At 67.7% G+C, this 57,671-nt stretch carries 37 protein-coding genes and 6 pseudogenes (1 of these 43 running past the window's edge); 17 read left to right on the forward strand and 26 right to left on the reverse strand.

Annotation, left to right across the window (positions count from 1 at the left end; all coding sequences use genetic code 11):
- A pseudogene (locus tag FB157_RS09480) lies at positions 1-88 on the forward strand (IS5/IS1182 family transposase); the annotation flags it as partial.
- Here FB157_RS09480 and FB157_RS09485 read toward each other — a convergent pair.
- From FB157_RS09485 to FB157_RS09510, 5 genes are read right to left on the reverse strand one after another with little or no spacing between them, the layout of a single operon-like run.
- Positions 77-535 carry a hypothetical protein gene (locus FB157_RS09485; RefSeq protein WP_145877951.1) on the reverse strand — a complete coding sequence of 153 codons (459 nt, stop codon included), beginning with the start codon at positions 533-535 and terminating at the stop codon, positions 77-79. The pseudogene FB157_RS09480 and the gene FB157_RS09485 sit on opposite strands and share 12 nt — an antisense overlap.
- 18 nt (positions 536-553) lie before the next feature.
- The gene (locus FB157_RS48270) at positions 554-1,636 is read right to left on the reverse strand and encodes a hypothetical protein (protein WP_261386228.1); all 1,083 of its coding nucleotides are present in this window, start codon (positions 1,634-1,636) and stop codon (positions 554-556) included.
- Positions 1,633-3,621, reverse strand: a complete 1,989-nt coding sequence (locus FB157_RS09500) for a hypothetical protein (protein ID WP_145877953.1) — start codon at positions 3,619-3,621, stop codon at positions 1,633-1,635. Before FB157_RS09500 ends, FB157_RS48270 begins: the two co-directional genes overlap by 4 nt.
- A complete protein-coding gene (locus tag FB157_RS09505) occupies positions 3,618-4,373 on the reverse strand; it encodes a toll/interleukin-1 receptor domain-containing protein (protein WP_145877955.1) in 756 nt (251 codons plus the stop codon). Before FB157_RS09505 ends, FB157_RS09500 begins: the two co-directional genes overlap by 4 nt.
- Positions 4,374-4,390: 17 nt before the next feature.
- Positions 4,391-5,683: a helix-turn-helix domain-containing protein gene (locus FB157_RS09510; protein ID WP_186581426.1), complete on the reverse strand. Its 1,293-nt coding sequence runs from the start codon at positions 5,681-5,683 to the stop codon at positions 4,391-4,393.
- Between the two features lie 699 nt (positions 5,684-6,382).
- Here FB157_RS09510 and FB157_RS09515 point away from each other — a divergent pair.
- Both FB157_RS09515 and FB157_RS09520 read left to right on the forward strand, forming a co-directional pair.
- Positions 6,383-7,024: a uridine kinase gene (locus tag FB157_RS09515; RefSeq protein WP_145877959.1), complete on the forward strand. Its 642-nt coding sequence runs from the start codon at positions 6,383-6,385 to the stop codon at positions 7,022-7,024.
- Between the two features lie 93 nt (positions 7,025-7,117).
- Positions 7,118-7,297 (forward strand): annotated as a pseudogene (locus tag FB157_RS09520) (IS110 family transposase); the annotation flags it as partial.
- Between the two features lie 47 nt (positions 7,298-7,344).
- Here the strand turns inward: FB157_RS09520 and FB157_RS49605 are convergent.
- Positions 7,345-7,431: pseudogene (locus FB157_RS49605) on the reverse strand (XRE family transcriptional regulator); the annotation flags it as partial.
- 501 nt (positions 7,432-7,932) lie between these two features.
- Here FB157_RS49605 and FB157_RS09530 point away from each other — a divergent pair.
- Positions 7,933-8,520, forward strand: coding sequence for a DUF1524 domain-containing protein (locus tag FB157_RS09530; RefSeq protein WP_145877963.1), 588 nt, complete (start codon positions 7,933-7,935; stop codon positions 8,518-8,520).
- A 207-nt stretch (positions 8,521-8,727) separates the two neighbouring features.
- Here FB157_RS09530 and FB157_RS47920 read toward each other — a convergent pair whose 3' ends face one another.
- The 11 genes from FB157_RS47920 to FB157_RS09585 all read right to left on the reverse strand — a co-directional run bounded on the left by FB157_RS47920 (position 8,728) and on the right by FB157_RS09585 (position 31,725).
- Positions 8,728-9,111, reverse strand: a complete 384-nt coding sequence (locus tag FB157_RS47920) for a pentapeptide repeat-containing protein (RefSeq protein WP_222440927.1) — start codon at positions 9,109-9,111, stop codon at positions 8,728-8,730.
- Positions 9,112-9,660: 549 nt separating this feature from the next.
- Complete coding sequence (locus FB157_RS09540; RefSeq protein WP_145877966.1) at positions 9,661-10,002, reverse strand: hypothetical protein; 342 nt, start codon at positions 10,000-10,002, stop codon at positions 9,661-9,663.
- Between the two features lie 456 nt (positions 10,003-10,458).
- Complete coding sequence (locus tag FB157_RS09545; protein ID WP_222440928.1) at positions 10,459-11,508, reverse strand: radical SAM protein; 1,050 nt, start codon at positions 11,506-11,508, stop codon at positions 10,459-10,461.
- Positions 11,509-12,655: 1,147 nt separating this feature from the next.
- On the reverse strand, positions 12,656-13,048 hold the full coding sequence (locus FB157_RS09550; RefSeq protein WP_145877970.1) for a hypothetical protein: 393 nt from the start codon (positions 13,046-13,048) through the stop codon (positions 12,656-12,658).
- A 19-nt stretch (positions 13,049-13,067) separates the two neighbouring features.
- Positions 13,068-19,781 (reverse strand): polymorphic toxin-type HINT domain-containing protein, encoded by a 6,714-nt coding sequence (locus FB157_RS09555; RefSeq protein WP_261386229.1) that lies wholly within the window; start codon positions 19,779-19,781, stop codon positions 13,068-13,070.
- A gap of 368 nt (positions 19,782-20,149) precedes the next feature.
- Positions 20,150-24,358 (reverse strand): LamG-like jellyroll fold domain-containing protein, encoded by a 4,209-nt coding sequence (locus FB157_RS09560; RefSeq protein ID WP_261386230.1) that lies wholly within the window; start codon positions 24,356-24,358, stop codon positions 20,150-20,152.
- 1,086 nt (positions 24,359-25,444) lie between these two features.
- Complete coding sequence (gene fxsT / locus FB157_RS09565; RefSeq protein ID WP_145877976.1) at positions 25,445-29,296, reverse strand: FxSxx-COOH system tetratricopeptide repeat protein; 3,852 nt, start codon at positions 29,294-29,296, stop codon at positions 25,445-25,447.
- Positions 29,293-29,631: an effector-associated constant component EACC1 gene (locus FB157_RS09570; protein WP_145877978.1), complete on the reverse strand. Its 339-nt coding sequence runs from the start codon at positions 29,629-29,631 to the stop codon at positions 29,293-29,295. The genes fxsT and FB157_RS09570 overlap by 4 nt, the downstream gene beginning before the upstream one ends.
- Before the next feature lie 12 nt (positions 29,632-29,643).
- A complete protein-coding gene (locus FB157_RS09575) occupies positions 29,644-29,844 on the reverse strand; it encodes a hypothetical protein (protein WP_145877979.1) in 201 nt (66 codons plus the stop codon).
- Positions 29,841-30,428 (reverse strand): IS5 family transposase, encoded by a 588-nt coding sequence (locus tag FB157_RS48275; protein ID WP_261386231.1) that lies wholly within the window; start codon positions 30,426-30,428, stop codon positions 29,841-29,843. Before FB157_RS48275 ends, FB157_RS09575 begins: the two co-directional genes overlap by 4 nt.
- 151 nt (positions 30,429-30,579) lie before the next feature.
- Positions 30,580-31,725 (reverse strand): protein kinase domain-containing protein, encoded by a 1,146-nt coding sequence (locus tag FB157_RS09585; protein WP_145877981.1) that lies wholly within the window; start codon positions 31,723-31,725, stop codon positions 30,580-30,582.
- 341 nt (positions 31,726-32,066) lie between these two features.
- Between FB157_RS09585 and FB157_RS09595 the strand changes: the two genes are divergently transcribed.
- Together FB157_RS09595 and FB157_RS09600 are read left to right on the forward strand one after the other, a co-directional pair.
- Positions 32,067-33,002 (forward strand): transposase family protein, encoded by a 936-nt coding sequence (locus FB157_RS09595; RefSeq protein WP_145877983.1) that lies wholly within the window; start codon positions 32,067-32,069, stop codon positions 33,000-33,002.
- A gap of 35 nt (positions 33,003-33,037) precedes the next feature.
- Positions 33,038-33,601 (forward strand): annotated as a pseudogene (locus tag FB157_RS09600) (IS5 family transposase); the annotation flags it as partial.
- A 131-nt stretch (positions 33,602-33,732) separates the two neighbouring features.
- Here the strand turns inward: FB157_RS09600 and FB157_RS09605 are convergent.
- The 5 genes from FB157_RS09605 to FB157_RS09625 form a co-directional block, all read right to left on the reverse strand.
- A complete protein-coding gene (locus FB157_RS09605; RefSeq protein ID WP_145877985.1) occupies positions 33,733-37,926 on the reverse strand; it encodes a CHAT domain-containing protein in 4,194 nt (1,397 codons plus the stop codon).
- Positions 37,927-38,019: 93 nt separating this feature from the next.
- Positions 38,020-38,988, reverse strand: a complete 969-nt coding sequence (locus FB157_RS09610) for a hypothetical protein (RefSeq protein WP_145877987.1) — start codon at positions 38,986-38,988, stop codon at positions 38,020-38,022.
- 1,136 nt (positions 38,989-40,124) lie between these two features.
- A complete protein-coding gene (locus FB157_RS09615) occupies positions 40,125-40,712 on the reverse strand; it encodes a helicase associated domain-containing protein (protein ID WP_261386232.1) in 588 nt (195 codons plus the stop codon).
- Positions 40,713-40,939: 227 nt separating this feature from the next.
- Complete coding sequence (locus FB157_RS09620; protein WP_145877989.1) at positions 40,940-41,656, reverse strand: TetR-like C-terminal domain-containing protein; 717 nt, start codon at positions 41,654-41,656, stop codon at positions 40,940-40,942.
- 241 nt (positions 41,657-41,897) lie between these two features.
- Positions 41,898-42,251: a peptidase inhibitor family I36 protein gene (locus tag FB157_RS09625; RefSeq protein WP_145877991.1), complete on the reverse strand. Its 354-nt coding sequence runs from the start codon at positions 42,249-42,251 to the stop codon at positions 41,898-41,900.
- Positions 42,252-42,403: 152 nt separating this feature from the next.
- Here FB157_RS09625 and FB157_RS09630 point away from each other — a divergent pair, with 152 nt between their 5' ends.
- Complete coding sequence (locus FB157_RS09630) at positions 42,404-42,541, forward strand: hypothetical protein (protein WP_145877992.1); 138 nt, start codon at positions 42,404-42,406, stop codon at positions 42,539-42,541.
- 98 nt (positions 42,542-42,639) lie between these two features.
- On the opposite strand, the pseudogene FB157_RS09635 reads toward FB157_RS09630, so the two are convergent.
- Positions 42,640-43,607: pseudogene (locus tag FB157_RS09635) on the reverse strand (tyrosine-type recombinase/integrase).
- A gap of 381 nt (positions 43,608-43,988) precedes the next feature.
- Complete coding sequence (locus FB157_RS09640) at positions 43,989-44,978, reverse strand: alpha/beta fold hydrolase (protein ID WP_145877994.1); 990 nt, start codon at positions 44,976-44,978, stop codon at positions 43,989-43,991.
- Between the two features lie 143 nt (positions 44,979-45,121).
- Between FB157_RS09640 and FB157_RS48280 the strand changes: the two genes are divergently transcribed.
- The gene (locus tag FB157_RS48280) at positions 45,122-45,679 is read left to right on the forward strand and encodes a helix-turn-helix domain-containing protein (protein ID WP_261386233.1); all 558 of its coding nucleotides are present in this window, start codon (positions 45,122-45,124) and stop codon (positions 45,677-45,679) included.
- A gap of 280 nt (positions 45,680-45,959) precedes the next feature.
- Here the strand turns inward: FB157_RS48280 and FB157_RS09650 are convergent, their stop codons facing one another.
- Both FB157_RS09650 and FB157_RS49390 read right to left on the reverse strand, forming a co-directional pair.
- Complete coding sequence (locus tag FB157_RS09650) at positions 45,960-46,490, reverse strand: hypothetical protein (protein ID WP_145877996.1); 531 nt, start codon at positions 46,488-46,490, stop codon at positions 45,960-45,962.
- Between the two features lie 631 nt (positions 46,491-47,121).
- Positions 47,122-47,403 (reverse strand): hypothetical protein, encoded by a 282-nt coding sequence (locus FB157_RS49390; RefSeq protein ID WP_145877998.1) that lies wholly within the window; start codon positions 47,401-47,403, stop codon positions 47,122-47,124.
- A 43-nt stretch (positions 47,404-47,446) separates the two neighbouring features.
- Between FB157_RS49390 and FB157_RS09660 the strand changes: the two are divergent.
- The 9 genes and pseudogenes from FB157_RS09660 to FB157_RS09695 form a co-directional block, all read left to right on the forward strand.
- Positions 47,447-47,785 (forward strand): annotated as a pseudogene (locus FB157_RS09660) (NAD-dependent epimerase/dehydratase family protein); the annotation flags it as partial.
- A 731-nt stretch (positions 47,786-48,516) separates the two neighbouring features.
- Positions 48,517-48,693, forward strand: coding sequence for a hypothetical protein (locus FB157_RS47200; protein ID WP_186581462.1), 177 nt, complete (start codon positions 48,517-48,519; stop codon positions 48,691-48,693).
- A gap of 354 nt (positions 48,694-49,047) precedes the next feature.
- Positions 49,048-49,839, forward strand: a complete 792-nt coding sequence (locus FB157_RS47205) for an RNA polymerase sigma factor (protein ID WP_261386234.1) — start codon at positions 49,048-49,050, stop codon at positions 49,837-49,839.
- Between the two features lie 106 nt (positions 49,840-49,945).
- Positions 49,946-50,662, forward strand: a complete 717-nt coding sequence (locus tag FB157_RS09670) for a hypothetical protein (RefSeq protein ID WP_145878003.1) — start codon at positions 49,946-49,948, stop codon at positions 50,660-50,662.
- Positions 50,659-51,195 (forward strand): hypothetical protein, encoded by a 537-nt coding sequence (locus FB157_RS09675; protein ID WP_145878005.1) that lies wholly within the window; start codon positions 50,659-50,661, stop codon positions 51,193-51,195. The genes FB157_RS09670 and FB157_RS09675 overlap by 4 nt, the downstream gene beginning before the upstream one ends.
- Positions 51,195-52,772, forward strand: coding sequence for a hypothetical protein (locus tag FB157_RS09680; protein ID WP_145878007.1), 1,578 nt, complete (start codon positions 51,195-51,197; stop codon positions 52,770-52,772). Before FB157_RS09675 ends, FB157_RS09680 begins: the two co-directional genes overlap by 1 nt.
- A gap of 92 nt (positions 52,773-52,864) precedes the next feature.
- Positions 52,865-54,868 carry a dynamin family protein gene (locus tag FB157_RS09685; RefSeq protein WP_145878009.1) on the forward strand — a complete coding sequence of 668 codons (2,004 nt, stop codon included), beginning with the start codon at positions 52,865-52,867 and terminating at the stop codon, positions 54,866-54,868.
- Between the two features lie 4 nt (positions 54,869-54,872).
- Positions 54,873-56,576 (forward strand): dynamin family protein, encoded by a 1,704-nt coding sequence (locus tag FB157_RS09690; protein WP_145878011.1) that lies wholly within the window; start codon positions 54,873-54,875, stop codon positions 56,574-56,576.
- Positions 56,573-57,671: the 5' portion of a hypothetical protein gene (locus tag FB157_RS09695; RefSeq protein ID WP_145878013.1), read on the forward strand. Its footprint extends 29 nt past the window's final position; 1,099 of the gene's 1,128 nt are visible here — the first part of the coding sequence; the start codon lies at positions 56,573-56,575; the stop codon falls past the right edge of the window. The genes FB157_RS09690 and FB157_RS09695 overlap by 4 nt, the downstream gene beginning before the upstream one ends.

Raw genomic sequence — 57,671 nt, forward strand, 5'->3', positions numbered from 1 at the left:
ATGGGAACGGCGAGCCGACATCCACGAAGCCTTCCTCAAACTCGCCTGCTGCCTCATCACCCACCGACAACTGGGCTCATTGTGTTAGCCGTTGTAAGGGAGCAGCAGCGTGGTGGACGTGAAAGGTGAGTCCGGCAATCCGACCCGATTGGATGACAGGACCATGCTGGACTCCGCCACTGATGTCGTTGTGTACGGTGCTCGGTTGTGTATCTGGGTTGTTCGCGATCCGCTGCAAGGAGGTGAGTAAGTCACGCAGATCGTCGCCGGTACCAGAGCCTGCCTGCAGAAGGCGTTGCAGATAGGTGCGCCACTGTTCCGTGATGTCACGGGTGGTTTGCGTGTCCTCTGTCGCCTCGGCGGCGAGCAGCTGGGTACGGGTGGTGTCCAGGTCGGTGATCGCGGTGCTGTCTGCGCCGCTGCGTGAGAAAAATCGTCTGACGAGGTCACGGGCGTGTGTCCAGGAGTCGGTGACCATGAGTGAGACCAAGGTGGTTGCTCCGGATGCGGCGAGGGCGGCCAGCTCACTGTCCATTGTCCTTCTCCCAAAAGGTCAGATTGCGGGCTTCTCATTGGCCGTGCCGTCTGCGGAATCTGGCGGCTCATCGTCGTCCGGTGTGAAACTCGCCGGCGGGTCGTACCTGCGCAGTAGGTCCTCAGCTGTCTCGTGCTGGTCTTGTGTCCTGATGACGTCGGCGATCTGTTTGGCCAGCATCGGCCGTCGAACGTCTCCGTCCGTGAATCCCATGCTGTTGAGGAAGGTCTCAAAGTGGTCCGTGGCCGTCGGCTGCGGTTCGAAGGGAGCGGGTTGCCCCTGCAGGAGATCTGAGGCAGGGCGTTCGCTGTGCGGTCGGGGCATGAAATCACGCAGCCGTTCGGGCACATCGGTGTCATTGGCGGCGGACGTGAGCTGGGCCAGCAGACCGAGGTCCGCCACGGTCTGTTCCACCTGGTCGTCGTTCTTGGCGAGCCACCAGACGACCGCGCTCCCGGTGTCCTTGAGCACGTCCTCAGTCAGGTATGCGCGCTTGCTCTGCTCGTACTTGCGCTGGTGTTCCCAAACCGCTTTGTCTTTGCGCACTTCGGCGAGTCTGTCCAGCCGCTCCTGGTCGTGTTCGCGCAGGACGAGTGTGATGTCCTCCGCCATGACTTGAAGGTGTCCGGTGGGGTCTGGGCGCATTCTGCTGAGGGCACCACTCAGTTCGTGCTGAATGAGCGAAGGACGGCCCGGTTCCCGCTGTTCGGTGATCGCGCGGGCGCGGTTCAGGACTGCTTCGACGGCGAGGCCGGCTGGGTTGAGGACGGGATCATTGCCGGGCGCCTCGAGGGGGTACCACCGGACGGTGGCCGAGAAGAGGAAGTCGTAGTCGGCCCAGTGGCTGGGCATGGCCACGCGGCTGACGTGGTGTTCCCTGCGTTCGACGGGCGGCGCAGTGCGTTGTTCCTCAAGGTCTACGGGCATGGAGCCACGGCGCACCGCAGAGATCTTGAAGATCACAGCGGGAATTGCGACGAGGAGGACGGCCAGTACAGGCCACACATACGCGGGCCACTCCTGTGTCAGGCCGAGAATGGTCAGCAGCAGGCCGCACAGGATGGTGAGGAAGACGGTCGTCGTCTTGCAGCCGGTTGTCACGGTGTGCTCCCCCCAGATGATGTCGTTGGCGGTGGCGCGGCTGGCAGGCCGAGGCCCTGAGCCGCGGAGATCTTCTGCAACAGCCTGTCCGTGGTCGCGGCAGCTCGGGCAGTCCCGTGGGGAGGTGTGCGCTCTGCGGCGCGGGCACTCGCGTACAGCGCGGCAAAGGCGGTGCCGCGCCGGTCTTCACACCGGTCGGCCGCACCGACGAGGAGGTCGAGCAGTAAGTCGCCGCGGTGCCCGGCGTCCGTCGCCGTGTGCAGCCAGCGTTGTGCGTACGGGTGCCACTCCGCATGGGGCAGCTCTTTGAGTACAGCCCGCCAGCCGTTGGTCAGGGACTTGCGTGCACCGTTCTCCTCGATCAAGGCGTGTCCGTTGTCGTACGGGGTGCTGAGCGGGTCAGGATCGCAGGCCGGGAGGAAGATACGGAGTTCGGCTGGCGAGAGGGGGGAGCGTGCGAGGCGGTCGAGTAGGCGCCGGCGCAGCCGGCCGCTCGTTGCCACCAGGTCGACCAGGGCTTGCAGGGCACGGGTGGTGCCCTGCTCGCGGCGGGCCAGGTGGTAGAGGCGGAACAGAGCCTGGTCGGGGTGGCTGGCGGCGATGACATCCGCGCAGACCTGGACGAGGACCTGCGCGAACTCTCCTTTGAGCTGCCGGTGAGCACACCACTGGTAGATCCATTGGCGAAAGTTCCTGCCCTGTGCAGGGTCGTTGAGGCCGCAGGTGAGCGCGTGCACCGCGGCCTCCAGCCGGGGCCGGCTCGCGGGCGTGGTGCTCCAGTTCTCGGCCAGGAAGGCCAGGCCTTCTCCGCGTCCCGTCCGCAGGTACTGTTCGGCCAGCCGTGCCACGAGACCGTTACGGAGTTCCCGGGGGACGTACGGGCCGCTTGACTCCACGCTGCGCGCGACCCAGGTGCCCAGAGGCTGTCGCAGGTCGGGCATGTGGTCCCAGAAATGGGCGCGGACCGCGGCGTCGTAGTCCAGCTCCGTGAAGTGGACGTGGCCGTCCGGCTCGGCACCGGCGGATATCTCCGACAGCCGCTCGGCGACGTCTTTACGCTCGAGCAAGGGCTGTTCTTCGGGCGGGGACTTGAGCGTATGCAACAGGAGTTGGGCTGCCCGGTGGATGCTGTCGGCGTGAGCGCCATGCAGCATGGCCACGGTGAGGAGCAGGGCCCGCTGCGGACCCTCGCGCAGTCTGGCGACGAGCGTGGCGATCTCTACGCGGCGGTCGTCCCGTGCTTTGCAGGCCGTTTCGCACCACTGCGCGAAACCCTCCTCGGTGCTGGCGGCCTCACGGGCCCGCCGCACCAGGTCGGCGAAGTCGGCGATCTCCCGTATCGGCCGGGACTCGGCCAGAAATGCTGTGACGGTCGGGGCGGGCTCGTAGGGCACCCCGTGTATACGCAGGTGTCGCCGGAAGACCTGCAAGCCGTCCGGGGGGTCAATCTTGATGCGGTAGTACTGCAGGTCGGGGTCGAGGGGAAGCCCGTAGGGCATGACGACGACCAGGTGCGCGTGGTGTTCTTGTACAGCCTTGCGGAGGGCGGAGAGATCCGCCCGGACTGCGGCCCACTGGACGGCGGTGGCCGCCGACAGGTCCAGCAGCAGCCGGTCGCCGGTCCCTACCAGAGCCGGGTTACTGAGGGACAGTTCGTCTTCTTCGTCCGGTAGTAGTTCATGGAAGACACCAGCGCCCAGGTCGTACTCGCGCAAGAGTACCCGGGCCATCGAGGTGCGGCCGCTGCCCGGAGGGCCGTCCAGGATCGCGGTGCCGGTGTCGGTCAGCTTGTGGCGGGCTGCTCCCATGCCGGCCGGGGCTACCAGCACTTTCTTGAGCCAGGCGAGGTGGTCGTCAGCGAGGCGGCGGAAGGTGGGTCTGTCCGGGTCCTGCAGCTGAGTGCCGATAGTGACGTAAAGATCGCCACTGCCGGTGTGCATGGGCGCTTGTGGGTTTTCGACCCACGTGCTGATGTGCTCGCTCACCGGTCATCGTCCTCGCGTCGGTCCGGCTCGCCGAACCGGTGCCGAATGTCACCCTGGTGGTCGCCCTCGAAGTACGTCATCCCGTTGCCGGAGAAGTGCCGGTCGCCCGACACGTGACGCGAGTTCTGGTAGATGTTGCCCCGTCCCGTGTGTACAGGCCCGTGGGAGTCCTTGATGACGGTGCCGCCGACGTCTCCGGTGAAGTCCCGGCTCTGTACCGCTGTCCCGCTGACGTCTCCGATCGAGTTCCTCACGGTGGCGGGGGCGGGTGACGAGGCAGCTTCCCGCTCCAGGTCGTGCAAGCCAGCGACTAGCTCGGCCACCAGGTCGCCGAGGCGTTTCAGGCCCATCTCGGTGTCGTGGGTGTCGAGCGGTATGGACTGGAGGTCGGCCAGCGGCGCCAGCTCGCTCGGCAGGTCCGCCTTGTTCAGCCGGTCCGTCTTCCGACCGTCCAGCACGGGAACAATAGCTATGCCACAGGCGAACGCCTCCAGGATCTCCTTGCGTACCCAGTCCTCCGGGTCGCGCAGCCGGGTCTGGAAGTTCGTCCAGTCCGGCCCGATGACAGCCAGCAGCACAGAGCTGCGCCGCACACCGGTCAGTAGGGCGTCGGGGTAGGTGTGGCCAGGGGCGATGGACTTCGAAGCACGGAAGATGCGCTTTCGGCCGAAGCGGCGCGACAGTTCCTGGTCGATCAGGGCGGCGGTCTTGTCGCCGTCCCCAGTGCGGTAGTTGATGAATACGTCGGTCATGACCAGGCCTTTCTCCTTCAGAAGGTCGGAAAGCGCGTTAACGTGCCAAGCCGTGGGGCAAGTTGGCGTACCGAAGCGTGATCGGAATGGCGGGCCAGGACGCGGGCGAGTCGCCGGAGATCGATCGTGACGGTTGCGGACCGGACCGCCGCCGCTCCGTCGAGGAGTGGCGCGGTCAGCGCACAGGCCTGGTCGATCTGGCCGTCCGACGCATGAGCTAGCGCGCGGCGGACGCCGTAGCGCACCTGCGTGCGTACCGCCTCGGGCGAGATTCGTGCCAGTTGCCGGTCCAGTTCCTCCGCCGCCTCCCGTGGTCGGCCGAGGTCGAGCAGGCACCAGCCGGTGACCATGCCAACCGAGTCGGGCAGGTGCATGCTGCCGATCACCGGTGCGTCGGCATCGCCGTCCTGGCGGTCCAGCAATGCCCGAGCCTGGTCCAGGGCACGCAGGCATGCGTCGCGGTCGCCTGCGAGTGCGTACCCCTGTGCCTCACGCTGCGCGGCCAGCCCGCGGATCCTCGGTGGGAGAGTGCCACTCTGTGCGCGTTGCGCCAGGGCGACGGTCTGTTCCGCGTCGTCCTGGTACAGCGTGACCAGCGCCCGGCGGACCAGCGCGTACCCGGCCAGTGCGCGGTCACCGCCAGCGGCTGCGAGGTCCACCGCGCGCTGCGTCCACCATAGTGCCGCCTGTTCGTCTCCGGTCTCCTGCACCAGCCAGCCGACGTACTCGGCGTACCGGGAGCCGAGCGCCAGCAGCTCCTGACGCGTACGGGAGTCGGTGTGCGCGGACAGCTCCCGCAGCGTGTGCGTCTGCGCGATCAGACCCGGCAGCAGGAAGCCGGGCTCGACGCTCTGGCCGAGCCGCCGGTAATGCGTGAACAGAGAGCGGGACGCTTCCAGCATGCCTCCGCCGGCAGCCGAGGAGACGGCTCCCTGACCACCTGTGCTCCACTTCATCAGCGATGCGGCGCCGGCGCTTACGACCTGCCGCCGGCCCACGGGCTGGAACCAGCTCGGGCCGTCCGGTGACAGCTGCATCATCCACTCCTCCTCGTCCATCCCTCCCGGCACCGGCCTGTCCGGCGCGTCAGCGGCGGGCGGGGTGACCAGAGCAATGAGTGCTCCGCCAGCCCCAAGGGTGGCGTCGCACAGTCGGGCAAGATCGCGGCTGGGCGCCTTGAGGCCCCGTTCGACCTTGCTCAGCTGCGCCTTGCTGTAGTGCACGGCGGCAGACAGTGCGGTGAGACTGCAACCAGCCTCCAACCGCCGCCTTCTCAGCTCCTCGCCGAACACAGTGGACGGCTGCGGCACGGAAACCTCCATAACCATCCATCCAGGTGAACGGGGCTGCCGCACGAAAGACTGCGACAACCCGGCCGGACGGACAAGACGAACAATGCTGTTTCCCGTTTCCTCCCCACGGACGGAACGCCGTATGGGGGCTGATCCTCGAAAGATCATCTGCACTGGCTTGATCCTGGGATGCAGTGGTGATCGCCATAGTGGGGCAGTCGATGTCCGACGGGTTGTGGGAGTTGTTCCGGCTGTTGATTCCAGCCACTTCAGTTCGGCCGCAGCGACCCAGTACGTCATGTGCCACCTGCCAGGCCCGTATCCGCTCGCCGCATAGGGCCGAGGGCGCTGCTCACATTGGCGGAATGACGGTCAACCGGTGCACAGGCTGCGAGAATGAGCATCCACAGCAAAGGGTGCGGCCGCTGCGTAGGTAGAGCTGCGGCGGCGTCGCCTGGTCGCAGATGCGCTGCCTCGACTACTCGTTCCCGCGCGTCGACGTCACGCCCGCGTCCAAGGGCCGCTACGCCACGCTGAAGGTCCGCGGCATCGCCGAGACCGGTGTGGAGGTCGACCAAAGGTCGCGGCCCCGGCCTCCGCTGAACCGGGCCGCGTTTCCCCGCTTGCCATGGGCGATCACGCCGCCGTACATTCCCTGCACCCGGCTTGTCCGGCCGCTTCGTCTATCCCCCTTTGAGCACATGAGGAGCGCCCGGTATGACGGGTGTACTGGCGGTCGCAGGCGGCACCGCATCCGGCAAGTCCACCCTTGCCGAAGCCCTGTCGCTGCAGTGTCCCGAGAGCATCGCGCTGGTCCATCTGGACGACTACTACGTGCCCGCGCACGACCGCCTGAGGGGTGTGTGGACGGTCAGTGCCGACGGGCACGCCGTCCTCGACTGGAACCATCCGGGGTCGATCGACGAGACAGCGGTGATGCACGCCATTGACGCGGCGCTGCTGCGCCCCGGCGTGCTGCTGGTGGTGGCCGAGGGCCTGTTCGCGCTGTCACTGCCGTCCGTGGTCCGGCGGGCGGCGTGGCGGGTGTATGTCGACACCCCCGACGACATACGCCTGGCCCGCAAGATCCTCCGGAAGATCGAGGTGCAGCGGCAGGACCCCCGACTGTCCCTGCGCAACTATCTGCAGACCGGCAGGGACCGCCACGCAGCCCACGTCGCGCCCTCCCGGGCGGCGGCCGATCTGGTCGTGGACGGGACCGCGAGCGAGGCGGAGATGCTGGCGGCCGTCATGCCGCTGATCGAGCCGGCCCTCGCACCGCCGCCCGCGGCGCGCTCACGAGCACGGGGGGTGCGCGGTGTGACCCGTACCCCCGGGGTCCCAGTGTTCGCGCTGTGACGTGCCCGGGGCACCAGCCCCGGCGGGCTCTCAGGCGGATCACGACCGATCCAGTTCCCCTGCAGCCAGGCGAACTGCAGGGGCGACATTCGGCGGGATCAGGGGAAGACCCGCAGCCAGGCTCTCTTCCGCTTCGCCCGGCACCGCATGGGCGTGCTCTTCGCGATGCTCCGCGACGGCACCTTCTACGAGCCACGCACCACCGAAACAGCCACCGCAGACCACTCAGCCTTGATGAAGGACATAGAGGCACCCCCGCGGATACACGAGTGAGCCCGGACCAACTGGTCCGGGCTCGCAGACTGTTCGGGACTCGGCTGCTACAGGTCGAACTCGCTGTGCTCAATGTCCGTGAAGCGGACCTCCTCCAACTGCCCGGCGCGATGGCCGTTGTCCTGGAAGTACATCCCGCCTACTGGGCCGCCGGCCACCAGATCGAGGTGGTGGCTCTGGCCACCGCGGAGGCGCTGAGCCAGCTCGGCATAGTGGACCGCTTCCTCACCGAGGCCGCCGACAGCGGCGGCCGGTACAGCAGCGGCCGTCGTTCGCGCTCGGTTGACGCCACTGCCGGTCGCTGGTCAGCCGCTGCCTTACTGGGCTTTGGCGTGCGCGAGACGGCAGGAGTCGGTGCCGGTCTCGATGATGTTGCCACCGAAGGTGAACCGGTGGCTGTGTGCCTTACCGCCCACACGAGTGACGTGTCACCGAATCCCGCTGCGGTGCTGCTTCCACCCCGCTACGAAGATCACGACCCTGTTCGTGATCTCCGAGAGGAAGGCCCGTGCGTCTCCCCCGCGCCCTGGGCACCGCGGCTGCCGCGCTCTTCATGCCCGCAGCACTGCTCGCGCCCACCACCGACCACGCCGCACCCCCAACCACCCCGGCACACGCTGTCTCCACGCAGCGGCATGCCCCCCGGGGACACGATCACCCTGACGGTCCGCGACGCCCTGGCGGCGCTCACCGTCCAGGACGAGAGCCGCACCGACTACAGCCGCGACAAGTTCAAGCACTGGACGGATGCGGACAAGGACGGCTGTAACACGCGGGCGGAGGTGCTTTTGTCCGAGGCGGTCAACGCCCTTGAGGTTGGCCCCGGTTGCACCCTGACCGGCGGCGCCTGGTACAGCCCGTACGACGACCAGTACTTCGACAACGCCCGCAAACTCGACGTCGACCACCTCGTCCCCCTCGCCGAAGCCTGGGACTCCGGCGCCTCCGCCTGGACGGCGAAGGAACGCGAGCTCTACGCCAGCGACCTCGACGACGAGCGCGCCCTGATCGCGGTCTCCGCCGCCTCCAACCGCTCCAAGGCCGACCAGGACCCCTCCACCTGGCTGCCCCAGTACGCCGGCTACTGGTGTACCTACATCACCAACTGGGTCGCCGACAAAACCCGCTACCAGCTCACCATCGACCCCGCCGAGCAGACCGCCCTCTCCGAAGGCCTCGCCCACTGCCCCGACCAGCCCATCACCGTCACCCTCGCCCAGTAGACAGACGTCGGCCCGGCCGCCCCATTGGACAGCGCAGCCGGCCAGGATGCCCCACCCTCACGTGTCCTCGCAGCAACCCGGCAACCGAGCCTACGGGACAGTCAGGCGTGTTGACCGAACTAACGTGAATGTTCGCGCGGCAGTGATCGGCCAGTCAGCCGTTCCAGAGGTGGAGCTGAAGACATCAAAGTCGCCCCACCAGGACCTTTAGTGTTTCGCGCAAGTAGGAAATTCAACCCCTTTGACGTCGCCATTACGGCGTCCGGCGGCGTCGAAACCTTCCACATCGGCCATAAGTTTCTTCCTGGCTCGAAAAGTATCTCTAGGCCAGCATGTCTGCGCGTTAACCTTCGCCTTTTTCAAGCTTGTCACGCTCCAGATAGTGGCGTTAGCCAGATTGGCCGAACGAAGATCAGCTCCAGCTAGGTCGGCGTGAGAGAGATCTGCGGTGGACAGATCGGCACCCTGCAGGTTCGCGTGTTCAAGAATAGCCCAACCGAGGCGTGCTCCTCTCAGATTGGAACCATTCATATAAGTGCCAGTCAGGTCCTTGCGCTCCAAGAGTGCGTCGTGGAGATCCTTGTCGGTCAAGGTTAGTTCCCTGACCGAGTGGCGCCCCGGGTTGAATCCAGCCAGACTTGTTGCTGACGCTAGACTGTCTCGCCACGTCGTCTCATTCTGTGTCACTTGTAGGGATGACTGAATAGCAAGAAGGGCGAGCGAGATGACGCCCGCGCTCAGGATTCCACCTCCAAGATTCCCGATGATCTGCATTCGTGATGCCCACTCGGCATCGTTGCTCCTCGGCCAGACGGAAGCCCAAAAAAAGAGAAGAAGCCCGACCACGAGAATGATGAATACCGAGATCCACTCCCACGATCTCACATCCAGCCAATGCCATTCCATGCAAATCCTCCCACTCACACCGCCAAGTAATTTTGGGTGGTATACCCTGGACTCAAGGAGAGGAAGCAAAAAATGCGCCAGTATGGCGTATTAGATTCCTTCCACCAGCCCAACACGCAGGGCCGACGCGTTCTCACGCGGCGACGTGAAGCATCGCGGCTGCGTGGTCGTGGCGCTACAGATAGTAATCGACTGCGGCAGCGATGGTCGTCCAGCCGGCCTGCCGCCTGAGGCCTATGGCGAGGTTGCGCAGGGTGGCCATGGCGCGTGGTGCGGTACCGGGGTGCGTATGCGCGAGGCGTCCTCGCCGCAGGTCACGTCTCTGACGTGGTGCAGTGCCTCCACCGACGCCCCTTGGACGAGTTGGGCAAGCTGGGCGGGACCCGCCTGTTCGGAGGCCAGGCTGGTGACCGCGTAGACGACCCTCGTCCCGACCTTGCCCGTCTTGCGGTTGGTGCGACGACGCTTGATCTCTATGGCCGCGTGCGGGAACAGCAGGCCCGGGCGGACGGTGGGCACCTTCAGCTGGCGCACCTCGCGGTGGCCGTGCCCGCACTCTCGACTGCGATCCTGCACCGGAATCCTGCCCCATGAAGCCGAATCCTTTCTCGGCGTTGAACCACTTCTCGGTGTCGCTGGCCATCCTCGGTCCTCCGATTTCGCCGGGGTGTCCCGACTTGGAGATGAAAAGAGCGGTTTCTCCCCTGAGGATGCACGGTCGGGCCGGGGCATCTGGCCGATCCCGATCGCGGGATTACCTATCACCGGCGTCAGGTCAGCCCCCAAGCGAACCCGAGGGCCATTCATTCCTAAGGAACCGCGTGGCCCTCAGGTCCACGGTGCAACCCCTCCGGGGTACCACAAACCCGTCGGTTTCAAGCCCTCGGCAACTCCATGACCGGCGCCGCGCGCTGCGACGGCAACCTGGTCACGGTACGCCGCCAGGAGGCTGCCGAGAACGGCGAGATCGTCGACGGCAAAGCCACCACGCGCTCGTACCCATTTTCAGCCGTGAGCGCGGCCCCAGTACCCTCACCGTCCTACGTGCGGCCGATCCGCCATGAGCTCGGTGTTGATAATCGCCTCCACGAGAGTCTCTCCGACCGATGTCAGCGTGACCGTGCCAGCACTCTCGTCTGTCTGTAGCAGGCCCCGCTTGCTCAGGAAGGCAAAGCTCTCTCGCCGTTGGGGGGAGAAGAGCGACGTGCCGGGGAAACGCTCCCGATGCACCTCTTCCCGCAGCGGTTGAAGTGTGGACAGTGCCATGTTCACCGCCCGTGTCTCCTGTGCCTGGTCGGTGAACGCGGTGGCGGAACCGAGGGGAATCCGCCCGGCTTCTACCGCGGCGCTGTACTGCTGCGAGTCGACGTTCGTCATTGCCTCGGAGCGGCGGCAGCTGGAGCTTCCGCCGAGGCCAATGGCGACCTCGGGCTGCTGCTGGTCTTGGTCGGTGATGATGGATTTCCACTTCTCCGGCCCGGCTCCGGGGCGGGCGAAGTACATGGTCGGATGCTCAGTCCAGCCGGCCCTCCGCAGTCCGCCGGTGAGGATCTCCCGCATCTGATACTGCTCGCCGAGCGTGGGCCAGCGGTGCCCCCGGGACGCCAGGCGGGCGCGATACTCCGGGACTTGCCAGGCTGCGGGCTGCACACCGGAGACGCCGGTCCGTGTGTCACTGTAGTCACGCAGGTGCAGCTTGGTGCACACCACGGCGGTGAGCTCGTGTTCAAGCACGGTGTCCAGGTCACGTCGGACACTGTCCAGGGTCTGGTCGAGCAGCCCGTACATCAGGTCGACGCTGATCCAGTCGAAACCGGTGGCCTTCGCTTGGCGGATGAACTCGGTGGAGGCGGCGCCGGTGTGCTCGCGGCCGCTTAGGCGCAGCACGTGGTCGTCGAACGACTGCACCCCGCTGGAGACCTTGCTGCAGCCGAGTTCCGCGAGCAGCTCGAGCTTCTGGGGCGTGAAGGTGGTGGGATCACCCTCGAGTCGGATCGTGGTGTCGGGGCCGAAGTCGAAGTTCTCCCGGTAAAAGTCCAGCAGTCGGCGTCCTCGACGCGCGCCAGAGACCGGAAGCCGCACGCGGAGAATCGGGTGAGGTACACGGTCGAACTGCTCCGAATCTCCCCCTCCGACTGGAGAGGGTGTGACGTGCGTGCAATACACATGCAGTAGGTGCGCGTGAGCCGCCAGCGCAGACCGTCATACTAGAGGCACACCAAGCAACAACCGGGCGTTTTCCCCCAGTTGATACCCGGCCCGCTGGAAGCTGCCCGGACAGAACCGGCCTTCACACGTGTTGGTCCCCGCCCGCGCCTGCCTCAGCCTCCGGCCCGGCGCCTTCCGGCCATGCGAGTGATCCTGATGGACAACACCTCCATCACGGTCCTGGTGAGTTCCTCACAGACTCGCCGACCGTGCCAGCGGGCCCGAGACCCTCTCCTGGATGCCCCAAGAGCCCGTCGAAGATCGTCGCCTGGGACCCAACAACTCATCGGCGGACCGAAGAACACTCGGGTCGCAGCAAAGCGTGAGGCATGTGAGGCAAGTGCCGTTTCCCGTACTTGCCTCACAAGTATCCGAGGGGTCGTCAGTGACGTACAGGAGACCGCCTCGCTGCTTGGGATGGTCAGCGTTTGATGCGGCCGCGTATGGCGAGGGCGAGGAGGGTGGGTTCGAGAAGGCGGGAGGTCATCTCGATGTAGGTGCCGGCGGTGGTGAGGTTCTGACCAGACGATCGGAAGATCACGGAGTTGACGGCGGGAGAACTGCGGGTCCAAACCAGCGGCATTCGCCCCTGCCTATTCCTCCAGCGGTACCGCCAGCTCGCAACCCAGCCCGGACAGCTTGACGCGGCGCGTATTGAACAAGAACGCCAGACGCTCCCCGATACGCTGGCCTTGCCCAGGGTGAGTTGGTGAGGATGAACGCCGAGTCCTCCCCGAGGACTAGCGCAACTCCCCGCGCACCTCCTGCACCGCCACCACATCGAACCGGCGGATCACCGCGGCAATGGCGTGCACGTCGGAGAAGTTCCACTTCGGAGAGACGTCCGCATCGGCCACCCGGATACTGGTTGAGTTGGCCAAAACGCCGTCCGCGCCCTCGGCAACGAGCCCTCTCCATCCGCGAACGCAAGGTGCGCCACTTGGACGCCCCTCCCCCAACGCCCGCAAGCCACGCCCTGCACCAGGATGCCCGCCCGAAGATCCGGTGGGGGGATTCCAGCCTATTGCTCTGTGGGAACCTGGAACGCCACGACGCGCCCCCTATTCGGCACATGTTCAGCGAGGGGTCCGAGCGACTCTCCCTTAATCACGGTCACTTCTCCATTCACCGCAGTAACCACTGCGGGTGAGAATACAGCCAGGAGCACTTCCGATGTCACCGCATTACGACCACTTCCAGGAATAGGTGCAAACCTGTCGAAAACATCCCCCCCTAGACCGACATGCCAGTCGCTGCCGGAAGATACGGCGATCCAGTCGGCCTGTTGAGTAATCCTGACATCTGGAGCACCAATCATCAGCACCTCCAGTGCAATTTGAGAGGCGACTTCCCTGGAGTCAAAGGATCCAGACCTGAAGAAGCGGGACTCCTCCCTCCGGATGAAGTCATGCATGTCAAGGGAAGCGATATCCTCAGGGTGAAACATTAATACCACCACTGGCTCTCAGTTGATTGAATAGCCCGAATGCCGAGGTCGGGATATGAAATTCCTCCCCCTCGAACCGCATGGACTTCGGGCCCTCCGGAATGGATCGGGTAACAGCGCCAGCTTCCCGGAGTTGAACCATAGCGTCGTCACTAATAGTTACCTTGATGATACCCCGAGAGCTGCCACTCCTCATAGCAAAGTATTCAGCATCACCATAGTGAGTGGCCACAAAGAACCCTCCCGGGCCATCTGTGTAGTTAGCTGCCGCTTTGCTCGCATCCAGCCCATTATTCAGGATGTCAACAAGCGATTGCACGTTCGCACCATGGTAAAAGGTTGTCGTGGGGCAACCTGCATTGTGCACCAGCACTGGGGTCGCACCGGCCAGCACGTAGTACGTGTGCATGTGCTCAACGGTGAGGTTGTACATGTCGGCTTCGCCGGGCTCGTTCTCAACACCAACGACCTGGACATGCTTATCCGCTGCGGTGTTCAGACTGTGGCCGGTCCGGAGGCTGCCGGCAGGGACCCAGGCGTGGTCCGTGTCATCCCAGAAGGGATGGTTGGCGGTGGTGTGCAGTGTGGCATTGCCGCCATTCACAGCACGCACGGTTACATCGACAAGGTCATTGTCGTGATGGACGAGTTGGGCCGTGACCCTCCTCGCACCGTTGCGCTTGCCAGTTTGAGGATCGGCAACTGCGACCTTGTCCCCGGGACGGACCTTGCCTATGGGCTTCGTCCTGCCGTTCTTCAGCAGGACTGGCGTGGAGGGAGAGAAGCTGCACGCCCCTCTCAGCATCGATAGGACGGCGCTCTCTCCGGCCTCCTTGACTGCTGCCTTCGTGGCACCTCGCACCAAGAGACCCCTGGCGAAGGATCCCCAGTCGAGCGTGGCGAGTGTGATCACGTCCTCGACGAGCGCTTCGCCGCAGTCGCCGCGCCCGGTGATGCAGTGGATGGTCGCCTTGACGCCCCACGGGTCGTTCTCCTCGCCCCACAGGAATCCTGCGCGTTTCGCGGCTGCACAGAATTCCTTGTTGCCCAACGAGTCACACTTACTCTTGGCAAAAGCCGAAAAGTACTCGAAATACGTGGCGTGCCGCGGGTCGAGTTGGGGGTTGAGTGCGACGAGTTCCTTCATCGTGGGGATTCTGAGCCCGTTGAATACGGGCTGCCCGTCCTTGCCAACGGTGTAGCTGCGCCCGGACCCGTTTCCGGTGCTACGGCCGCCGGTGTTCAAGCCGTGGTTTCCTGCCCCACATGCATTCCAGCCGCCAGTGCAGTGCCCGCTGCTGTCGGGGTATGCGGCTTTGTCGTAGGTGATGAGGCCGGAAGGGTCGGAGTTGGTGACGGGGCTGCCGTTGGCGTAGGCGTAGGCATTGAGCTGCTGGGGGTTGCTGGGATCCAGCAGAGGGTCGGCGGACAGGAAGTGGCCGGTCGAGGGGTCGTAGTCGCGTGCGCCGAGGTGGGTGAAGCCCGTGGTGTTGTCCTGGGTGCCGCCGACGAAGCCCTTGTCGCCTGGCCAGTTGGCCGGCGCTTTGCCGCGTGATGCCCCGAAGGGGGTGGAGCGACGCTGTTGCAGGGTCAGGTCGGTGGCGTTGATGGCGAGTTCGGAGGTGCCGTGGTGGTCGCCGAGGAGGAAGCTGAGTCTGTTGTCGCTGGTGCGGATGGCCTGGTTTCCACCGCCGAGGTCGTAGTAGCGGGTTGCCTTCTTGGCGGTGGAGCCCTTGGCCAGGGTGATCTGGGTGTTGCCGAGGTAGAGAGTGGCGTCCGCGTCGGTGTGCGTGATGAGGCGGTTGCCGTCGGCGTCGTAGAGGTAGGAGGTGGTCTTGGTGCCGCCGTTGCCGTCGGGCTTGGTGACTTGGGACAGGTGTCCTTCGGCGTCCCAGGTCAGGGTCTGCTGGTCGCCGTTGATGGTGCGGGTGGCGGTGTTTCCAGCGTCGTCGTAGGTGTAGGTGTCCTGTGAGATGCCGTTCGGGCCGGTCGTGTCGACTTGAGTGAGTGCGTGGGGCCGCTTACTGCCGCTGGTGGGGTAGCTGTAGGTGCGGTTGATGTCCTTGGTGGTGTCGCCGCTGATGTCGTGCTGGGTTTCGGTGCGGCGGTTGCCGCTGAGGTCGTAGGTGTACGACTGCCAGTAGGGGGCCGGGCCGCCCAGTACCGATGCGGTGGGGGTGGTGGCGCAAGCGGGGGTGTTCTGTGCCCAGGCCTCCGTGAGCCGGCCGACGTAGTCGTAGGTGAAGCACTGGTTGTCGGTGCCGTCGCGGGAGACGTCCCCGATCGAGGTGATGTTTCCGGCCTCGTCGTAGCTGTAGGTGGCCGACTTGTCGGTGCCTGCGATGTCCTCGCGGTTCACGCTGGAGTTGTGCAGGCGCTGGGTTCCCCAGTCGTAGGTGTTGGTGACGTCCGTCTTTTTCGCTCCGGCTGCCTGGTAGGTGTACTGCAGCGGCTTGCCGGTGTAGCTGTAGACGGTGTTGGTCAGGTAGGTGGCGCCGCCGCTGCCGCTGAGCGTTTTCACCCTCAGTGCGTCGTCGTAGGTGGGTGAGATGGTCTCTGCGGTGAGGCTGCCTGCGGCCGGGTAGCTGGTCGACTGGACGGTGCCGTCGACGTTGTACTGGATGTTCGACTGGTAGGAGCCTGCCAGGTCGCCTTCGGCCGCCGGGATGGTGACGGTGGTCCGGTGCGGCCGGTAGAGGGTGTCGTAAAGGCTGTAGGTGGTGGTGTAGGCGGAGCCGCTTGCGCCGCCGATGTACCGGGTGGCGGAGGCCAGTTGGCCCTTGTAACCGGTGGGGTCCCACACGTGCTTCGTCAGCAGGGCTCCGGAGGCGTCGCCCTGCCGCGTCTCGGTTTCCCGTCCGAGGCCGTCGTAGACGTGGGTGATCTTGTTCTTGTCGGCGTCGACCGTGTGGTCGAGCTGGTTGCGATCCGTGTAGTACGAGTCTGTCTCGCCCTTGTCCGGGTCGATCGCGACGGTCTGGTTGCCGCGCTGGTCGTACGTGTACGTCCAGTTGTTGCCGGCCGGGTCGGTGAGCTTGGTGAGTTTGCCGGCCGGGTTGTACTCGTACAGGGTCTTGTCAGGCGCGCCGGTGGGTGTGGTGCCGTGGTATTGCCACAGCTGCGTGGTGCGGCCGCGGGCGTCGGCGACGGTCGTGGTGGGGGTGGCGCCCTTGGGCGGGGTGACGGTGACCCGGTCGCCGCCGTAGGCGGTCGTGGTCGTCGACAGCACCTTGCCGTTGTCACCATTGCCGGCGATCTGCTGGGACTTGGTGACACGGCCGAGACCGTCGTAGGTGTTCCAGGTCTGGGTTTCCACCGCCAGGGCGTCGTCCAGGGCCAGCAGATCCGGTGACGGGGCGCTGGTGTTGTAGTACGGGGCGAATGCCTTCGAGGTCAGGCCGCGCTCATCGTAGAAGGCGTCGCCGATGAGCCGGCCGCCGTCCGGTCCGGGTGCTTGGGTCTGACGCTGGCGCAGGAAGCCGTCGTAGAGGGTGTAGGAGGTCCTGCGGCCGGTGCCGAACAGGGTGGTCGTGCCGACCGCGGTCGGTTTGCCGTCGGCGATGGTGTAGGAGAACTCGTAGTTCGGAGTGTCGTTGCTGGCCTTGGAGCGGTTGGGCTTCCAGACCTTCAGGGTTCGGCCCAGCGCGTCGTAGGTGGTGTCGGTGCGCTTGCCGTTGGTGTCGACGACCGAGATGGGCCTGGAGCGGACCGTGTCGTAGGTCGTCGTGGTGGTCTGCGCCGTGGTCGCGTCACCGACAGTCGCGGGTGGTGTGGTGACGGTCGAGGTGGTGGGGAAGCCGGTTGAGGGGGTGTAGACCGTGGTGGTGGTGCGGCCGTCTTTGCGTGTCGTGCGTGCCGGACTGGTGGTTTCTGTCGCCGTGACAGTGGCGGTGATGTCCGTGGCTGTGGTGGGGCGGCCGTATCCGTCGAAGGCCGTTTCGGTTTCGAGGTAGGTGGCGGTCTTCCCGTCGTGCGATTTCAGTGTCGCCGTCCGGGTGGCATCGCCCTTCGTGGGGGCGGCTCCGTAGTCGTTCTTGTCGTAGGCGGTGCGGATGTCGGCGAGGACGTCCTTGGAGCGGTCAGGGACGTCTGCGCACTTCACCGCGACCGTCTCCACGCGCGAGGGTGCGTCGAGGATCCAACTGGTCGTGTTGTCGGCGTAGGTGGTGCGGGTGCACTGGTTGTCTTTTGCGGTGGACTCGTCGCCGAAGTCGTCGGTCTGGGTGACGCGACCGGCCGTGTCTTCGAAGGAGTGGGTCTGGTAGGTCGTGCGCCATGTGCTGCCGGCGCCGTCGTCCAGGGAGGTCCAGGTGCGGGTGGAGGCGGTGGCGGTCAGGTTGGCGGTGGTGGTGCCCCAGGAGCGGACGCGTTTGCCGGTCTCGTGGTGCCAGGGGGTGTTGACCGTCTTGTTGAGGATCTTGCCGTCGGGTCCGCTGTACTGCTCGGTCTTGTATTCGAAGCCCGCGACCGAGTTATGGTCGGTGATGGTGCCGCCGCTATCGTCGGATACGGTGACGGACTTGGTGCCGCCGGTTGGGGCGGCTTTGTCACCGTCCATGCCACGCAGGAAGTAGTGGTCGGCCTGTGACTTCATGCCGACCGGTTCCTGGCCGCCGGCCTGCACACGGACGTGGGCGTATCCGCGCCAGGTGGACCAGGTCTTGTACTTCTCCTTGGTCAGGCCGTCGTCATCGTCGTAGTGCCAGGCCGCGCCGTCGAGGTAGCGGTAGCGGGTGACCATCTCCGGGGAAGACTTGGTGCGGTCGGTCTGGGTGACGGAGTCGACGACGTATTTGTTGAACCACTGCAGGGTCGGGTCCTTGGCGCCTTCCTTGGTGAAGTACACCGGGAAGCAGCGGGTCGTGTTCGTCTGAGGGGTCGGCAGGTCGGAGGCGTCGCAGGCAGCCGTGGAGTAATCCACGGTCACGTCGCCGCCGGTCTCATCCGAGATGCCGGACAGGCGTTCCTTGATGAACGGGGCGGTGTTGTCCCCGTCGATCTTGAGCCGGTTGGTGCGCTGGTCGTAGGCGAAGGTGACCTTGGGCAGCGTGATCTCGGGGCTCGCGGACCGTCCGGTGTGCTGCAGGGAGTCGAGAAGCAGCTGGTAGTCGATATCGGACTTGCCCCAGCGGTGGTCCAGCTTCCAGGTGTCGACAGGCGCGTAGGTGCCGTCGGATTGCCGGACCTCGGTGGTGACGTCGGTCAGGCGTTTGCGGGTCCAGAAGGACGGGTTGCCGTTGTAGCAGTCGGCGCCCGACTTGCAGTTCAGGTCCCAGGGCGTGTCGTACCAGTAGAACGACTTGTCGCCGATCGTGGAGGCGTCGCAGGTCACACCCGTCTCGGGCAGGCATCGCTCGGCCGAGGTGAAGTCCACCTTCGCCAGGGGCTTGGCCGAGTACATCGCGGATGACTTCAGGCCGTACTCGATACGGTCGAGGTAGCCGCCTCGGTCGTAGACTGTTTCGTCGGCTGCCTTCAGGTTCCGGGCGTAGTAGTTGGTTTCCTTCGTGTAGTAGTAGGCGATTGCATTGCCGTGGGTGTCCACGGCGTAGTCGAGGTTCCATCTCCAGGCCTGCTGGCACCAGGAGTCGGCGAAGGTGTCCTTGTGGCACTTGTCGTCCGTGTCATCGCCGAAGACCGGCGTCGTCCAGGTGGAGTCGGTGGTTTCGTCGCCGGTCGACCAGTCGGGCAGCTTGTTGTACCCGAAGTAGTACTGCGTGCCGTCGGTGGTGGTGACACGCCAGTACTCCTGGTCGTTGTCACCGTTGTCGCGGTCGTCTCCGGTCTTGCCGTAGATCCGGTCGACTCTCGTTCCGTCATCTCCCTTGAGACGGAAGGAATTGGTACCTGTCGCGATCAGCTCACCGGAGTGCCCGTTGAAGGAGAGGGTGGCGTTGTCGTAGGCCCAGCACAGGTCGCCCGGTTTGGCACCGTCGGCGTTGGTCACTCCGTCGTCGGAGCACGGCTTGTAGCTGCGCTCGATGAACCCGGGCCACAGGTCGAAACCGTCTCCCGCCCAGGAGGACTGGTTGTTGCTGTTGGAGGTGCGGCCGTCGATGCCGCCGGAGGAGTACGCGAGGCCCACTTGCGGTTTGAAGGCACCGGGCACGTCGGGTACGGGCATGTCGTAGGACCAGGTGAAGTCGCCCGTGTTGAGGTTGGTCTGCCACGCAGAGGACGGGGACAGCTGTGTGGCTTTGTAGTCGCCCTGGTCGCTGGAGGTGCCGGCTGTGGCAGCGAGCAACACGGGGGCGGCGCTGTCCTTGGCCGGTACGGTCAGTGCCGTGGCCGTGAGGGTCTTCGCCGCGGCGTCGTTGTGCGAGGCCAGAGGCGTGGCCTTCGAGCACTTTGCGTCTTGCGGGCGGGTCGCAGCGCAGGCAGGCAGCTGCACCAGCTTCAACCGTGATGCGTAGGCGCCGCCGTAGGCCTGGGCGAAGGCGGAGTAGTCCAGGCTGATGCCGACGGTGTTACCGGTGGCATCAGGTCGCTGTTTGAGGGAGAACAGCAGTCCGTTGACGCCGGCGCGCAGGGCGGTCTTCTGGTCGAGAATCCGGAGGGTAGCGCTGCCCTTCAGCGGGGTGTGGGAGGTCTTCCCGGCCTTGGTCAGCGGCGTGTGTTGTGCCGTCTTCGGTGTGATGAGAGTGATGGGCAGGCTGCCGGCCCGCACTGCTTTGCTCTTGGTGCCGGGCTGAAGGGACACCGTGGCGGAGCCGGGTTTGGCCCAGGCATGTCTGGGTCTGGCCTTGGGCGTTCGTGGCGCGCCGTCGTCCAGGCGGGGCCGTGGCGTGACGCTGTGTCCGGACAGCGGCTTTTCCGAAGCGGGTATGAGTGGTTCGTTGTCCGCTGCTGTTGCGGAGGTGGTCGAGGCCTGGAGGATCGAGCCCACCAAGACAGCGGAAATGAGGACGGCAACCCGGCGTCGCATGCCCATCGCCGTCATCCGTGCTCGCATCACGATCGTTCCGTCCTCATCCTTCGCGTCTTGCCGTACGTCATGGGTGCGCTACGGGGCGTAGCTACTGCTGTGCCTGCTTGGGGCAGTCGTGGTGCTGTGGAGGGGTGCCCGGGTCAGGGGCCTGCCGTGGTGTCCAGGTCGGCTCCGCCGGACAAGCTCGCGATCTGCGCCTCGTTGGCTGCTCCCTGCATGACCCACACGTCGTCGATGGCGCCGCTCCAGTACTCGCCCCAGGTGGTGGAGCTGGTCCTGAGCCGGCCGAGCTGCAGGCCCTTGGTGGCGGCGAAGGGCAGGACCGAGGTGTTCCAGGAGACTTTCTCGGTGCAGTCGGGGTCGTTGGGGACACCGTCGTCGTTATCGTCCGCGCACGGTGTGACTTGCGTCTGGCCGTCGACGTAGAGGGACATCCGCCCGGCGAAGGCGTCGTAGACGACGATGATGTTGTTCCAGTCGGTGTTGTTCTGGAAGTTGCTGTGCTCGGCCGTGGCGGTCGCCGCGGTGGTGCTGTCCGCGTTGGCCATGACCAGCTGCCACCGGCCGGCATGGGCGGAGTCGGTTGCGTCGGGTACGTAGCGGACCGCGAACCCGCTGTTGTTGGTGCCGGCCATGCTCATCACGGTGACCGGCTTGGCCGGGCGGCTCGGGGCGGTGACCCAGGCGGAGACGGTGAAGCTCCTGCTCGTGTCGATCGGGGAGGCGCTGGTCGAAGCAGATCCGGTGCCCTGGCTGCTCAGGACGAGGTCGCCACCACCGATGGGGTTGTTCAGGCTGACGTTGTCGATCTTCGCCGCGCCGACGAGCGTGAGGGGGTGCTGGGTGTGGTCCTCTCGCGTGAGATCGTCGGGCGAGGTCGCCGGGCTTCCGGAGGAGGCATCGACCCTCCAGCGGCCTTCCACAGTGGCCTGGCTGTTGAACATGGCGGCGATCTCCGGGGCGGACAGTGCACGGTCGTACAACTGGACGCCGGAGATCTGCCCCGGGAAGAAACTCGCAGGCACGCCGCTGTAGTTGCCCGCGCCGATCTGCACCGGGCCGCTGCCGTAGAACGGGGCGTCGAACTTCGTGGTGGCCACCCACTTGCCCTGCACATACAGCCGCAGATCGTTGGTGACGGCGTCGTAGGAGCCGACGATCTGGGTCCATTCGCCGCCCGGTGCCAGGTCCGGGTCACCCTGTGATGCGCGGACCGGTGTGCCGTTGGCGGTGTCCTGGGTGTACTGGTTGAACGACCAGCCGTAGGCGGGTGAGTAGTACAGCTCGAATCCCGGCTTCACCGTGCCGGTCTGGGTGGCGATGACCGCCGGGCGGGTGGGCTTGGTCTTGGGCAGCTTCGCCCAGGCAGTGACGGAGAAGCTGCGCTGGTTGTTGATGTAGGGCCCTGCGGTCGTCGCGTAGTCGTCGACACCGTCCAGACTCAGCGCCGCGCCGGACCGGCCGGGCTTGCCAGCAGTAGCGCCGCCCTTGAACACGGCCGGGCTGACCTCCGCGCGGCCGGACACCTGCGTCCTCGTGGTGCCGTCGTCATTCGTGGCCGGCTCATCCAGGGGGAAGACCGCACGGGCTGGGCGACCGGTACCGATGGACTGCTTGTTGTAGAGGCTGCTTACCTCGCTCGCCGCAAGCGGCTTGTCATACAGGCGGACGTCGTCGATGGTGCCGGGGAAGAAGCTGCCCGCTGCGCCGTCGTGGGAGCCGGCGCCGATCTGCAGGCCTCGCCGCGCGTCCCAGGGCGTGGAGTAGGGGGTGGTTCCGGCGAGCGTTCCGTTGACGTACAGGGACAGCTGACCGGCCGAGGAGCTGTAGATGCCCGCCAGATGCACCCATGCGCCCGCTTTCACGCCGCCTGCGGCGGACTGCATCACCCGCACAGGGGTGGCCGTGGTCGTGTCGGCCGAGTACTGGTTGAACGCCCACCGGTCGTTGGTCTTGGAGTAGTACAGCTCAAAGCCCGGGGCGTTGTTGCCCGGCTGGGCGGCGACCACCGCGGCGGCGGCCGGCATCTTGTCGAGCTTGACCCATGCGGTCACCGAAAAGCCGGTGGAGGTGTCCACGGTCGGAATGTCGGAGACCAGGTAGTCGTCCACGCCGTCCAGTGACACCGCGTTTCCATCGACTCCCGCGGCACCGAGCGTCGGGCTTCCCTTCAGATCCAGGGTCCGGGCTGCGGACGAGCCGGCTGCCTGGGTCGCGCCCGAGGCCTCGTCCAGCTTCCACTCAGCGCGGGTGGGCTGGCCGGACTTCACGCGGAAGACGTAGCGCGACTGCTCGCTGATGCGGCCTGCGGAATCAAATGCCTGCGCGTAGAGGAAGTTGGTACCGGAGCGCGTGGGCCGGAAGCTGACCGTTCTGGCCGCGCCGCCCGTGGTGGCCACCTCGTTGTCCGACGAGGGTTCCTCGTTGATGCCGAACCAGTACTTCACCACGTCGGTGTCCGACGCATCCAGAGTGAAGGTGCCGTAGCGGCCCACGCCGTCGTAGACCGGGTCGTTCGGGTCGCTGTCGTCCTTGGACGGATAGTCACCGGAGGTGATCTTCGGTCCCTCGGGTGTCTTGGTGTCCCAGACGAAGTAGCAGCCCGTCGCCGAGCCCGCGTCCGACCATGGCGAAGGGCTGTAGATCTTGCCCTGGTCGTAGTCCCAGGCCCGCGCCAACCAGGCCACGGTCTTGTCTCGGGGGATCGTCTTGCTGGTGCCTGGGAGATTCTCGGTCAGTGTGATGCTGAAGTCCTTCCCGGAGGGCTTGGACTTCAGGTCTTCCTTCTTGGAAGTCCACTGGGGCTTGAAGCCGCTTCCGGCGTCCCACCACAGCTGGAACTGCACAGCCACCTGGTCCTTGTCCGGGTCCGTGACCTTGTTCGCGCTGAGCTGGGGCAGGCTGCGGATGTAGGCCTTCTTCTCCGGCTTCTTGCAGATTCCTCCAGGCTCCTGGTTCAGCTGCGACATGGGAATCTGCGTCGGCGGCTTGTTGTACTTCACCCGCAGATATGCGTCATCGGAGAACCGCTTCCAGCCGTACTTGTCGCCCTCGTCGGCTGCCCTCAGACCAAAGGAGGTGTAGTCCGACCCGTGGGAAGCTGCGTACTTCACTGCGGCCGTTGCGTCCAGTTCGAGCTTGCTCGAGGGACAGTCGGCGCCTCCGCCCATGGCCACGGACTTCGAGTCCAGCTGTTCAAGCCAGTTGTCCGCCGAGCTGTTCCACGTCGTGTCGGAGTCGAACGGCTTGGTGCGCCAGAGTTGGACCGACCGAGCGCTGCACGACCCCGACCACGTCTCCTGCGCGACGAACGTCGCACTGAGGATGGTCTTCCCGGAGATGTCTGCGGTGGGGAACCGGTAGAATAGGCGCTTCACGTCGTAGGGCGCGCAGTAATACCAGCCGCAATAGCCGACACCGGCGTCCTTGTCCCCGTTGAACCGCCACTGCGGCTCAGAGGCCCAGTACCGCGAGACCATCGTCCACTCCCCCGCCTTCGGGGTGTAGGTCTGCGGATCGATGTAGACCGGGAACGTCGTGTCCGAACCCGTCAACAGCCCGTGGTCAGGGGTGAGTTTCAACTCGCTGCCGTCGGTCGCGACGTCGACGCCGATCGGGGCCACCTTCGCCCCGTCACCGGGCGCGTCCGCGGCATCAGACCCGTCACCGGCTTTGGTACGTGCGGCAGCAAGGCTTTTGGCTCCGGTCGAAGCCGGTGTGGGTTGGGTGGAGTCCCACATCATGGGTTTGGCTGCTTGGAAGACCACGCCGCCGGCGTTGTCGTCGATGGCTGCCAGGCCGCCGGAGGTCGCTTCCTGCAGGGCCAGGCCCGGGGATGCCACCTTCAGCTTCAGTTCGGCCAGAGCAGGGTTCTTGGCTGCTTCGGGGGTATTGACCACCAGCAGTTCGGAGTAGCCGTCCGTGGTGGCCTTCATCTTCAAGTCCACGTCGGGCAGCACATTGGCGTAGGTGGCGGTGTCGCCGTCCAGTGTCGGGGCAGGCAGGGCGGCCGGCCACGAGAACGACAGTTTCTTCCCCGACCGCTCCAGAGAAACCAGGGGGCCCGTGCCTCCACCGGAAAAGGCCAGCCCGACTGCCGCCGCCTTCGGAACCACCGTGCCGTCGGACTGCCTCGCGAGTGTGTTGTCGATCGCCTTCCACTGGCCGGCAACGCGGGTGCGGACCGGCTTGAGATGCTGCACGGCTTCCATCTGTCCGTCGGGCGTCGCGTAGACCTCGCTCGACTCCGTACGCAACGACGTCTCCTCGACGTTGCTGCCGCCCGCCTCAGCCGCCTTCTCAGCAGCCGACACCGTCACGGCCGCCCGGATCTTGCCGGCACCCGACACCCTGGCCGGGTACGGCGTGGCCTGAGCGGCACTACCGCCGTTCCCCAACGACGGAACACCGGTCGTCACCACGACGGCTACAGCCAGACCAAGCACTGCTTTGGCCGCACCACGCCGCCCCCGGGACGCGCTCATCTTTCCCCCGCTCTCCCGACCCCATAAAGTCCCCACACGGGAGTCACATGAACTTCAAAAGTCCCGGGACTTTAACTGCGCCTTACTTGCACACGTCAAGCGCCTGACGGACGGTCAGCACTACTGACGCTTTACGCAAGCACCGCCACTTCAGCCACCTGCCCGAATTGCCGGGACACGCAGGCCACATGCCGGAATACCACACCTCTCACGACGGATATATCGGGCATGAATGCCCATACACCTCATCAGAATCAAGACAACTGCCTGAACATCGACTTCGGAGGATGCACCTCCACTTTGCGTGAAATTTGACATTCCATGAGGGGGAACCGGGGCCTCCGTCACACGCCACAGGCCTCAGCAAAACAAGACTCAAGACACGGCCTGGCGCTGCCACCGCCTCCAGACCCGGCGAGGAGCTGACCGCCGAGCCCCGGCGTGCGACGCACTCCCCAGCCCGCCGCACGACACCGCTCCCCGCTCCCCGCTACACCCAGCGCTGGCCTCACCAGCTACTGGCCCCGCTCTCGCCGACCACCCCAGCTGCACAATGCAACATAGGTCGGGGTCTTCACCCTCGACCGCGCGAGCAGCCCACACCGCCAGCGTCATTCCTCCACCGAAGGTCCGGCACAGCACCGCACCGGCGTTCGTGCGCTGGCAGATGCCACGCAGCCGCACCAAGCTTGGCCGGAGCCGACTCGACGCTGTCCTTCCCGTGAGGCGGCGCGGCGCTTCCCGGCCGCCTGGCGCATCTCCTGGGTGCTTGTGGAGCACGGCCTCGGCCTGCTCGTGGATACCTGGGCGGCGTGCGGGGTCGGTGAACTCGCCGAGCCCATCGACGACCGCGACGACCCCGTCGAAGGGTCGAGTCAGCGGCTGGCTGGAGAGATTCGTGCGAGCGATTCACGGCGGTGACTCGGGGCCGGGCCGTTCTCGTGCTGCCCGTCAATCCAGGTAAGGCTCGAAGTCCCAGTAGGGGCGGGTCCGCTGGCGGGCGGAGACGGTGTGCGGGTGCTGGGCGCCCAGCGTGCGGGTGAGCCCGAGCAGAGCGTCCTCCTCCAGCTTTCCCGCCTCCTCGCGTTCACGGCCGGCCCGCAGGTCCGCGGCGAGCGCCACCTGGCAGGAGAGGGTAAGCGGGTGTTCCTGCCCGAGCGTGTGCCGGGCCCGGCGCAGGGTGTCCCGGCTCAGCTCGACAGCGTCGGCGATCCGGCCGTTCAAGTTGCAGGCGCTGGCCGCGTTGAGGGCGCAGCCGAGGACCCAGGGGTGGTCGGCACCGAGGGTGGCGGTGAGGCTCACAAAGGACGTCTCGAGTGTCGACATGGCCTCGGCGCGTTCACCGGCGACCTGCATGACGAGCCCGGAGTTGGAGAGCATGCCGGTGGCTACAGGGTGGGAGGGCCCGAGGAGGGCTCGGTAGCCGGCCTCGGCCTCGTCGATCAGCTCCCGTGCCTGCGATAGATCGCCGTGTTCCCGCAGGTAGCTGCCGTAGTTGGTGATGAGGGCCAGGGTGCGGTAGTGCTCGCGACCGTGCACCTCGGCCACCTGGTCGAGGAGACTTGCCATCTCGCGCCCCACGTCCTGCCTCTGGCCCCCCTCGCGCCGGCGGCACATGACCAGCAGTCCGCGGGCCGACAGGGTCTGCGGATGCCGTGGGCCCAGCACCTGAACATGGAGGCGGGCCACCGACTCCTGGCGGGCGAGCGCATCACGATAACGGCCCAGTAGACGCAGGTCGTTGGAAAGGGCGTTGCCCGAACGGAGGGTGTCCATGTGCCTCGCACGCCAGACGCTCTCCTGGCGGGCAAGAGTCTCCAGATCGAATTCACACGCCTCGGCGTACCTGCCCAGAAGTCGCAGCCCGACACCGAGGTCATGCTGGGCGGCCATCGTGGCGAGCTCATCCAGGCCGAGCAGCCGTCGCATGCCATCGAGGACCTCACGCTGAATCTCATGGGCCTCCTGGTACCGCCCCAGGAGACGGAGGCTGTTGGCCATGGCTCCCTGGGTGTTGAACTCGCCGAGCTCGTTGCGCTGGTCGGCGGCTCTCAGCCTCTGCAAGACGCCGCGGTCGTGGTCGTACGCCTCACGGAACCGGCCGCTCGCCCGCATGATGTTGCTCTCCTGCATGGTCAGGTCGAGCATGGGCGGGTCCAGCGGGTCCATGGTCCGGGACCAGCGGTCACGGACGCGAGGGGCGAGGTCCAAGCCACTCTGGTACTGCCCGCTGCGGAAGCAGTAGCGCAGGCAGTTCAGGACGGTCTCCTGGACCCGGGGCTGGGCGCTGCTCAGCGCGCCCGAGGGCTCTAGGTGGGGCAGCAGCTCCGCGTACCGGGGCCAGTTACGGCTGTCGAGGGGGTTGCCGGGGTCGGCCTGGGCCAGCAGGGTGCGGACTGCCTGGCGGTGCACAACTCGTCCGTCCTCACTGGTCAGCTTGGAGACGATGTCGTGGACCAGCCGGTGTATGTGCACCGACTCCTGGTACGGGCCCGTCTCGGTGCCATCCGGTCCGCGGGTTTCGCGGGTAAGCACCGAGTAGTTGACCAGCGTGTCCAGTGCCCGGGTCCAGGCTCGCGAGTCGGTGGCCATCCATCGCAGTTCCTCGGGGAGTTCGGCCTGTGGGCAGGAACGGATGAGACCGAGGGGGATGCGGCCCGGTGCGAAGGCCGTGCACAGGCTTAGGACATCGACGGCCTGGGGCTGGACGCGGCTGAGCTGGTTGAGCAGTATCGACCAGGATGTCATGGACGATTGCGGGAATCCGTCGCTGGCGGCGGGAGCGTCGACCGTGGAAAGCCCCCGCTCTCGGACCATGCGTAGGTACTCGGGCGCTGCCATGCCCGACCCGCCGAGCCAGCCGGCGGCTTGCACCAGCGGCAGTGGGATGTCTTCGCACTCGGCCGCCACCTCGTCGGCCTGCTCGGCGGTGATGTGCGGGGCTTGGCGCATCAGATAGGCGGTGGACTCAGCACGATGGAAGGCCGGAACATCCAAGATGTCGGTATCTTTGCTCCAGGCCCGGTTACGCGAGGTGATCAGGACGTGGCCGGGGCCCTGTGGAAGCAGCGCGTTGATGCCGTCGGTGTCTTCCCAACCGTCGAAGATCAGCAGCCAGTTGGTGTACGGCTCCCCGCGCCGCAGCCCGTTGAGCACCGCGCGGATACGCTCGCCCGGCTCGCTGCCGATCCGCACGCCGAGTCCCACAGCGAGTTCGCCGAGCCGGTCGCGCAGGATGCTGCGGTCCTCGGAATTGACCCACCACACCAGATCGTAGTCCGTACTGAAGCGGTACGCGTACTCGGCGGCCAGCTGGGTCTTCCCTATGCCGGACATGCCCAACAGGGTGCAGACCGCGGCACCACGCTCGGCGTCGGCAAGCCGCTGGTGGAGGGCGGTGAGCAGGTCGTCGCGGCCGGTGAACCGCGGGTTCCGGCGCGGGACCTCGCCCCAGATCTCGCAGCGGGTCCCGGGGTAGCGGGCTCGGCCCGCGGACGGCCTCGGGACGCGCTGGCGCTCCAGGCCGAGTCGACTCAGCAGGCGCTCCTCGGCAGCCTCCTCACTCAGCCCCCACAGGCTGGCCGGCTCCAGGACGGCGGTGGCCGGGAGCAGGGGCCGGTTGGTGAGGTTGACGGCGGCGAAGCGGTCGGCGTGCGTGGCGATGAAGCCACTCAGTGCTTCGTTCCAATCACCCGCGGGGCGCGGGCCGAGGCTGAAGAACCAGTCATCGAGGACCAGCAGCACCCGCCCGCCGGACAGCAATAGGTCACCGAGAGAGTCCTCCAACGACACCTCGCGCGGAGGGTCCCAGCGCTGCAGCGCTGCCCGGTGGCCGTGGCGCTCCAGGCACTGCGCGATCCACGCCGCCCAAGCCCGGCGATGACCGGCGTAGACGATCAAGAGACTCACGTCCGCGCCCGCACGGCCTGGACGCGTGCGGTGGGGGGTTAACGCGACGGTGTGGTCGAATGCCTTCTTGAGCAGTGTCCTCATGTTTGTGGGCTCGAAATCGTGCAGTGGGGACGGGGCGGGCGGCTTGTGGGCTTCGGCGCGTTCACGATAGGCCCTGTTGCGGGCAAGGATCAGCTGGCCTGCGGTGTTTCGGGTGCGGCGCTGCGGACGGGGTCGCTGCTTGGCGCGGAGCGACGCTGCGACTTCGTTGTAGATGGTGTCGAGGCTGAGGTAGGGCCCTTCGCCCGTGATCCCGTGCTGAAGGGTGGTGAGAAGTTCGGCTGTGAAGGCGGTGTAGCGTTCACCGGGTATAGCCAGTGCGGTCTTGGTCTCACCGGCAGCGGCGATCACATAGGTACCTTCGATCGCCGCCTCGTCGGCCAACGCTGTCGCGGGGTCGCTGCTGCCCATCCGGCCCAGAGCGCGTCCGCTGTAACAGCAGTCCAGGACGACGACGTGCCGCTCGGCGCGAGTTCTGGCCATCTCCTCGCCGATCACTCCGTACGGGACGGCGGTGTATGAGGCTCTCTGTTGGTCCGAGCCCGTCAGCGCAAGATGGAGTTCCGCAGCCTGCCGGGCGAGCAACCCGTGTCCGGCGTAGTACACCAGGAGTGTGTCTGTGGCTTCTGTGGCAGCGTGAACGATCGGGTCGATCATCTGCGCCGGAGTGTCCGGATCAGCGACGACGACGCAGTTCTGTGCGGGTAAACCCAGCACGTCTGGAGAGCACAAGACTTCAGCGAGCGCTTCGAGGTTGGCGGCGACTGCGGGAAGGTTCTGCAGTGAGCCGGTGTAGTGGCTGGTCCCGATGAGCACCGCACGGGATGCGGTGGGGTTGGGAACGGCGTTCACTCCTCGAGCGCCCTGAGAACTCGGGCGACGGCGTCCGGGTCGCCACCGTCAAGGGTGATCCTCACACCATCACGCTCGACGGACAGTGAGGAGGGCTGCCTGCGGGTACCGCGCCAGGCGGCGTAGGCGAGGCCGAAGTTCAAGATCTGAAAATTAGTGTCGATCACTAGCTTCACGACATCGAGAGCTCCCCCCATCTCGCCCTCACCTGCGGCTGAAGCCTCCATGGAGATCACCGCATGGCGACGGATGTCTGGCTCGTCTTGCAGCCATTGATAGAAGGAAAGGAGGTCCTCTTCCGCGTCGTCCACGCTAATCCAAATCACACTGGACACGAGCCCCCCTCTTCACGGCCGACGATTGGCAAGATAGCGCATATCCGGACAGCTTATGGGCCGTATGAGGGGCATCTCGCGGGGGATACCGGCGACGCGTTGGGCATCAACCTGCTGTTGGCGGAGCAAGGAGAGGGTGAGGTCGGCGATCCGCAGTGCAGCGAGCACATGCCGCGGGTGGACCAGTTCAAGCATCTGCAGCCAGGCGGTCATGGGAGGTACCTCCGGTCGATGGCCGACGGCCGGATGCCGCCAGCGCATGACCTCGATGAAGCACGGTCCTGGGGGTTTCCTGCGATCCCGTACAGGCCGCAACGGGCGTCGACAGTTGTTCCCGTGACGGTGGTGAACCCGAGCCGGGGCCCGGATGGACACGACGACGCGACGGAAGCTCTCCGTGGCGACACCGCCGGGCGGTTCCTTTTGCAGGGCCCCTTTTTCCGCGCCCCGGCGGTGTGCTGATGGGCCCGGCAGACGGTGGAGTCGACGTTGATCTCCCAGTTGATCAGACCCTTTATGTCGGCCTGGACCTGCAGTTCGGTGAAGATGCGCTGCCAGGTACGGTCCCGCTGCCAGCGCCGGAACAGGTCGTACACCCGAGCCCACGGACCATACCGCTCCGGAACATCCCGCCACGGGACACCCGTCCGAGTCCGGAACCGTATCCCGTCGATGAGCTGCCGCTTCGTCCACGTCGGCGGACGCCCTGGCTTCTTCCCCCTGGGCAACAGCGGCTCCAGCCGGGCCCACTGTGCGTCTGTCAGATCCCCACGCGCCACAAAGCGAGAGCATCTCATGTTCAAGATCTACTTCTGATAAACGCCCCAGGAAATCGATGGCGCCGGCGGCCAGGTGGATCGCTGCACGCAGGGTGACGGCGCCCGGGCGATTCTGAGTCCGGGCCGGTACCCGTTTCACGGCAGAGCGGTCGTGCGAAGAGGAGCAGCCTTACGAGTTGACCCCTTCGACGGTGCCCCACGCTTGGCACTCGGGGCATCGCCCCTTCCACTTCGGTGAACCCGCTCCACACTCCGCACATCGATATGCGGGCTGAGCAGTCGTGACGGTTGGGTCCTGGCGGACGGCTTCGTCGACCTGGGCCCGGTCGTAGCCGCGGCGCGTGAGCTCGAAGCGCGGGTTCGCAGGACGCCGGTGCGGCGGCGCCGCAAAGTACTCATCCACCTGGTCGCGTGCGTAGCCCCGGAAGACGATGCCGAACTGAGGCGCTGGGGGCGGGCTGGCGACCGGCACAGTCACTGGAGCGGTGGGCTGGGAGGGGTTTGAGAGGAGCGCGTGGGCGGCCGCTGCGGTGGGCCGGGCGGTGGGGTCCCTGTCGAGCAGTCGCATGACCAGATCCGACACTCCTGAGGCAATGCGCGGTGGGGCGACGCGGTAGGCCAGGACGGCGGCCACGGACTCCGAGGGCGTGGTCCGCTGGAACGGGTTGACCCCCTCGATGGCTTCGTAGAGGGTCACGCCAAGAAAGAAGAGGTCTCCGGCCGGCCCGTCGCCGCGTTGCTCGATGCGCTCGGGGGCGAGGTAGGGAAGCGAGCCGATCACCATGCCTGTGCCGGTCACCCTGGTGTCGTGTTCACGCACCGCGATGCCGAAGTCGGCCAGTAGCACCCGGCCGTCGTCGCCGAGGAGCACGTTGGCGGGTTTGACGTCCCGGTGGACGATGCCGGCCGTGTGGGCAGCTTCCAGCGCGGACAGCACCGCGCCCGCCACCTCGCAGACCCGTGCGACGGGGAGCGGCCCAGCGGCCCGCAACTCGTCGGCCAGGGAGCGTCCCTCGACGAGTTCCATGACGATCCAGGGCACTGCCCGGTCGGTCACCACATCGTGAACCGCCACAACGTTGGGATGGGTCCGCAGCCGTGCCGCGTTCCGGGCCTCCCTCATCGCCCGCGCGACAAGGTCCGCACGCTCCTTCTCCGATCCCGTGGCGGGCAGTGAGACCGCCTTCACTGCGACTTCGACACGAAGCTGTTCGTCCCGGGCCCTCCAAACCTGCCCGAACCCGCCCGCTCCCAGCGCCCCCACGAGCCGATAGCGCCCGGCCACCATCATCCCCGGGTAACCGCCCTCGCCCATCCCGTCCTCCCCCGCCCGCAACACCCGGCCCAGATCTCGGCCACGGTCACCTCCGCCAGCTCGTCGTACACCGAACCCGCAGACGACCTCGCCGACGTTGTCCTACTGCAGCGATTGAGCCGCGTCTCCCAATTGGCGGTCGAGTCGTCGCGGGGCTCCGAGCGGCCAAGTCCCGTAAGCCATCCAGCGGCTCAGCCTTTACAGCCATACCCGGAGCCCCCGGGCCCTCCGATCCTACGAACGACCGGATCAGACCCACGCGTGGAAGGTAGGACAACCTTTACGAGCTCGTGCACGGTAGGCGGTGAGACGTCGAGCTCTCGATCGACGATCATGTTCGTGTGGTGGGGAACGCGTCTCGTGCATCGATCATCAGCGACCGGAGGATCACGGGTCTGTCGCCCGACGTGATCGCTGAACTCGTCGCCGATGTAGGTCCGTTGTGGCATGAACGGCACCAGGCCAGGCTCGCGTCACGAGCACGGAAGCGGGCCGTGGGCGCCGGTGCGAAGCACCGGCTGGTCTTCGTCGACCGCCTCCTGGCCACGCTTGTGCACCTCCGTCATGGAGTCACGCACGACGTGCTGGCGTGCTGGTTTGGCGTGGACCGCTCCACGATCACACGAGCCATCGGCGAGGTGCGCCCACTGCTCGCCCAGCGAGGCTGCACGGTCACTGCCGGAGTGCGGTTACGGACTCTGGCCGAGGTCGTCGAGTACCTCGGCGTGACCGGCGAGACCGGGATCGTCGACGGCACTGAGATCCGGGTCCGACGGCCAGCCGTCGGACGCAAGGATCGGGACAAGTTCATCTCCGGCAAGAGCAAGCAGAACGCCGTCAAGGCCATGGTGCTCACGGACGGAGACGGCCGGGTGCTGTTCTGCAGCCCGACCACGCCCGGCAGCTGCGCGGACATCACCCACGCCCGACAGTTAGGGCTAGTCAGGCTCCTGTCTGACGGTCCTGCCGTAGAGATTCTCGCCGATGCTGGCTACCAGGGCCTGGGTGCGCAGACCGGCGGGCGCGTCGTGACACCACCGCATCGCAAGTTCAAGAAGAACGCACCGGACTGGTACGAGGAATTGCACGAGCGGCAGCGCAAGGCGCATTCCTCGCGGCGTATCCGAGTCGAGCACGGCATCGCCCACCTCAAGAACTGGCGGGCTCTCGCCCGCCACCTCGGCCACCGCGAGCACACGAGCGACACCGTCCAAGCCATCGCCGGCCTCCTGTCCCAGCAGCAGGCCGCAGACCTGATCTCGACTCAGCAGAGTTGAACACCGCCGCCACCGAAGTCCTCGACGTCTCACCGCCTACCGTGCACGAGCTCGTTAGCCGAGCTGCGGACAACCGGCCTGCTGGACATGGACGATGCGGCCATCGACGGCTCCCACATCAGGGCCCTCAAAGGGAGGCTCACGTCGGCCCTTCACCCATCGACCGCGGCCGCCCTGGCTCCAAGCACCATGTGATCGTCGACCGCCACGGCACGCCTCTGGCCGTCTCCCTGACCGGCGGGAACCGGCATGACATCACAGAGTTGATCCCCCTGCTGGACGCGATACCCCGCATCCGAGGGGTGCGCGGGCGTCCCCGCAACCGACCCAAACGGCTCTTCGCCCACCGGGGCTACGACTACGACAAGTACCGCCACCTGCTACGGAAACGCGGCATCAGACCCCTGATCGCCCGACGCGGCGCTGCCCACGGCTCCGGCCTCGGCCGCCCCCGCTGGGTCGTCGAGCGGACCTTCGCCTGGCTCCATCAGTTCAAACGACTCCGTGTCCGCTATGAGCAACGAGCCGACCTCCACCAGGGACTACTCGAACTCGCCTGCAGCATCATCTGCCTTCGACGGCTCCGCACGTCATTCTGAAATGATCAGTTAGAGGCTGCCGTCACACTCGCATCACTGCTGATAGGTCCAGCTGGTCCACGTCCCCGCGCAAGGGGAGACCGAGAGGCCGCCTAGAGACGGGGATGTGGCGCCCACTTCCTTCCTCGCCGTCATGCGCCGGCGTGCATGTATGCCGCCCATAGGGAGGGCAACCCGGTCAGGTCCTGCGCAGCTTGTGGGCTGCTTCCATCGCGGATGCTGCGGACCGCATGGTGCAGCGCGTGTGCCGCGCGGTCCGGGTCCAGTGTCCCGGAGCCCTGTCCCAGACCGGTATAGAACAGGTCGGCGACGGTGGCGGAGAGCTCGTCGTCGATCTCCCACAACGTGCCGATCACATGGGGAAATCCCGCGAGTTGGAAAGCCGAGCTGAGATGGATGGCCTCATCGAGCAGTTGTGCGGTATCGATGGCCGCAGTGCGACAGGCGGACAGGTAGGCCAGGCGTGCCTTCCCGAGGTTCGCTGACGCCAGGCTGGCGACAGTCAGCGGAGCGTCCGCGTGATCGTGCAGCAGAAGCAGGCTCCGTGAGGGGTCGGTCGGATCGCTCGAACCGTGGCAGGAAAAGTGCGCGATCGCACACTCCGGGAGCCATCGCAGGACGTGGGCCTTCATCGGCAGGGCAGATGAAGGCCCTGCGGGCGGCACGGTATCGGTGTTCGGTTCCTGCAGCAGTACGGCGCCGGGCAACCACTTGCGCACCGCCTCTACTTCGTCCTCGACGAAGTCCAGTCGGCCCTGACGGGGCAGACCGGGTGTGGTCGGCATCGCCACGATCAGACTGTGCGCGGCCTCGGACGCGGCGGCGGTACGACCTCGTTCACGAGCGTGGCGCAGAGCACGGATCGTCGGTGTGTAGGACGAGACGACGCGGTCCATCACCGTGCGCCGCCGCGACCGGTCGCCCGGATCGGTGTGATGGCCGGCCGCGTGCAGCGGCAGCAGACCCAGCAGACCGCCCGGCACCCACCACACCCTCGGCCAGTCCTCCGGGCCATGGCTCGCTCCTTCCGGCTGGCCGTGGAACCCCAGAGCGTCGAACACCGGACCCGCGGCCACGTCCCATAGCCACTCCAGGACCCCGTTGATGGTGCGTTGCGCGGCGACCCGCTTCTCCGCGTCGTCGCCCGACGCCTCCTGCAGTGCCTGCTGGAAGGTAAGGATCTGTTCGATCAGGGGGCCGTAGGCCAAGCCCGGCAGGTTCAGACTGGCGACGCCGCCCCTGGTGAGCAGCAGTGCATCGCTGCGGTACTGGCTGATGTTGAACACGACCACGGGTCCATGGGCGGCCTGGGCGCGAAGCTCGTCCATCGCAGGTGGCAACGCGAAGGTGTGGAATCCCTTCAGGCCGCGAATCTTCTCCAGCAGGTCGGAGAACTCCCCCGCCAGCAGGTGCCGTTCGCGCGACGGGCCGCCCTGCGCCGGTTCGTTGCCCGCCGCGGCGGCAAGGGCAGCGGTGTCAGTGCTCGCGGGCGAGTCAAGTCGGTCCCGCAAGTCCGCGAACCGTGCGGCCAGTTCGGGGTGGTGCGCCCGCAGGTCGGTCAGGTCGTTGCGGGTCTCCAGGGCCTGGCTGAGCAGCACCGCCCGACCCGTCTCCAGCAGCCCCAGAGCGCGCTCGGCCCGTCCGGCCGCGGTGCCGTCCGGGGCTGCGAGGGCGAGTGCGGCGGCGTCGCCGACCAGGCCGGCGAATTGGGCGATGGCGAACTGCTGGTCGCCGCGTTCCAGGCGCCGCGGAGCCAACTGCGGCAACAACAGAACCGCGTTCTCCGCGGCGTTCGCTGCGGCCCGCGCGCCACCGGACGCGGCAAGCAGGGCCGCCGCCAGCGCCGACTCCCTGAGCCGGATGGCAGGTGCAGCCGCCTTCACCTTCGAGGCCTTCAGACGGCAGGAAATCGCTTCGTCCAGGTCCGCGGCCCCCCGGTTGCGCCCGTAGCGAGCCTGCAGCATGTCGGCGAGGTTGGACAGGGACAGCGTGCGGTCGGGGTGCTGGGCAGGGGTGGCGGCGACCGCCTCCGCCAGACGGTCGATCGCCGTGTCCAGATCCGCTGACGCACCCACCCGCCCGAATCGAGTCCTTAGCGCGTCTCCGAGGTTGTTGAGCAGCACCGCCCGGATGAGGTTGTCCGCGGGTGCGGTCTCCACCGCCTCCGTCAGACAGTCGATCGCCGCGTCCAGATCCGCTGACTCGTCCGTCTGGGCAAACCTCCTTTTCAGCGCGCCTCCGAGATTGGTGAGGATCCCTGCCCGATCGGGCAGGCCGTGGGCAAAGCCCACCGCTTGTCTCAAGCAGTTGATCGCGGCATTCAAGTCCTCCGGCACTTTTGTCCGGTCGTAGCGGAACCGCAGTGCGATCCCAAGTTTGGACAACCTCATCGCACGGTGAGGGTCGTCGGCGGAGGTGAATCCGACCGCTTCGGTGAGGCAGTCGACGGCAGCATCGGCGTCCGCCACTGCGGCCAGACGCTCGCCTCGTTCCCGGAAGGCGTTTCCGAGGTTGGTCAACGTCATTGCGCGGTCGTCCGCGTCGTGCGCGGCGGCCGCCGCTTCCCGGAAGCGGTCGATCGCGGCATCCAGATACGCCATCACACCCGTCAGCTCGAAGCGGGACCGCAACGCCCCCGCAAGGTTGTTCAGGACTCTCAGCCGATCCGGCTCCTCGGGCGGAGCGAGAGCCAGCGCCTCTGTCAGGCATTCGATCGCGGCGTCCGCGTCCGCCACTCTCCCCATCTGCTCGCTGCGCTTGCTCAGTGCACCACCAAAAGCGGTCAGGATGTCGGTCCGCTCGGGGTGGTCGACGGGGGCGGCGACCGCTGCCTCACGGAAATGGTCGATCGCGGCGTCCAGGTCCGCCATCGCACCGGTCAGCTCGAAGTGGGACCACATCGCCTCCCCAAGTTTGTATAGCCGCACCGCCCGGTCAGGGTGGTCGGGCCGCTCTGAGGGAACACTCGGGGCGGCGGCTACCGATTGCCGCAGAGCGTCGATCGCGGCATCTACATCTGCCAGTGTTCTCGTACGCTGGCCACGCTGATTGAGCGCATTCCCGAGATGACAGCGACGCGCGGCACGGTCGTCCGCGTCGACGGCCGCATCCACCGACTCGCGGAAACAGTCGATCGAGGCATTCAGATCCTCTGGTTCGTCCAACCGGTCGAACCGAATGCGCAGAGCTTCACCGAGGTGGCCCAGGATCGTTGCCCGATGGGGATGCCCGGGTGGGGCGGCGGCCAGCGCCTCCCGAAAGCAGCCGATCGCGGCATCCGCGTCCGCCACCACGCCGGTCTGCAGGAACCGGACGAGCAGCGCGTCTCCGAGCTCGAACTGTCGCATGGCACGACTGGACATGTCGGCTGCCGCGTCCGCCGCCACACGGAGGCGTTCGATGGCGTCACTCACGCCCGCGTCGGCAGCCGGCAGTTCGGACTGGAGCTGGAGGGTCTCCTGATACAGCGACAGCATCTGAGGCTGCTTCGGATGGTCGGGCGGGACGATGGCCGCCGCCTTCCGCAGATGCTCGATCGCGGCATTCAGATCAGCAGGCTGACACGTCCTCATGAATCCGCTATGCATCGTGACGCCCAGAGTGAACAGCGCACTGGCACGGTCGAAATCGTCGATCGACACGTCGATCGCCTCATGCAGGACGGCGATCGCGGTCTCCATGTCTGTCGGAACATGCGTCTGATCGAAGCGGATCCGGAGCGCGTTCCCGAGGTTGGTGAGTCTCCCCGCCCGGGCCGGGTGCCGAGCAGGACCGATGGCCGCCGACTTGCGCCACGCCTCGGTGGCGGCGTCCAGAGCAGCTGCGTCGTCCAGCAGGGTGTGAAGGTCCTGGAGCGCGACCCCCAGGTGGAACAACCTCCCGGCGCGCCGAGGGTGGCCGTCCGGGGTGCTGTCCACAATGCGCTCCCAGAGCTGCACGGCACCGGAGAGCAAGCCGGGGTCCGGGGAGAACTGAGTGCGCTCGAGGAGGCCGACGGCGTGGGGCTCCAGGTCGTCGGCCAGGCTCGGCACCACCTCCTCCGGCAGATCCGACAGCTCCGGCGCTCCCACCACGAAGCACACCTTGAAGGCCGCCTGCGCGGCCGCCAGGTCCTTCTCGTCCTCGCCGGCGGGCAGAGCCGCGTAGCGGTACCAGTGGAACCAGCCGAGCGTGAAGGCCACTTCGGCGTCGCCGCTCTCGGCATACTCGGCCAGCGGTCTGGCTTCGCCGAGCGCCCCTGGCTCCAGTACCGGGGACAAGTCCCGCTGCTCACCGATCCGTCGTATACGGGCCCTCACCGCATCCAGTCGTGCCTCGCGCACCATGCCCCCGTTCGTTCACGTTCACGAATCGCGATACGCGATTCACTGCTATTTGCATGATTCCTGGATTAAGCTGATTTGGCGGAAAGCCCCCTTTCAGTTCGGAGATCCGCTGCTCGAGGAGGGACTCGGCAGAGCGGGCCGGACACGGCGGGGGGTGAGGTGATCGGTGAGGCCTGCGCCGTCGGCCTCGGTGAGCGGGCCGGTGCAGTCGAGGCCGAGTTGGCGGGCGAGGTCGCCTGCGTGCAGCCGTACGACGGCTTCCAAGAGCGTGGCGTACGCCTCGGTGGCGGCGCGAAAGCGGTGATGTCCTGTGAGGGCGAGCGCGGTTGTGATGAACAGTGCGGGCCACCACCACAGCACCAACGGCAGATACAGCACCGACCAGGCGGTCAGCGTGGACGCGCGGGTCAACGCCTGCCGCACGGTGGTGATCTCGGAGCGAGGTGTGTCGGGCAGCATCAGCCACAGGTGCGGCCACACCGTGCCCAGGTCGACACCGACATCGCGCTGGAGGCGCAGTGCGGCCACGTGGACTCGGTCGCCGCTCCAGGTGGGCCGCGCGGGCTCCTCGGAACCGACGCGATATACCTCCGCCCAGGCCGTGAACGCTGCCGCTTCGGCGGCTCCCGAGGAGTTCGGGTCGGCGATGTGCGCCCGCGCCTGCGCCGATCCGGCCAGCTGCCGCCTGCGACGCCAACGTTCGCGCCGTCTCCGGGTGGCGCGATCTGCCCACGCGCGGCCTCCTGGGGGCCAACCACGCCAGTTGGCCGCGAAGCTGAGGTGTTCAACCAGGGAACCGAGCGCCTGCGCGACCAGTCCGACACCTGCGGCTCCGGCGCCTATCGCGGCGAGCACCACGACCTGGCCGCCGAACGTGCCCGCCGCGGGAACCTTCGCCCATGCTGTGACCTGGTCGGACAGCCGCAAGACATCAAACGGATGCGTATGACCGAGCACATTCGCCGTCACCCCGACGGCCAGATACAGCGCACCCGGCAACACCAGTAAGGTGAGCCACTTCTCGGCGAGCTTTTTCCCCAGTTCGACGAGTACGTCACTCATCCGCTACCCCTCGCTGTGCAACAGCGGGTCCCCCGTCACCGCGCACAGGGGGGCTGACGCGGGATCGCCGGGCCACTCATGGCGCTGACAGAGCTGCCTGGGGCACAGGAGGATCGGCTCAGCCGGGACGCGGCGGTCGACTCCCGCCGCGAACAGACCCCGGCCACCCGTTCCGGCGTCACCTGCGTAGGCGTCCAGCCCGCGAGCGTCGTTGAGAGCCGTCCTCAGGGCGCCATGCAGCTTGTCAAGAGCAGCCGCCAGGTCCCCACCGTTACGAGCAGCCGCCAGGACCTCTTCCAGTTCTACGGAGTCCCCGGCCGTGCGGCCACAAAGGCGATTGCGGATCTCTGCTTCGCGAGTACACACCGCAGCCAGCCTGGACGCACGTCGTTGATTGAGCATTTGTCGCCTCCCGCCGAATCGCCCGGATGGATGTCGGCGAGGACTACTCGCGAGCTCCCCCAGTCAACTCCCGCCCCACACACAAGAATTATGTCTGTCATCACACCATGCGAAACACGGCACAAGCGGTGCGATACCCCGTCGAACTCCTTCACGACCGAAGTTGATCAGCTTCGTTCATATCTGGCGTGTATGGGGCAAACGTCCCTCTACTCTCTGTCAGCCTTGGAGGAGATCTCCCGCTTCGCCGGGTCAGCCCGAGAAGGTGCGACAGGGAATCACTCTCATGACCAGCACCGACGGCGTGCGCGCCCAGCAGGCCGAAGCCGAGGCTCCGACGGCCGGGTGAGAATCGAGCACCCCCAGGAGCCGCCGGGGCAGCTCGCTCTGCACTTGGGCACTGCCCGTCATATGGAAGTGATCCACTGAAACGGCCGGGCCTTTGCAGTCTGCGTCCGTCCGGGGTCTGGCTGGAGACCGCCTCCGTGCGCAGCGGTGCGGCCTCCAGGGTGGCTGAGAGATCGATATCCGCCAGGCGTTTGGGGTGGGCTCGGACAGCGTTTAGGTGGTCACAGATCCGATTCCCGATGGCGGTCGATCCTTGGCTCCGGGCCTTCCCCCCGTCAGGTCGTACGGGGCCTGGCTTCTACTCCGGCGCTGGGACGGTCCAGTTCGCCTGGAGGATCTGGGCCCTCAAGTCATCGCGCTCCTGTGCGAGTTGGCTGGCGTCGCGTCTAGTACGGGTCTTGCGCAGCCACGTGCCGATCATGATGCGTTCTCCGTCGACCTCGATCCATTCCCGTGCACCGGCCGGGCGGTTCCAGTGCTCGACGAAGAGCCGGAGGAATTGCGCGTTCTGCTCGAAGGAACGAGGGCGCCGCTTCGCCGCCGGCGGGCTCGCTGGGGGGCAGCGGAGTGGCGGGGGTCAGCTGCAGGCGGGCGAGGAGAGCTTGTTGGGCGGGGGCGAGGCGGTCCCAGGGGGAGAGCTGGCGGTGCAGCCAGCTTCCCACCTTCACCTCGCCGATCACCGTGTCGCGGTGCAGGGCAGCCGGGCTGTTGCCGGCTTCGATGTGGCGTCGCAGGAGGTGATATTTGCGATGCCAGTCCGGGCCGCGCGGGAGGGTCCAGTCGGGGTCCAGGGCGGCGAGCTGGGTGTGGCGGTCGGGGTCGAGGCGGTTGTCGCGGGCGCGGGTGCGCTGGATGCCGAGGAAGCGGCCGCCGGGTTGGTGGTCAGGGATGGCGAGATGGCCGTGCTCGGTGTGGAAGGCGGTGACGGTGGTGAGGTTGCGCTGCCAGGCGGCTTCGTGGTCGTCCCAGATCATGGCGAGTGCGTCGAGTTCGGCGATCCAGTCTTCGGTGAGGAGGCCTTGTCTGAGGGCGGTGCGCTGGCCGGTGATGAAGGCGCCGAGCCGCTAGCCGTAGGCGTCTCCACGACGACGTTTGCGTCGCTGGACCCCTACATGTGGCGCCTGACCTTGGAACTGGGCCGGGCGAGGCCATCCCGGGTCACGGCAACGTGATCCGGCTACCCGACTAAGGGATCACCGGATCAATGGGGCAGGCCGATGTACTGGCCCATGGCGGTGGCCGCGTGGGTGAAGAAGGCGGCCGGGTCGGCGGCGACGCCCGCAATATGGCCGTTGACCTCGAAGCCGACCATGCCGTGCAGCTGGGTCCAGACGATCAGCATGCGGGTGATGACCGGGGTGGGCAGGCCGCTCAGCATGCCCTGGGCCAGCGGCTCGATCGTGCGGGCCATGCCCTCGGACAGCTCGGGCGCGGGCACGTGGTCCACGGCGAGTTCGCCAGCCGCCAACGCCTCGCGGACTAGGCCGAGCAGGACCAGGACCGTGCGGGCGCCCGCGGCCATCGTCTCCGGTGGGGCGGCGTAACCGGGCACCGGGCGGCCCCAGATCAGCACGTACTCTTCGGGGTGGGCGAGCGCCCACGCGCGGACGCCCTCGCAGCACGCGACCCAGCGGCCCAGCAGCTCGGCCCCGGCCTTCTCCGCCTCGGCCGCGGCCCGCTCCGCGCTGTCACCCATCGCGTTGTAGGCGGCCAGCACCAGGTCGGTCAACAGGGCGTCCCGGTCCGGGAATCGCTCCTCGATCAGGGCCGGGTCGACGCCGGCCGCACGGGCCAGCTCGGCCGGCTCCAGGTCGACGCGATGCCGGGCCGCGAGGCGGCCGCCCGCCTCGGCCTTCAGCCGGGAGACGGCCGCCTCGGGGCTGTCCTGGTGGGGGTCATGGGCTTGGGAAGTCGTCATGATCCCGACCCTGTCAGAGGTCCTGCATCGCGTCGATTACATGGCGGGTAATACGGCGTGCATGCGGCTAGTTCTGGCCAAGGGGCCCGAATCAGGGCCCGTTGGCGCGGAACGGCGGCTAGGCGGTTTCGTTTGGATCAGTGGGACGTTGATCTGGGCATGCCGCTGACTGACGCCCAGTGGGCGCGGATCGAGCCGTTAGGGCGGCCGGGGCCGCACCCGGACGCTCGCCGGGCGGGTGTCAGCGGGTGCAGACGTAGCGTTCGCCAGTGAACGACGTCGCGTTGGAACTGCTGCCACCGGGGCGGATGCTCCATACGTGTTCATCCTGGCTCACGTCGAAGAAGTCGACGTAGACCGGCAGGTTGTTCCAGTAGGACCCCACGTTGGTGATCCCGTAATTCAGAAGGTCCCAGCAGACGCCGTGCCTTTGGGTGGTGAAGGCCAGGTTGTTGAAGCCGGTGTCCTTGTACAGGCACAGCCACCCGGTGCGGCACGACTCTGCGGCCGACGCCGGCGCCGGGGAGAGGACAAGGCCGCCTGCCGTCGTGGCCAGCAGGGCGAGCAGCAGGGCTCGGAGCCGCAGTCTTCGCATGAGAGTCTCCTTTTGATGGCCGGACCTCGGACTCTGTCTAAGGCGATCCGCCAGGGAAGGGTCATGGACACGGAAAGGCACCGCTCCTGCAAGGTTAGGGCGGTAGGGCGTGCCGTGGATCCTGTTACGGCGGGCGTCACTCATTCGCGGAGATCGTGAAGGTCCTCGGAGCAAACTGGAGCGCCATGAGCCCCGACGAGAAAAGGCAGTTCGAGGAGCAGCCCAGAAAGGACAAAGAACGGTACCGGAAGGAGAAGGAGGCATACGATGCGGCGCACAAAACGGACTGAGCCGTCCGGCCGCGCCGCGCTGGGTGAGCAACGCGGTCCCGTGATGGCGCACAGGCTGAGCAGTCCAGCACCGTCCGTTCAAGCGCCCCCTGCGCCGCTCAGCGTCTGGCGTCACCCGGGGCAAGCAGGCTAGTGAGCTTGGCGATCGCCTCCGGTGACGGCTTGAAGTAGCGTCGGACGTTCTCCGGCTTCTTGTGCCGGGACTTCGCCATCAGCATCAGCAGCGAAGCGCCCTGCTCGCCCAGGTGACTCAGCGAAGAGTGGCGGTACTCGTGCAGGTCCCAACCGGTGCCAGGTCCGCGTACGGCTGTGTGCTCATCGAGCAGGGCTCGGGCCTGTCCGTACGACAGCCGGGCGAACCCGGTGTCCGGACAGACATCGCGCGGGCTGACGACGTTGCCCGGCCCTGGTGGGTGACGAACACCGGCCCGCGGGTGCGTCCCTTCAGCAGCCGCGGCAGAAGCCGGGCTGTGCCGGCGTCCCAGTACACGGTCTCCAGCACGTAGTCCTCACGGACCTGGCCTCAGCGGCGGGCCTTCGTACGGGCGCCCTTCGCCTTCACAGGGCAACGGCGCCCGGCGAAGTCCAGCTCCTCGATGTTCACACCCAGGATCTCCTCCACCCGCCCGGACGTCTCATAGAGCATCCGCCATAGCGTCTTCTCCCGCAGGTGGACCTCGCGCCGGGCAATCAGCCGGTCGATGGCCATCTTCGAGCGGGCCGGGGTGTCGGAGTCCGGCGCCGCCAGCCGTTTCGCCCAGGCCGGCACCGCCGGGCCCTCAAAGCCGCGCTCACGGCACCAGCCCAGCCAGGACAGCACCCCGGCCCGGCGGGCGTTCCAGGTGTTGACCGGCGCGGTTCCCCAGAGCAGTTCGAGGGCCTCTCCGATCTCGTCGTCCGCGACCGACGCCAGCGGCCAGCCCTCGCCGATCCGCTCAGCGGTCTTGCCGACCCCGATCCCGTAGTTCCGGACCGTGTTCGGATTACCGAGAGAATCGAGGAACACGTCGGCCGCCGCCCGAACGGTCAACGCCTTCCCGGCCGGCAGCTGTACGACGGTGGGCACCGCTTCCCCCTTACCGCGGATAACAGGGCCACTTCACGTAGCGGCCGGAGGACGTCACCGTAGGCGACGCGACGGATCAAGCTACCGCAGATATTGGGGTGTTATCCGTGGGAAGACTTCAGACCTTCCCCGCCACCGACGCCTCGCCGGCCGTCCGCCAGGGCCGACGTCGGCCTAGCGCACGATCTGACATGGGTGTTCCTCAACCCCCGAGAACGTTCGACGGTACTTCAAGCCGTCGGCGGAGGCCATCGCCGAGGTGACCAGCCTGCTCGCGCCGGGGGACGCGCGGCACTGAGCGGGCGTGAGGTTCGGGCGCTGCCCTCGGGCGTGCCGACCGGGGTTCTCTTGCGACGGAGGCCGGCCGGCACACTCGCCGGTTCAGCCCTGGAGGGAGGCGAGCCAGGCGGTCAGCAGGCGGTTGACCTCCTCGGGACGCTCCTGCTGGATCCAGTGCCCGCAGCCGTCCAGGATGTGGGTGGAGGCCAGGGCGGGGAGGGTGGCTGGATAGGCGTCGATCGCGTCGGCCATCCAGGTCGTGGAAGCGTCCAGGGCGCCGCCGATGAACAGGGACGGCTGCCTGATCGGGGCTCCGCCGTACTGGGCGAGGTCCTCCCAGTCGCGGTCCATGTTGCGGTAGCGGTTGAGGGCCCCGGTCATGCCGGTGCGCTCGAACTCCCCGGCGTACACGTCGAGGTCGTCCTCGGTCAGCCAGGCGGGCAGCTTGCCGCCGGGGAAGCGGTCGCGCAGCCGGCCGCCGGTGCGGGCCACAAAGTGCGGGTCGGGCTCGCCCTGGGCGGGCATGGTGTCGGCGGACATGGCCGCGTAGAAGCCCGCGAGCCAGCCCCGGAGGTCGGGCTCCATCTCTGCTTCGGCCCGGCCGGGCTCCTGGAAGTACGAGACATAGAACTCCTGGTCTCCGCCCATCTGCGCGAAGACGTCGGTGGGGCGGGGGCCACCGGGCGGCGAGTAGGGGACGCTCAGCAGTCCGACGGCGCGGAAGACCTCGGGGTGGAGCAGGGCGGAGGCCGCCGCGATGCTGGAGCCCCAGTCGTGCCCGACGACCACCGCCCTCTCCTCGCCCAGGGCGCGCACCAGGGTGACGTTGTCCTCCACCAGGTCGAGCATCCGGTAGGCGTCCGTCGCGGCCGGCTTGGAGGAGCGGCCGTAGCCGCGCACATCGAGCGCCACGGCCCGGTACCCCGCCGCCGCGAGGACCGGGAGTTGGCGGCGCCAGGAGTACCAGGACTCGGGGAAGCCGTGGATGAGCAGGACCAGCGGTCCGGTGCCCTGCTCGACCAGGTGCAGGCGCCCAGCGGGCGCCTCGATGGTGCGGTGGCGCAGGTCGGCGGACGGCGCGGGCTGGTGCATCGCTTCTCCTCGTTTCACGGGCGGCCGCGGTTACCCACCGATCATGCGGCGCGGCGGCCGCGCGACGCGAGCACTCTTGCCATCCTGGCAAACTGGCAGGACAGGGCGGTGGAGGCGGCACGGCCGGAGGGAGCGGGGCGCCGGTGACGGACGACGGCATAGCCGACACGCTGGCGGCCATGGGCCCCCGGCTGCGGACCGCGCGCGAGCGGCACGGCGCCACATTCACCGGCGTCAGCCGCGCGACCCGCATCTCGCTGAGCACGCTGTCGCGGATCGAGACCGGCAGGCGCAAGCCGACCCTGGAGGTGCTGCTGCAGCTCGCGAAGGCGTACGACGTCTCCCTGGACGAGCTGGCCGGCACCGCACCCGCCGCGGCGGCCGGACCGCGCACCCCGGCGCCGCAGCGTTCCGGCAACGACAAGACCGTGCTACCGCTGACCCGGTACGTCGGGGGCCTGCACGCCCACAAGCACGTGGTGCTTTCTCACCCTTGCGTGCACCAACGCAGACCGACACACCCCGACACCCTGACCTGTGCATTTGCCACGAGCCGCACCTCGCCGATCTTCCAGGGCCTAATTCGGGACGAAGAGGTCGTGGGTTCAAATCCCGCCACCCCGACAGTGCAGTACCAGGCCAGAGGCCGGGGAGCAGGTTTACTCTCCGGCCTCTGGCTGTATGCGTGTGTCACTACGTGACCATCGATTCTTGAGTACCTATTCCCGGTGGACCTCCCCAAGCCGTCGCGCGCTTGAGAGAGCGCGGCTCGACAGCTCTCCCAGAGGAGACCTCAGCGTCTCTTTGCTCCGCAGCACCCCGGGCTGGCGCCTCACGCCCCTCGGACGTTCGCAGTTCTACGGGCAGGGTGGCTCTTGCCTTCGACATCGGGGGCGCGCTTCGACCTGCGGACCGTGATGTAAGGGATTGTGGGGGCTGAGTGATCAACGCTGCGGCCTGTGACTCAGCAGTCCATGGTTGTCAGGGCTGGTTGTAGTTCAGGCTGTGTTGGCGCTGCTCGTTGTGAGCAACGGCAACATTGTTGTTGTTGTGGATGCGGATGCGGATGCGGTTGTGGTTTGCGGACTCGCTGTTGTTGCCAGGCTCATCGCCGTGGCTACGTTGGCGCTGCTCGTTGTGAGCAACGGCAACATTGTTGTTGTTGTTCCGGATGCGGATGCGGATGCGGTTGTGGTTTGCGGACTCGCTGTTGTTGCCGAACTCGTCGTTGTTGCGGATGTGGCTGCCCCAGTTGCTGAAATGGTGGCTGCCCGAGTGGCTGTAGGAGCCGTTGCCTTCGTTGCTGCCCGAGGTGTTGCCCTGGTCGCTGCCGGAACTGTCGCCCGGCTGCTCCATGCTCGGCGGGCACGGGGGTTGGTCGCAGGTAGGCAGCAGGGAGGCGACCGAAGGCACGGACACCGGTGGTGTGGACGACGGATGGTCAGCCGCGCTTGATGCGCCGGTGCCGGCTGATAGGGCGAGGATGGGCGCCGCACACGCGGCAGCGATCATCGGCCCCTTTCTGGCTCTCTTCGCAAGCATGCCGACACCCCCTAAGGGGTTTGGTAAAAAAAAATCTCTTCCGATCGAGTGTCCGCCCTGGCGCCCTGCGCTGATGGGGCCGGACGGCCTACGGTGTGTCGGCCAGTTGGGCACGATGTCCGCCCTCGCTCTGCACAGCCTGCGGGACTCGCGAGCGCGAGGCGCTCTGTCGTGCCGCTGATCAGTGTCAGGACTAATTATAAGAGGGACCACACAGGCTGCACTGGCTCAGAGTCCGGAAGGAAAGCGTCCCTCCGGGCCGCCTCGGGGCCGTGGAAGAGCGCTCAACGATGCCCAACATTGACAACCGACGACAGCTCAATGGCAGATCAGGGGCTTGATCGTATAGAAGCCGCAGATCAGAGGGACGCCCCCCAACTCCCTCGGCGACTGACCGAATAGTGCCTTGAGGCCGCGACCATGGGCTCGCCGCCGAGGCGGGCACCAGCGCTACGGAGATCGGCAGGGCCGGCATCCCTGGATCGGCGCCGTGCAGCAGCGAGACAGTGGCTCCCGCAGTTGAACGGCCCCTGACCAGCTGAATCGGTCGGGGTCCGTTCTCGTGTGCGCTGTCCGTCGACCGGCTCGGGCCGATCGTTGATCAGGCGGCGTGGGTGGCCGGGTCAGCAGCCGGTGGCCGGGTTGGTGCAGGTGATGCGGCCGGTCCGCTGTCGTTGGTGTTGTTACCGCTGCCGCCGTCCAGGGTGTCGTTGCCGTTGTTTCCCTGGAGGGTGTCGTTGCCGGCGCCACCGCTGAGCGTGTCGTTGCCCGCGCCACCGCAGATGAGGTCGTTGCCGCCGACGCCGTCGGGGAGCCGGGAGCCGGACCACCGGGGGACGGGAACGGCCCCAGGAAGACGCTTTCGAGAGTTGAACGCGTTCAAAAAGAAGGGCTACGCTGAGGTCGAGCGAAGCCGAGGGGGTTCGATGAAGGTAGTGCTGCCCGGGGGAACCGGACAGGTGGGCACGATTCTCGACCGCGCGCTGACGGCGGCCGGCCACGAGGTCACGGTACTGACCCGACGTCCCGTGCGGGCGCACCACATCGGATGGGACGGAGCCACGCTCGGCCGCTGGGCAGCGGCGATCGACGGCTGCGACGTCGTGATCAACCTGGCCGGGCGCAGCGTCTCCTGCCGTTACACCGCCGAGAACCTGCAAGCCATGATGGACTCCCGAGTGGAGTCGTCGCGGGTGGTCGGCGAGGCGATCGCCACCGCCACGCGGCCACCGCGCGTCTGGCTGCAGATGAGTACGGCGACGCTCGGTGGTGACTTATGAGGCGCTGTGCGAGCGGCCCGGGCACGGGGTGCGCGCGCTGGTCACGCTGGGTTCTCCGCTCGGTATCCCCAATTTGATCATGGGAGAAGTCTCGCCATGGCCGATCCCCGGTCCCGAGACTCCGCCAGGCGCTGCGCTCGGCTGAGCGGTCGAGATCACGCAGGCGAAGCTTCGGGTTCCAGGGACCCGCGACGGCAACGGCGACTCGGCGGCGGTCGTCCCTTCCTATGGCGCGCTCGCCGAGGGCCGTTCTTCACTCGGCCGCCGCCTGTGGGGCACAGCTCGCGCCCACACTTCCCCCCGCTTCTGGGCCGCCTTCACCTGCACCGGTGCCGCATCCCCGTAACGCGAAGGGGTGCTGGTGACAGTGGTCTCACGGTGGCCCGCCAGGCCTCGGCGCGCAGACGCGCACCCGAACGGCGCGCCAGCCGGTGGCTTGTGCGTAGCGGACGTCGCGGGGATCGCGGTGCTGCGTGCTTCCCCCTTCCTCGAGGAGGAAGTACGGGCGAACGTTCCCGGTGGCGTACGACTTCGTCGCGCACCATCGTGTACGGATCTCTGTGCTCAGCTGTCCGTTCGAATGTGGTCGGGCTCTGCGGCGGAGGCAGGCAGGCAGACAGGCAGGCGGCGAGACGTCGGCCGTTGCCGAGCTTTCTCTTCAGCGCGAGATTCTCGTGGTAGAGGTTCGCGGTCGCCCGAACTTGCCCTGCAATTGGGTGACTTCGGCAGCGACGCTCGCGACACCGGACCGCCCGCGCATCGCCGTCGTCCTCACCGACGGACTCACCCCCTGGCCCGACGAGAACCCGCCCTGCCGCATCATCGCGGCCCTGAACGGCTCCGCCGCACCACAGCCGCCGAGCCGGGTGGAGACGGTACGCATTCCCACCTGACGCACTACCGGAAGGACCGCGTGCGCTGAGCGCGAGGTCACCGTTCACCGGGCCTGGTAGATGGTCGGCGCGGTTCCGTCGCCGTGCCGGACGCCCGTACCGGGTCACCTCCCCGCGTCCCTGCATCAGCAGCAGTTCGCGCCGACGCAGGTCTTCGTCGAATTGGGTTTCCCCCTGCTAGCGGGTCCACCGACCCGCGACGTGGTCGTAATCCGACAGAATCGGGCAGGAGTTGATGATTCACGAGCAAAAAGGTACACAGACCGCAAAGGTGTACCCACCCTCCCTATGCTGGCAACCCAATCGGCCCGGATGGGCCGGATATGTGTCGCGCCAGGGGGGTTGCCGACGCACATGGACGCACAGCTGTTCCCGGAAGGGGTGGGCCGGGAGGGTTGCGCCGGCCCGGGTCCACGCAAGTGTTCCGCCGAACATGACAGGTTTGCAGAAAAATGGATCGCCGCTCGACCACATGTTGTCGCTTATGCCAGGTTCGCGATGCGCAATGCCGCCGACGCCGAGGACCTCGGCCAGGCCGTGGCCATCCGGGCGTGGCGCGGTTATGTCACCTTTCGGGGTGAGTCGACCTTTCTGACCTGGGTCATGGCCATCGCCACCCGCGAGGCGGCGCGACTGGCCGCGCATCGACTCAGACGGGACGAACGCGAAGTGCCGCTCGACCGGCACGGCGAGACGGTCACGGACGCCGACCCGCCGCATGCGGACCCGCCGAGCACCGACTGGCTGCCCGCATTGGCCGAACAGGCTCGCACACGGGGTGACCTCAACCCCACCGAGTACGCCGTCGTCCGGGCCCGGCTCGCGTTACCCGGCCGTACCTGGGACGAGATCGGCACGACGTTGGACCTGCCCGGCTCGCGCTGCGCCGTCGCCCACTGCCGGGCCGTCGTGAAGCTCAGAGTCGCGCTCTTCCTGCACCACCCCGAACTCCTCGGCGGCGAGGACGCGCTGAGGCACGCCATGGAGCAGGCCGCACGCGTCCCGCACGACCCGCTCACGGAGGCCGAGGCCGATGTCTTCGGGCGTGCCGTCCTCGAGCGGCGCTCCGACCACCGCCGCCGCAACTGGCCCACGCTGCTGCGCTCCGCCTGCACCAAGGTCGTCGGACACCTGGACATGCCGTGAGGCACCGCCTCGCACCGCGAAGTCGGTAATGCCGCCGCGCCCACAGGGGTCTGCAACCGGTGAAACACCACATTCGATCGGCCAGCATCCACGGAGGAGGGGACGAGTGGACCACGCGTCACCATTAGAGCCGCTCCACGAGCTACCGGCGGACGTCGTCACCCAACCTGCCGACGCGGGCATCGACGTCCCGTACGCACTCGGTACCCTGCCCGACGGCCGGGAGACCCTGATCATCGGCGATGTCGACACCTACGCCGACTTCACCCACCGTCAGGGCGACAACCCCTACGGTTTCCAGGGCACCTGTGGGCTGTGCTCTTGCGAGGGAGTGCTGAGGCAGTTCGGTGTCGACGTCACCGAGGGCGATGTCGTCGCCCACGCCGTCTCCCACGGTCTGTGCGAGACCGGGGGCGACGACGCCACGGCACGCGGCGGCACCACACTGCCCGACCAGGCCCGCATTCTGTCCGACTACGGCGTGCCCGCCCACGTGGAGAGTGCCGACTCCCTGGAGGATCTGGCCGCCAACCTGGAGCAGGGCCACGGAGTGATCATCGCCGCCAACGCCGGTGTGCTCTGGGACGACGCGACCTACTGGGACGGCGGCCAGGCCAACCATGCGGTCGTGCCCATCGGGGTGGCCCGTGACCCGGCGACCGGCGAGATCGAGGGATTCTTCGTCAACGACAGCGGCACGGGCGAGTCCGCGCGCTTCGTCGACGCCGCGACCATGGCCGACAGTTGGCTGGGGGCAGGAGGTAACTGCGTGGTCACCGACCAGGTCCATGCCGCCGCCCCAGGGGAGGGAACACCGCTGTGAACACCGCTGACGCTCCGTCCGAACACACCCGTACTCCCTATGCGCAGGCCCGTAAGGGGGTCGTCGAGCATGCGTTGCGCGCGGCCGAGGTACCGCTGGAGCACTATGTCTCCACACCGCTGCCCACCCTGCGCTGGGAGACCCCGGCCTACGCGGTCTTCGCCGCCCCTGCTGTACGGGCCCCGAGGCAGCCGTTGTTGATCGACGCCCCCGACCGCTGGTGGGCGGTCGGCATCACGCGGCCCCGGCTGCTCATGTACGCGCTGGTGTCCGCCGCCCCGTTCAGCGACGCCCCGCCGGGCGGTCCGGTGACCGTGTCCCCGAGCGGCCGGCCCCTTTCAGCGGTCCGCGAGGACCAACGGCTCTTCGACGCCCTGATGGACCGGGCGCTGCCCTCATTCCTCGCGGGCAGCCCCGGCGACCCGACGGTCCGTGGCGATCTCGCCGCCACCCTCGCCCTGGTGCTGCCTCGCGAGTGCCGGAACTGGTCCCTCGCCATGACGCCCGACTTCTACGCATGGCTGGAGCAGTGATGGCCGACTCCGCAAGCCCCGCAGCCGCCGAGCTGGACACGCTGCTCGCCTCCGTCGCCCAGGCTGCCGAACGTCACGGCTGGACGGCCGTCACCGAGGCCGCCGCCGCGCTGCCCCAACCGGATGACCGGACCGTACTGCTGTGCGCCTCCCCCAAGGCGGACGCCTCGGCGCTCGCCGAGTGGCTGCGCAGCTGCCTGGAGGGCCAGGAACCCCTCAGCGCTTCCCTGGAGGACCTGCACACCGATCCGGCGCCCGCGCTGCGCGCCAACCGCGTCGTCCTCGCCCTGGGCTGCGCGGAACTCCTCGGCCCCGAGGCGGCCGAAGCCGCCGCCGCACTCGCGGCACGCCCGCCGGACACGGTGGTCGTGGTGCTCACCGGGGCCGAGGCGCTGACCGGCGACGGCGACCTGGACCTGGTGGCCCGCCGTATCTGGCGCCTGTTGTACGCGGGGCCCGACGAGCAATGGGCCGGGGGCGACCTGATCGACCACCAATGCCTGCTGTGGGCCGCTGCCGAGGCACCCGAGCACCTGCGCGAACGTCTGGCACGCGACGCCGCCGCGCTGGAGACACGGATGGCCGTCAAGGTGGCGACCCCCGCCGGATTGCAGGTTTACCGGATCGCCCACCTGCTGGACCTCGCCTCGGACCTCATCGCCGAGCAGACGCCGGCGCGGCCCGTCGACCCGGCCCGCCGCCGTACCGCCCAGGGCGCTGCCGCCCGCACCGCCCTGACCGACGGCCGCCGGGAACTGCTGCGGACCCTGGACGCCGAGTCGTCCGCCGCCGAGCGAGAGGTGGCCGCCGCGCTGCGGATGCTGGAGCAGGACCTGCAGCGCGATGTGAAGCGTTTCCTGGAGCGTCACCGCGAGGAGCTGTCCGAACCCGCCCGGGTGCGCAGCCTCGTCGGCAGCTGTGTGGACCAGGGCATCCAACGCTGGGCCGCCACCACCGGCCCCGGGCTCAGGGCCAGGGCCGCCCGCATCGATTTCGCGGTGTGCGAGCTCATCCACCGGCTGGACGAGGCGCTCAGGGGGTGCGGTGCGACGCCGGAGTGCCTGGGGGCGGTGCCCACGGTGTCCCTCGACGGTGCCCTGATGGCTTCCACCAATTCCTCCGCCGGCCCCGTCGCACCCGGGCGAAGTCCCGGCATGGCCGCCGAGGTGGTGGTGGGCGGGGTGCTCGGCGCCGCCGCCGGAGCGGTGCTCACCAGTGGACTCGGCACCGTGCTCGGCGCCGGGGTGGGAGCCGCCGCCGGAGGCATGCTGCGCCACGTGCAGGCCGAACAGCAGCTCGTCCGCGCGACCGCCTACGGGCAGGACGCCGTGCGCAAACGCGTCGCCGGCCTGACACAGCTCGTGCCCGGCGCGGTGCGCCGGGAGGTCGGGGCGCTGCGCAGGACCGTGGAGCAGACCCTGGACCGGGCAGGCCGCGAGCTGGACGCCCTGTGCCCGCCGCAGGAGCGCGGGGAGGACATGCCGGAAGCCGGGCACACTGCCGGCCCGGGCGTCACCGTGGAGGCCACCGCCGAGCTGGACGCCCTGCGGCGCCGCCTCGCCGCCATACGGATCTGAGAACTTCCGCCCTGCGGGGCGGAGAACGCGCCACATCCCGGGCGAGCCGCTCAACGCCCGGAGAACAGGGAGGGGAGACCGTGGCACAACACATGAGCAGCACGCTGGCGGAAATGATGCAGCAGGGCGCCGAGCGGGCCACCGGGGAGGCCGGCGTGGCCATCGACGGCCTGGGCACGCTGGCACGGGCGCTGGAGATGAAGGAGACCGCCTCACGATTGGAGGCGACGGCCCTGCAATTGAGGTCGGACACCTTCAACCTGATGGTGATGGGGCGTTTCAAGAACGGGAAGTCCACCCTGCTGAACGCCCTGCTCGGCGGCACCACCCAGCCTGTCGACCTGGCGGGGCACCAGGGGCCCATGATCGTGGACGATCTGCCCGCCACCGCCACCCTCACCGGGGTCCGGTACGCCGACGAGCCGTACATCAAGGCGTGGAGCTTCGAGGGCAAGTCCGAGTCCTGGCCCCTGGACCGCTATCTGCGGGAGTCCACCCTCGACATCGACGAGCAGGAGAGCGAACGCCGCTTCCGGCACATCCGCGAGTTCGAGATGGGTTTCCCCGCCAGGCTCTGCAAGGCCGGCGTCGTCGTCTACGACTCGCCGGGACTGGACGAACACCCCACCCGCACCAAGGTCACCCAGGAGGCCACCCAACGCTGCGACGCCGCCGTACTGGTCTACCGCAGTGATGTGCTGATGGGCCAGAACGAGCTGATGAACGCCTCCGACCTGGTGCGGGAGGGAACCCGGATCTTCACGGTGGTCAACCTCTTCCACGCCCGCCCCGCCGACGACCGGCTCATGGGGTTCGTCTGGAACAGGTACGTCCGCGACCAGCTCGGCGGTCCCGCCTGGGCGGGCCAGGACCTCGCCTCTCGTGACATCTACTTCGTCGACGCCGAACGCGCCCGCCGCGGCGTCTACGGCAACGATCCGGAACTGGTCGAGGCGTCCGGCCTGGCCGAACTCGAGCGGCGGCTGGGCGACTTCCTCCTGCGCGACCGCCACCATGTGCACCTCAAGCGGTACACCACCCAGGCCACCCATCTGGCCCAGGCGGTCGACCAGCACATCGACCAGCGGGTGAAGGCCGCCCGCACCGACCAGACCCGGCTGCGTGAGGCGTACGCGGGCATGCTGCCCACCCTCTCGGCGATCCGGAGCCGCCCGGCCAAGCTGCCCACGCTCTTCGCCCGATACCGTGCCGAGGCCGAAGCCGCCCTGACCACCAGCCTCACGGCGCGGACCGCCACCATGCGTGACGGCCTGGCCGACCATGTGGAGGGGGTGGAGGTCAACCTCGGCAAGATGCTCGGAGTGATTCAGCAGAAGAAGGCGGCGGCCACCATCTCCGAGGCGGTCCAGCAGTACATCACCGACAGCCTCTCGGGCTGGGCCGACGCCGAGGCGCAGGACCTGCTCACGCCGCTGCTCAAGCACCTGGCGGACGACATCGAGGTGGAGATCGTAGCGATCGGCAGGGAGTTCGACGCCCTGCACCTGGAACTGACTGGATGGGAGGTCGCCCCGGGCAGCAAACCTCTGGTCGGCACCACCGAGCGCGTGCTGGCCGCGGTGGCCGGTTTCGCGCTGGGCGGGCTGGGTGGTGCCGTGGCCGGCGGCGCGGCAGGCTGGCGCGGCGCGGCCGGCGGCGCGGGCGCCGCCCTGGGCGCAGCGGTCGTCCTCGGCATGCTCGGCGTCAGCCCCGCCGCGCCGATCGTCATTCCGGCGGTGCTGGCCGCCTCACTCCTGGGCAGCATGGGTGGTGGCAGCTTCAACCTGGAGAAGCGCCTCAAGCGCAGGGCCGTCGAGGACGCCGACGCGGGGCTGCGCGATCTGCCGGTACAACTCGGCCCGCAGCTCACCGAGCGCGTGCGGGCAGGCTTCGAGGAGTTGGAGAACCTCGTCACCCAGGAGATCACCGCCGTGATCGAGGAGGAGGAGAACAACATCCGGTCCATGGTTGAGGAGAACCAGCGCGACCAGCACGAACGCGACCAGGCTCTGACCCGGCTCGGCGAAGCCAAGACCACGGTCGCCGGACATCTGGTTCAACTGCAGAAGGCCCTCACCACCGCACAGCAGGTGTGACCCGGTGACCAGGACCCGCAGTACCGCACGGCCGGCGGTGGCACTTCCGCCGGCCCTTGCCCGAGAGCTCGCACAACACCACGGCGACGCCTGTCACCGGCGGTTCACCACCGAACTGGAGCGGGTACGGACCGTGCTGGCCGCACCCGGCACCACGGTGGTCTTCGGCGGCCACTTCAGCGCCGGCAAGTCAAGCCTCCTCAACCTGCTAATCGGCCGCCCGCTTCTGCCGGTCGACGACTTCCCGGAGACGGGAGTCGCCTGCGTGATCAGAAAGGGATCCGCCGACCGCGTCACCGTCGTCCGCGCCGGCCGGCGCACAGAGATGCCATGCACCACCGACGCCATCGCAGAGGCCGTCTCCCTGGTCGCCGCCGACGGCGACTACCGCCGCGAGGTGCTGGAGAGTTGTCGCGTGGTGATCGAGCTGGCCGACTGCCCGGTCCCGGACCGCGTGCGCTGGGTCGACTCACCCGGCATCAACGACACCGATGCCATGACCACCCGGGCTGCCGAGGCCGCCGCCCATGCCGACCTGCTGGTCTGGGTCGTCAACTCCCGGCAGCCGATCTCCACCAGCGAGGAGGAATTCCTCCGGGCCCACCGCGAACGGCACGGACCCGACTCGGTGCTGCTGCTGGTCAATGTCTTCCTCACCGACGACACCCCCGAGCAGTGGCAGCGCTTCCTGGCCACCAGGGCCGACCACCACCGGGCCCGGCTCCAGCACGCACTCGACGGCGCGCTGCCTACAGGACTCGTCTTCGTCAGTGCCCGCGCGGCCGCCGCCGACCCCGGCCACTTCGGCGGACCCGAAGCCCGTGCTCTGCTCGACGGGATCAGCCACGCCGACCCGGCGGTGGCAACCGCCCGGCGAGCCCGTGCGGCGGCGCTGCTGCGCCCCCTGGTCGACGAGGCCGCATTCCGGATCCGCGAGCAGCGGTCCCTGCTGGAACAGGAACGCGCCGGCAACGACCTGCTGCGGGCCGACCTCGCCACCGCCGGCGAGCTCTTCCGCTCCCAGATGGAGCGGGCTGTGGACGACTGCGCACGGCAATGGGAGATACGAGCCCGCGCCTGCGGTGAACAGATCGCGAACCAGCTGACGACCGGCCCGGTTCAGCGTGACGGCAGCTACGGCCGCCTGCTCACCGGACATCTGCAGGAGGCATCCGCCGAACTGGCCGCCGAACTGGCCCGCACGCTGGACCGCAGCGCCACCACCACCGGGCATGCGGCCCTCACCGAGACGGAGACCCGACAGCTGGCGGAGCTGCTGCGGCCTCCCGCGGTCACCGTCGAGGTGCCGGGCCGGCTCGCCGGACGCCTGCCCGAACTGCGCACCAACAGCCTCGGGCGCACCGTCAGCGGGCGGATCGGCTCGATGATGCCCTCACTGTCGGTCAAAGCCCTGCGGACCATCGACCAGGTCGTCAACGCGGCGGCCGACTCGGTCGAGCGGGCCAAGGAGGCCGCCGAGTCCGCCGTACCCGACCGGGAACGCACCCGGGCGAACATCATGGCCGCAGCGGCCGTGGCCGCACGGCACGCCAAGGAACGGCGCAGCCGGATCCTCCAACTGCTGGGGGGCGCCTGCCGTCCCCTCACCCCACCCCCGAGCGACTCCGACTCCGGCCCGCTCACCGTCCTGGGGGCCCTGCACCGGCACCTCACCGACTGCCTGGACAGCTGCGGAGGAAATCCGTGACCGGCGTTCTCGGCATCGACCTGCAGTACACGCGCACCGTCGTGGCACTCCGTGAGGGCAGGCCCGGGGCCGCCCGACTGTCCCTGCTCGGCGACGGCCAGCGCACTTTGATCCCCAACGCATGCGCCGACGACGCCTGGGGCAGCGCGGCAGCCGAACAGCTGCTGGGCGACGGGCCCGCCACGGCCGAGCGGCTCCTCGCCTGGCGCGGCGACCCCTGGTCCCAGGGCTTCCTGCGCGGCGTACACCGGCGCACCGCCCGCTACCTGGGATTGGCCGGCACCACCCCCGCTCTCGGCTGCTACACCGTCGTGTGCACAGGTCCGAGAGCTCCGGCAGACGCCGAACAGCGCTGCCAGGAATCCGGCCTGGGCAGACCGTCGAGGATCGGCGCCGCCGATGCCCTGGTCTGCCGCTGGCTGGCAGAGGGTGGTGCGGTGCCACCCGACCGGGCCACGGTGCTGGCCGTCGTGTGCGGGGAGCGGTGGACCGTGCTCGCGCCCTACCAGGTGGCGTACGCCGACGGACAACCCCTGATCGACCGCCGTGCGGTGGACGCCGTCCACGCGGAGGGCGCGGGCGCGTGGACGGACCTGGTCGCCCAAGAGGTGCTCGCCCGGTGCGACGAGGGCAGCCCGGCCCGCGACCTGCTCGCCCTGCTGGACGCGGCCCTGGAGTGCGCGGGCCTGCTCGACGCCGAGGCGGTGGTGCCCTGGCACGGCCCGCTGGCCGATCGGATGTTCACCCCGCTCGCCCTGCACCGCGACGAACTGGCCGGACGGCCGGAGGTGGCAGGCACCGTCAGCCAGGTGCAGGCCCTGGCGGAAGCTTCCGCGCCGGATGCCGAACTGGTCCTGGTCGGGGGCGTGGGCGGGGTGTGGCCCTTCCTGCGCGACGCCCTGGCGAGGCTCGCGCCGGTGTGGCGAAGCCCGGCACCAGCGGCCGATCTGGCCGTGGGTGCGGCCTACTGGCCGGAGTTCCACGGCCGATTGCCGACGACGGCACCCGGCATCGCACCGGCGTCAGACGATCCTTCTCCCGCCCCCAGCGACGGCCCCGCCGCACCGGACCGCGAGGACATCCCGCCCTGGGAGC

Origin of the sequence: Streptomyces sp. BK340 (assembly GCF_007827595.1) — a bacterium.
Taxonomy (GTDB): Bacteria; Actinomycetota; Actinomycetes; order Streptomycetales; family Streptomycetaceae; genus Streptomyces.

Excerpts from the sequence above, each read along its gene's own strand:
- FB157_RS09485 (WP_145877951.1), bottom strand. The coding sequence starts at position 535 with ATGGACAGTGAGCTGGCCGCCCTCGCCGCATCCGGAGCAACCACCTTG.
- FB157_RS09505 (WP_145877955.1), bottom strand. The coding sequence starts at position 4,373 with ATGACCGACGTATTCATCAACTACCGCACTGGGGACGGCGACAAGACC.
- FB157_RS09515 (WP_145877959.1), top strand. The coding sequence starts at position 6,383 with ATGACGGGTGTACTGGCGGTCGCAGGCGGCACCGCATCCGGCAAGTCC.
- FB157_RS09530 (WP_145877963.1), top strand. The coding sequence starts at position 7,933 with ATGCCCCCCGGGGACACGATCACCCTGACGGTCCGCGACGCCCTGGCG.
- FB157_RS09550 (WP_145877970.1), bottom strand. The coding sequence starts at position 13,048 with ATGCATGACTTCATCCGGAGGGAGGAGTCCCGCTTCTTCAGGTCTGGA.
- FB157_RS09575 (WP_145877979.1), bottom strand. The coding sequence starts at position 29,844 with ATGACCGCCTGGCTGCAGATGCTTGAACTGGTCCACCCGCGGCATGTG.
- FB157_RS48275 (WP_261386231.1), bottom strand. The coding sequence starts at position 30,428 with ATGAGATGCTCTCGCTTTGTGGCGCGTGGGGATCTGACAGACGCACAG.
- FB157_RS09585 (WP_145877981.1), bottom strand. The coding sequence starts at position 31,725 with ATGGGCGAGGGCGGTTACCCGGGGATGATGGTGGCCGGGCGCTATCGG.
- FB157_RS09605 (WP_145877985.1), bottom strand. The coding sequence starts at position 37,926 with ATGGTGCGCGAGGCACGACTGGATGCGGTGAGGGCCCGTATACGACGG.
- FB157_RS09610 (WP_145877987.1), bottom strand. The coding sequence starts at position 38,988 with ATGAGTGACGTACTCGTCGAACTGGGGAAAAAGCTCGCCGAGAAGTGG.
- FB157_RS09615 (WP_261386232.1), bottom strand. The coding sequence starts at position 40,712 with ATGATCTGGGACGACCACGAAGCCGCCTGGCAGCGCAACCTCACCACC.
- FB157_RS09620 (WP_145877989.1), bottom strand. The coding sequence starts at position 41,656 with ATGACGACTTCCCAAGCCCATGACCCCCACCAGGACAGCCCCGAGGCG.
- FB157_RS09625 (WP_145877991.1), bottom strand. The coding sequence starts at position 42,251 with ATGCGAAGACTGCGGCTCCGAGCCCTGCTGCTCGCCCTGCTGGCCACG.
- FB157_RS09640 (WP_145877994.1), bottom strand. The coding sequence starts at position 44,978 with ATGCACCAGCCCGCGCCGTCCGCCGACCTGCGCCACCGCACCATCGAG.
- FB157_RS09650 (WP_145877996.1), bottom strand. The coding sequence starts at position 46,490 with ATGATCGCTGCCGCGTGTGCGGCGCCCATCCTCGCCCTATCAGCCGGC.
- FB157_RS47205 (WP_261386234.1), top strand. The coding sequence starts at position 49,048 with ATGGACGCACAGCTGTTCCCGGAAGGGGTGGGCCGGGAGGGTTGCGCC.
- FB157_RS09680 (WP_145878007.1), top strand. The coding sequence starts at position 51,195 with ATGGCCGACTCCGCAAGCCCCGCAGCCGCCGAGCTGGACACGCTGCTC.
- FB157_RS09685 (WP_145878009.1), top strand. The coding sequence starts at position 52,865 with ATGAGCAGCACGCTGGCGGAAATGATGCAGCAGGGCGCCGAGCGGGCC.